Genomic DNA, 47,208 nt, shown 5'->3' on the forward strand with positions numbered 1-47,208 from the left:
GTGTAGGGATTAAGATAATTCCCCGCAAATAAATCCTTGATCACAAACATGCTCAAGGTGAACAAAAACGCTGTTCCCAAGGGATAGAAAATTTCCTTGATGGGAACGCGTTCTAATTCTGTTGAATTTTGTTGAAATCTTCCTACGATCATCCAAATACCGCAGGTGAACAATAAAACCGAGAGCACCTGCAACGCCCCAAGCGATTCGCTCTGATAGAAAAACAAGGGCGATATGCCCAGGGCAAATAACGGCGAAACTGCCAGTAAGCCGCTCACCGTTACGGCGTCTACCCGCTCAAATGAACGAAAATAACCGTAGTTGGCCAGCCCATCCAGGCCAATTGCGGCCATCAAAAGGAAAAAACCTTTACTATCCAGCCGCAACTCGAATAACCATGGCGCAGCAGGCAGCAGCATGCCTGTCATGAGAGCAAAATTCACACTGAGCATGTTGCGGGCCTGGCTAACCGAAACCAATCGTCGTGCAAAAAGGTTTGCAAATCCGCCAGAAACCGCCGAAAGGAATGCCAACATCACCGCAGACATATCTAAAATTCTACCGTCATTCCTTCACTCAGCAGAGAAAACACCCGCCGATTGTTGGTATAATTTTTCCACGATGGGTAGCCGTTTATCAAGACGTGAATTTCTCAAATTATGTGCTGCTGCCGGCCTTGCAGGTTTGGCATTCCGTCCTTTTTCCGGTTTCGAGGAAGATAATCAGAAAAATGACTTAATCCGCATTACGGTTCGCTCGGTCAGTGTCTATTCCCAACCCGATGACAAAAGCCGGATATTATTTCAACGCTTTCGTGATGAATTGGTCAACATTTATTATGAACTCGAATCGGAATCCGGGCCGGCTTACAACCCGATCTGGTACCGGGTATGGGGCGGTTACATTCACCGCGCCAACACCCAAAGGGTTACCGTGCAGTACAACCCGGTTGCCTCCCAAATCCGCGAAGGCCGTCAACTGGCAGAAGTTACCGTTCCTTATTCGCAGGCAATGAGATATACCACTACTTCAGGTTGGCAGCCGCTTTATCGGCTTTACTTTGAATCAGTTCACTGGGTCACTGGAATTGATGAAGGACCAGACGGAGAGGCGTGGTACCGAATTTTAGATGAATTATTAAAAATTGAATATCACGCCCCGGCTTATCATCTCCGTCTGATTCCCGACGAAGAACTCACTCCCATCTCGCCAGAAGTGCCGCATCATAAAAAACGCATTGTTGTCAGCCGCGGACGCCAAACCCTTACCTGTTATGAAAATGACGAAATCGTCTTTCAAACCCGGGTATCAACGGGGTTGAATTACAAACCAGAAGGTCAGATCCCCTGGGAAACCCCCAAAGGCGAGTTCAATATTTATTCCAAAATGCCCTCCAAACACATGGGGGATGGACGATTGAGCGGCAACCCGGAGGATTACGAACTACCCGGCGTACCGTGGACTTGCTTTTTTGAACAAACCGGGGTCGCCTTTCACGGCACTTACTGGCACCAGGATTTTGGCACACCTCGTTCTCATGGTTGTGTCAATATGCGAACTTCTGAAGCAAAATGGCTCTTTCGTTGGGTTTTGCCAGTTTCTGAGCCCGGTGATATGGAACGAGTCGGCTACGGTACCCGCGTTGTGGTGGAGTGACGCTGCTCCTGAATAACAGATGGTTGAGGCAATCCAATAAATTCACGGAACACACGGTTGGCCAAGAGCCACGCCTGTCGGGTAAGGCGTAAATGGCGCGAATTTCGTTTCTCCGACCATTCCAGCAATCCCATTCCCATCAATCGGCTAATCTGTTTACCAAACACTTCTTCCATTTTGAAACCAAATTGCTGGTTGAATGAAAATTCGTCAACCCCTTCTTCTAAAAGACGTAGTCCCACCATCATTCTTTCCTGCATTCGAGTCCATAAGTCCAGTTCAACGACCTGTTCAGCCGCTGATGATGCCGGAGGGGGCATACCAACTTCGCTCATCACCCGCGTAATATACGCCTTAATTCCGCGCACATTGACCGTCCGATGATTCTGTAAAAACCCATGGGCACCTGCCCCAATGCCGATATAAGGCAGGTATCTCCAGTATTGCAGATTATGACGGCACGCTAATGAGTTTCCCCCGCGCTTCAATGCCCAGTTGGAAATCTCATAATGTTCATAATTCGCTTCGTCCAACACTTGACATGCATATTCATATTGATCTGCTGCCAGATCATCATCCGGAAGGTCAATTAACCCGCGTTCCAGCCACTTCTTGAAAGGGGTACCATGCTCGATGGTTAAGGCATAAAGGGAGAGATGCTCCGGTTTTAATCCAAGCGCTAACTGCAAGCTTTGTTGCCAGGTGGTCATCGTTTGGCCAGGGATACCAAATATCAAGTCAAGGTTCAAATTATCAAACCCCGCAAGGCGTGCCCACTCAACCGCCTGAATGACCGAAAAGGGATCATGCTCTCTTTCGAGCAATCTCAGTTCGTTGATATTGGCACTTTGCATTCCTAAACTGATTCGGTTGAATCCTGTTTGCCGCAATTCATATAAACTTTCCTTGCTTACCGTTCCCGGGTTGGCCTCAATGCTGATTTCGCATTCCTTAAGCACATCAAAAACCCGCCGGCAAGTATTCAGGATGTCTTGCAATCCTTTTACCGGGATATAAGTTGGCGTTCCGCCTCCAAAGAATATGCTGCCAATTTCAAACGGGTAGGTTTGCAGCCTTGCCACCTGTTCAATTTCGGCTATTACCGCCTGGATGTAAGCCGGAATCAAGTTTTCCTGTCCGGCATAAGTATTGAAATCGCAATAAGCACAACGATGCTTGCAAAAGGGAATATGAATATAGAGGCTGATAATGGGTAGCATGGTTCATAGCATACCACATTGAAAAATTTCCTGCAAAAACGATTTCGCCCTTGTCAAATTTTTGATTGTGTTATAATCTCATGCGCCGGGGGTTTCCCGGTAATTGGATTAAAATAAAGCCTATGAGTCCAGAAGAACTTACCTCAAAAACAAAAATTTGCCCAACCTGTGGCACGAAATTAAGTATCAACGCTACCCGCTGTCTGGTTTGTGGTCGTCAATTCAATTCGGAAAAGGTTACTCCTTCAACGGAAGGGAAAAAGAAAGTTGAAATTGTCGAATCGCCGCGCATGCCTCAGTTGACCATTTCACTTCCGGCAGCCATTGGATTGATCCTGTTACTGCTCGGAATCGGCGCTGGTACAGTCTTTGCGGTTTTTCAGGCATCCGCACCCACCGTAGGCGATAATTTGACCCCCAGCCCTACAGCCAGCCTTACACCCACCATCACGCAAACCCCCACAGCCACCGAAACCCCCACTCCGCAGCCAACCTTTACACCTTTACCCCCATTAGAGTATCGCATTCGGCCCAACGACAATTGTTTAAGCATCGCTTTCAATTTTGGGGTTTCGGTCAACAGTATCATCCAACTCAATAAACTTTCACCGGCCTGCGACAATCTGGTTGTCGGTAACATTCTTTTAATTCCGCAGCCAACCCCGACACCCTCACCGCAGCCAACCAACACACTCAGCCCGGCACAGGCTACCGAAGTTGCCTGTCAATTGTTCCCATATAAAGTGCAAAGCGGCGACACGCTCAGCGGGATTGCCCGCAATTACAATGTCTCTGCAGACGCCATCAAATCCTACAATGGATTACCATCGGATGTTGTCTATGAAGGCATGACTCTTAACATCCCATTGTGTGAGCGTCTGCCCACACCCGGCCCTACGCCGACACCAACCAATCCACCGCCTTACGCCCCACCCAATCTCTTACTGCCAGCGGATGGAGCGGTCTTTACCGCCGCAAACGACTCGGTTACCTTGCAATGGGCCTCAGTGGGCACACTTCGTCAAAACGAAGCCTATGCCGTGAGTGTGGAAGACATTACCGAAGGGAAAGGCCGACGCCTGACCGAGTATGTAACCGATACCAAGTTTATTGTGCCGGCCTCCTTCCGGCCGACCGATAACACCCCCCACGTCTTACGCTGGTTTGTTGTGCCGGTTCGCCAGATTGGTACTTCCGCTGATGGCAAGCCGATTTATGATACCGCCGGCAGCCCCAGCAACTCTCGGACTTTTGTCTGGTGGAGTGCGGGCGGCGCGGCTTCTACCCCCACTCCTTAAAGTAAAATAATGACGGGTGCGCTCGAACATGAGGCGCACCCGTTTTCTTATCTTACCGGAGCAGCCGTTAGCTGCTGGAGTTCGCCTCTAAAAATCGGGTAGCCTCAATGGCTGCCGCCGCTCCCATGCCTGCCGAGGTAACCACCTGACGGTAGTGGGGGTCCATCACCTCACCGGCTGCAAAAACGCCAGCAACACTTGTGCGCATTTGCATATCCGTGACAATGTAGCCCTGCGGTGTCATTTCCACCTGACCCTGAAAGATTTGCGTGTTCGGCGTATGTCCGATAAAGATGAAAACACCATCGGTTTCAAAATCTCTCACCTCTCCCGTTTTCAGGTTGCGCAAACGCACACCGTTGACCACCCCATTCCCAAGAATTTCACTGACAACCGTGTCCCAGATAAAGTGAATTTTCGGGTTTTCACGCGCGCGTTTTTGCAAAATTGCTCCCGCACGCAACTGATCGCGCCGGTGAATGATGTTCACCTCGGTCGCGTAGCGGGTCAAAAATAAACCTTCCTCCAGCGCGCTGTCTCCACCGCCTACCACAACAACCTTTTTGTCCTTGAAAAACCAGCCGTCACAAGTCGCGCAGTATGAAACACCCCGCCCGGTCAGTTCACTTTCTCTCGGCACATTCAAATGGTTCGGGCTCGCGCCAGTGGCAATAATCAAAGTTTCTGCCAGAAATTCGCTGCTGTAGGTACGAACCTTAAAGGGACGCTGACTTAAATCTACTGCGGTAGCCAGATCATATTCAAACCGGGCCCCAAATCTTTCCGCCTGCTGGCGGAAAAGTTCACCCAATTCAGCGCCGCCAATCCCTTCTGGAAAGCCGGGGTAATTTTCAATGGTGTGTGTCAGGGATGCCTGTCCGCCCATCTCGGTTCCGGTTAAGACCAGTGGATTTAACTCCGCCCTTGCCGCATATAAAGCAGCCGAAAGCCCCGCCGGGCCGGCTCCCAAAATCAACACTTTTTCCACTTTGCTTTCTTTCTGCTGGCCTTTTCCCAATCCAACTTCAGATAGATTAAATTCCATCATGCAATCTCCTCATTGAGTTCGAATTCCAGTGTTTAGATGTTAAATTATCAGTTTGGTTACATTAAAGACTTATCACTATTCAACGGCTGCATCGGGTATTGCCAGCGCTCGGTCAATCACCTCAAATCCCTCAGCCAGCTGTTCTTGAGTAATGATCAAAGGCGGGATCAAAAGCACCGTATGCCAATGGGTGTACAAAAAGACGCCGTGATCAAGCAAATACTTACGAAAAGCCATCATTTCCGGGCTGTTCTGATTGAAAGGCGCCATGGGGAGTTTACTCTGACGATTTTTGACCAGCTCAATGGCACCAAATAAACCAATGGAACGCACTTCTCCAATAGATGGATGACGCTCTGCCAGTTCAGCCAGCATATCCGCCATCACTTCACCCATTTGCCTAGCCCGTTCGACCAGATGATCTTCCTGCATCACCTTAATGGTGGCAATTGCTGCCGCCAGCGACAGGGGATGGCCATTGAAGGTCAAACCGCCTTCGAACACTTTCTCATTGAAGGCCGCCGCAATTTCCGGCTTCATTGCCACTGCCCCCAAAGGCGCATACCCCGAGGTCAAACCCTTTGCCATGGTCATAATGTCGGGTACCACCTTCCAGTGATCCACTGCAAACCACTCACCCGTACGCCCAAAACCACTCATCACCTCATCACAAATCATCACGATGCCGTACCGGTCACAAATTTCGCGTACACCCTGTAAATAACCTGCCGGCGGGATGATGATTCCATTGGTACCGGTAACCGTTTCAATCATAATTGCCGCTATGGTTTCAGGACGTTCGTACTGGATAATTTCTTCCAAATGATTCAGATAATCCCGGCTGAATTCTTCCTCCGGAATTTCCGCATTCAGACGGTGAAATGTAGAGCGGTAACGATAGGGGTCAAGGAAATGAACTACACCCGGCATGGTGTTGGGTTCCCACGCCACCCGTCGCGGATCTCCGGTCAGGGAGATAGCCCCGTAAGTAGCACCATGGTAGGATCGGTAGCGGGTGAGGATTTTGAAACGCCCGGTATACCCGCGCGCCAGTTTGATGGCATTCTCGTTAGCATCCGCCCCTCCAAGGGTAAATAAGAATTTGGTCAGGCCGGGTGGAACTATTTCGGTCAATTTTTTACACAAGTCTCCACGTGGTTGGGTTGCCATTTGCGGACCGGCAAAAGGCAGCTGACGCGCCTGCTCCACAATGGCCTCAATCACCCTTTCATCCCCATGACCGATATTGACGCACATTACCATTGAATTCAGGTCTAAATACCGTTTCCCGCTGGTATCCCAGAAATACACCCCCTTGGCTTTGGTAACCGGAATGGGGTTGACTTTGCTTTGAGCCGACCAGGTCCAAAAATTGTGCTCCAAACAGGCTTTCAAAAAATCATCGGAGGCGGTGAGAGACATTTTTTTTCCTTTGAGTAATGATTTGCCGGTCTTTTTCAATCCTATCACAACTCACAAAAGATTGAAAAGAAAATCAACAACTCACCTGTGCTATAATCCCAAAACAAAAACAAAGCCTGCGATAATTTATCTCAATGTCACGCGAACCATTGTACCCCCAGGAACGTTATACCCGCAAGGAAATTCAAAATTCCTGTCAGGGCGAATTACATCCTCAGGCCAGAATTGGTATTCAATTATTCAATCAGGGGCATTATTTTGAGGCTCATGAAGCCCTGGAACTGGCCTGGCGGGAAGAACCCGGGCCGGTCCGTGAATTTTACCGCGGCGTCCTCCAAATTGGTGTTGCCTATTATCACATTTTGAACAGGAATTACCCCGGAGCGGTAAAAATGTTCTCCCGCGCAAAAAAATGGTTGGCGGCCTATCCCGATGTCTGTCGCACGGTCAATCTCGATCAGCTGAAAAAAGACGCTTTACTCGCAGAAAAACGATTGCTGGAACTGGGCAGTGAAAACCTCAATCAGTTTGAACACAACTTGCTGAAACCCATTCTCTTCAAAGGTGATGTTGGATGAACAATACCCTCCCCTTTCAAGGTAAAACGGCACTGATCACCGGCGGTGGACGCGGGATTGGCAGAGCCATCGCTCTCCTGCTTGCTGAACGAGGCGCAGATGTGGTCATCAATTTTGTGCGCAATCAGGCTCCCGCGGAGGAAGTTGCCCAAAAAATCCATCAGATGGGACGTCGGGCAGAAATTTTCCGTGCAAATGTCGGAAAAATTGAGGATATTCAACGCTTGTTCGACTTTGTCGAACAGCATTTTGGCGGCCTGGATATTTTTATCAGTAATGCTGCTTCCGGCTTCAACCGCCCGGCACTTCAGCAAAAAGAAAGCGGCTGGGACCACACCATGAATGTCAATGCCCGCGCCTTTCTGTTCTCCACTCAACGGGCGGTGCCGCTCATGCAAAAAAGGGGCGGCGGATTCATCGTTGCCGTTTCCAGCCCCGGCAGCCAGCGCGTATTGCCGGATTATGTCGCGGTAGGCGCCTCCAAGGCTGCTCTGGAAGCGCTGACCCGTTATCTGGCTGTGGAACTGGCTCCCCTAAACATTGTGGTTAACGCTGTATCACCCTCACTGGTTGAAACAGATGCACTGAAGCATTTTGCCTCGCTTTCCGACCCGCAGGTGATTAGGCGGGCCATTCAAAACACGCCGGCAGGTCGGCTTGTCCAACCGGAAGATGTTGCCAAAGTGGTCGTGTTTCTTTGCAGTCCGGATGCGTTTATGATCCGCGGTCAAGTCATCATCATTGACGGCGGTTATACGCTCATCACGCCGGGATGATATTGCGTCCTTATTCCTGAATCAACACTGCCCGCGCCGGAGCACCATCGCTGCCTTCAATTTTCAAAGGCAGGCAGATTAACTGATATTCACCCGGTTGCACCGCAGAAAGATCAAGCCCTTCCACAATGACCATATTGGCACCCAATAAAATTTGATGGGTCGGGCGTGATTGTTTATAAGGCGCAACCGATAAATAATCCACGCCCACCAGACATATTCCCTTTTCGACCAGAAATTTTGAACCGCTCTCATCAATTCCAACGAAATCGGTTTGAAAATCATGCACCTGGCTGGCCCAGTATTTCGAATTTCGCGTTTTGAACAACACGCGGGTTGTACCAGCGGGAATTTCCAACTTTTCCAAAACTTCGCGGTCAATCACATTCACATCATCCGCTACCTGGACTACCCTGGCCGGTCCGATTAACACCTCCAGATTCATGGCTTCCACGGCACTGCTACCGTCAATAAAATGAAGCGGTGCATCTACGTGCGTGCCGGTATGTACCCCCATATCCATGCGGGACACATTGGCATTTGCCCCATCCGATATTGCACTGACCCGCTCGATGACCGCCTTGGGATCACCTGGCCAGGTAGGCAAATTCGGTGAAATTGTTAATGAAATATCCCAAATTTTCATTATAGCCTCCTTAAGAATTATGGATTATAAGGTCCCCAACCTGCTGCAGTGAAAATTGTTTTCAAAAAATCATACCGCTCACTCGAGCTCATCGGGCGCGGGCGAGCGTAATCTTCCAAATAGGCAGTCAACAACTCCGTTGAAATGTGTTTCCCATTATAAAACACATGACGGTCAATAAATTCTTTTCGCGTACCTTCGGGTATTGTAACCGTATCCACCCACATCTGGTCAAAAAACAAATTCCCCAGCCCGTAATGAATGAAGGAATCTCCATAAAATTCCATTGCCATCGGATGGTGGGCTTGTGAGCCGCTAACAATAACCGCTCCGGCATCCGCAGGTTTGCGAAAATCTCTCTGCTCGAACTCTTCAACCCAATGACGGTAAGTTTCAAAATATTGAAAAGTAAAAATGACAATGTAGCCTTCCTCCCTTAACTGTTGAACGCGTTGTTGGATCCAATCATAATCGCAGGAGGCTACGCCGCCAAAATCTTCCCCTGCCCAAATGTAGGCAGGACCGGCCGGGTTGCAGCCCAGAAAAGCAAAGCGATTCCCATTATGCTCCACAAAGACAGCATCCCGGGCTTCCGCCAGATTTTCTCCGGCAGCATAATAGACCCAACCGCGCGAACGGTAAAGATCAAGTGAAAATGATAGCGCATCCCGCCCCCAATCCACACCGTGATTACCGGTAAGATCAACGATGTCAGTTCCAACCGATTCCAGCAATTCAATATACTCTGGCTTGCTACAAAAAACTAATGGGAAGGGCTCCATTTTCGGATCGGGACAGCGCGGGGAAAACGATACTTCATTGCTGATATGCGTCAGATCCGCTTCTCTTAACCATTCACCGATTGCCTCGCCGGGATACGTCATTCCCTTTTGCTCCATGCGGACTGCGGTGGCGCGAACCAGTGCTGTGACACCGGTCATCACCAGCACGGTCAATTGATTGTCATCGCGGTTTGGGGTTAGAACTGGTATATCAAGGTTCTCAACTTCCAGTGAGCTGGCTTTCCAGGCATAATGTAACGCGAGCGGATATGCATTGAGGTCAAATTGATTGCTGATCGGAGACTGGTTGTTCAAAGGAATCACTTTCCAGCGAGGCTGCAGTTGTTCAAAGGGCACAATCGCCAGCACATCTCGCTTCGTCCAGGCAGCACTCAAAAGATTTTCTTCTGCCTCTATAGATACATTAAGCGGTGAAAATTTACCCAACAGGGGCTCCAATGCATTGGCGGTATCTTCCGTTACCAGAATAGGAAGTGCCTGTTCATCAGGTTGACCTTGCCACCATGATTTTAATTGGTCAAAATTAATCTGCTCGGTCAGCGATGAGAAGGGTGTCACCAACACATATACCCACACCACCTGACCCTGTCCGGACGTGGTTGGCTCGAGCCAGATATTGGCTTCTTCTTTTTGAGAGATCGCTGGAACTGTGTTTTGTTGTGCAAGCTGCCTGAGCAGATCATCCGGCAGGGAGTTATCTAACCAGACAACCGGTTGAGGAATCGCCGTTGGAGACGGGAGTAGTGTCGTTGTTGGTGCAGGTGTATTCATGGAAGTTACTGAACTGGTTGGTGCGGAAACTGTCTCGGTTAGATGAATAGCTGGGCTGATGGTTGGACCTGTGCAACCTGCAATCCAAATAAAAAACCATACAATCCTGATCCATTTTTCTTTCATGGCATCTCCGAATTCATCCATCCACTCACCCGAAAATACTCTTCCAGCATTTGAGCCCGTTCTTCTTCGGTCATCAGGCGAGGTTTGGCATAATCTTCCAGTAGGGTGGTAATCAACTCCACCCCAAGGTATTTTCCATCATAAAACAGGTGGCGGTCAATAAACTGGCGGCGGTGCAGGGGAAACATCTGGTCAAAAAACAAATTACCCAATCCATAATGCATAAAGTGGTTTTGGTAGAAACCAAATCCGTGAGCAAAATGCGCCTGACTCCCGCTGACAATCACTGCTCCCATTTGGGCGGTTTGTTCAAATTCCTGCAGGGTCAGGTTCATGGGCATGAAATCCTCAACTTCAAAGTGCTGAAAGGTAACAATGGGTAAAAACCCTTCTTCAACCAAATTTTGGATGGTGTCTTGCAGCCATTCAAAATCACAGGGCGCTGGGCCAGCTTGCTCTTCTGACGCCCAGATATTTTCTGGACCCGCGCGATTACAACCAATCAGCGCCAACCGATTACCGTTATGCTCAATTCGCAACGGCTTGCGGGCCTCTTCCAAATTTCGACCACCACCGTAATATTGAAAACCGTTCTGCTTGTATAAATCCAGCGTAAAAAGGAAAGGCTCATTCCCCCAATCCAGCAAATGATTGCCGGTTAATTCGATGAAATCTGCTCCCGCCAGTTTCAAAAACTCAATATATCGCGGGTTGGCACAAAAGCGCTGTCCGCCCCTCACCGGCACGGCAGGCGGACAATTTTCGTAAAAAGAAACTTCGTTGCTGATATGAGTAAAGTCTGCCTGACGCAGCATAACTCCAATATCCTCAACGGGGTATTCCAGGCCGTTCAATTCCATTCGTTCCGCTGTCTGGCGGACTAAAGCGGTTGTACCCGTGAGGATCAGTCTGGTGAATTTTCCCGGCAGGCGATTGGTGATGACTGCCTGCGAACCAATCATTACATCAAAAGGTTTTTGGCTGTTGGATTGCCATTCCCATCGGATGGTCAAACCGTAAGCATCCATTTCAAAACCCTGATCCAACGGTGAGATACCATCTACTCGCAGTACCTTCCAGCGAGGTTCGATTTGTTCAAAGGGGATGATAGCCCGCAAGTCCCTTTCCTGCCAGGCTTTTTGAAGCAGCATTTCTGCCGGAAATACCTCTACATTCTCTCGATCCGCTTCACCCCACAACACCCTGAAAATTGGCATCGCTTCTTCTGATATGAGAAGCCGGAAATCCGCTTTACTTGCCCCCTGCCAGCATTCCTTTATTTGATCAAGACCAATCTCATCCTGAACGGTTGGAAAAGCCGCAGTAACCGCATAAACCCACTGAATATAAACTGACCCAGCGGTTTCATTTGAATGATTGATTTTTAGGGAATAGTCTGCCAGCTCATCACGGTCAACCCACTCCACATTCTCTAAATTATTCAATTTCGTTTGAACAGCCGCAGGTAACGGATCGCTCTTTAAGTAAACCGGTGAGTCACTTTCAAAGGTGGCGGTTGCGGCAGATAAGGAGAGTTTTTCCGACATTGGTGCAGGTGAATGGGTTGCTGCAGGATGTTCTTCAGAAATGATTATCTCGCTCGAAATTGAGGCGGGCTGAACAGGAGTGCAGCCATGGATACCTGCAAGAACAAGCGCAACCCTTAAACACTGCACAACCAGAAAGGAAATTGTTTTTTGGGGTAACACGGCGGCAATTATACTACCTCAAAGGTTCTATACATGTTGGATTTGATAGAGATTGACAGTTAACCTCGCTATAATAACATTGAATCAACTTGGAAAAGGAATTTGACATGCGTGAAGTAGCCATTTTAGGAATTGGTCAAACCTCGATTGATGAACATTGGGAAAAGTCTTTGCGCGAGCTTGCCGGAGAAGCGGCGCTGGCAGCGCTTCAAGACGCCGGTATCAACGGTGTAGATGGCGTGTTCGTTGGCAACATGATGTCTGGTTCGGCAAACCGCCAGCAGCAATTAGGCGCCTTTGTTGCAGATTGGATCGGTGTCCGTTATTCGAATGCCATGCACATTGAATCGGCTTGCAGTTCGGGGGCTGCTGCATTTCGTTCAGCCTTGATGGCTGTTGCCTCTGGATTTATGGACATAGCGCTGGCGGTAGGTGTCGAAAAAATGACCGATTCACCCGGCGCAGAAATCACCGCTGAACTGGCCACAGCTGCCGATGCTGACTGGGAGGCTGGCCAGGGACTTTCCTTTGTGGCTATCAATGCCCTCATCATGCGCCGCTATATGTACGAATACGGCTGGGAGCATCATCATTTTGCACCGTTCTCCATCAACGCCCATAGCAACGCCGCCAGCAATCCCAACGCTCGCCTGCGCTCCCCACTGACCGAAAAAGATTATCTGAAAGCCGCAATGATTACCCCACCAATCAATCTAATGGACGCTTCACCGGTTGGGGATGGCGCTGCTGCTGCGATTCTCGTTCCGGTTGAACTGCTCAACCGCTTTCCACCTCGTACGGTTATTAAAGTTTTGGGCGCAGGTGCTGCCACCGACACAATGGCAGTCCACTCTCGTAAAATTCCTCTGTGGCTCAGCGCGGCTGAAAAATCGGCAAAGCAGGCTTACAGCCAGGCTGGCATTGGCCCTGATCAGATTGATGTATTTGAACTCCACGACGCTTTCACCATCATGGCAGCCTTGTCACTTGAAGCCTGTGGCTTTGCGGAAAAAGGCAAGGGGCCCCAATTAGCACTGGATGGCGAAATCCGCCCCGAAGGACGCATCCCTGTCCAAACTCGCGGAGGTTTAAAGGCACGCGGACACCCGGTTGGCGCAACCGGAATGTATCAGATTGTCGAGGTTGTGCAGCAGCTTCGCGGAGAATGCGGTCAAACCCAAGTTCCAGATGCGCGCATTGGCATGGCTCAAAACATCGGCGGAAGCGGCTCGAACATCATTACCCATATCCTGGCTCGAATGAATTGAGTATCTCAGGCAGAGGACTTTTTCCTCTGCTTTTTTATTTTTTGGCATAAAGGAATACAATTGAACCATCCTGACCAATGCAGGGATGGAAAATTATGCCTCATCTTTCAGCTTCGACACTCGATTCGTACCGCCAAAAAATTTTTCGCATTCGGCCGGAAGATCGGCTGCGCACTCTGGAAGAAGCAATAGACTTCGTCAATCAGCGTGGTTTTGTTTTCTTCTGGCCGATTCAACGAGTCAATTTGCCCAGTTTATGGGTAGCCGCTGCTGGAGATCGGCCGGTTGCCAACGAACACGATGACCCGGGTCATATCACCTGGGGATGGAAAGATCAATTGCTTGGGAAGAAGGTCTGGTATTATGCCAGAATTTTATGCCGCAAGAACACGATAATATCTTTACGGCTGCTGCCTTATTTCTATGCTCTTTCCCCAAATTTCGGTGACCCCGAACAGGACTATCTGGATCAATATCATGGTGGAACTTTGACCCTGGAAGCCAAACAGGTTTACGAAGCACTGCTTCGTGAAGGTGCGCTGGATACAATTTCTCTTCGAAAAGCAGCCCGTCTTTCGAGTCCCGAGAGTACTTCGCGCTTTAACCGGGCTTTAGATACGCTCCAAATGGAGTTTAAGGTCTTACCGGTCGGTGTGGCACAGGCTGGCGCATGGCGGTATGCTTTCGTGTACGATCTCGTCCACCGTCATTACCCTCAGTTGATTGACCAGTCCCGCCCAATTTCCGAACCTCAGGCGCGTTTTGAAATCCTGCAATGTTACTTTGAATCGGTTGGGGCAGCTTCACCGGGGGAGATGGAACGTCTGTTCGGCTGGCGAAAAGAGGATCTGCAGCGGACACTCCAACTGCTCGTGAGCCGGAATATCATCCAACCAGAAATTGAGCTGCAAAACAGGAAAGAGCCGGTTTATGCCCTTTCGACATTAATTCAAACCCCCTAATCGTCCTATCTTTTCCTGATTGTTCATTGTATTTCTTGCTTGTTTCCGAGGGTATAATAAAATCATTCAGTTTCATCCTCCATCCCTAAGGAGCGCAAATCCATGGAATTCCACATTTCCCGGCAGGCTCGTGATCGCTACCAGTTTGATGAGAGTCTGTTTTCCTTCAACGGCAATGTAGTTTTTGCCAATTTTCATGCCGCCCGGCAGTTTGCTCAAAAAATGAATGTCTACCGTGACCTGCTCAATTATCCGGAGAGGGCGGTTAAAGCCGGTCAGGTTAATGCCTTGGGTTTGATTGACGAAATCTTGCATTTAGTCGCTTTTCTCTACCGTCAGCAAAAAAATCCCCAGATAATGGAACAGGCACTGTCTGAACTGGAAAAAGCCCTTGGGAAACAAAAAGTGGATGAACTTCTACTGGCGTTTACACTGGAGTTTCCGCCGGTCGCGGTCTATCGGGGTGAAGTGAGTGCCGAAGAATATCTCAAACAGTCCACGAACGGCGCATCCAACCGCGCCAATTCTCTCGAAGAAATCATGCTCCTGTGGGTCAACAATAAAAACCCGGCCGTTTCACCCTACCTGGAACTCTTTGACGATGAGAATCTCTCCCAAAAAACGGTCTATCCCAAAGCCATTCAAGAGTTATATAACTATTTTGACCAGCAGCCGCCTTTCGGGCCGGATTTGCAAAATTTAATGGACTTGCTGCGCGCGCCAGCAGTTGCTCACCCCTATTCTTTGTTTGAACAATTGGAGTTCATCCGCAAACGATGGGCGGACTTGATTGGGAAATATCTCTACCGATTGCTGAGCAGCCTGGACTTCCTAAAGGAAGAGGAGAAAATTCCCTTTTTAGGTCCCGGTCCGGTGGAAATTCCAGTTTTTGATCGCCTGTCTGGTGAGCTTGAATCAGAAAACTTCAGCCCCGACCGCGAATGGATGCCCCGCCTGGTATTAATGGCAAAAAATACCTACGTCTGGCTGGATCAACTCAGTAAAAAATATCAACGCGCCATCACCCGCCTTGACCAGATCCCGGAAGAAGAACTGGCTCAACTGGCTGAATGGGGATTTAGCGGCCTGTGGTTGATTGGCTTATGGGAACGCAGCCCGGCTTCCGCTCGCATCAAGCAATTATGCGGCAACCCTGAAGCCATTGCATCCGCCTATTCACTGGCAGGTTATACCATCGCCGCCGATTTGGGCGGTGAAGAAGCCTATCAAACCCTGCGTGAAAGAGCCTGGAAATACGGTATCCGTCTTGCTTCTGACATGGTCCCTAATCACATGGGGATTGATTCCAGCTGGGTTATCGAGCATCCCGACTGGTTTATCTCATTAGACTATAGTCCCTTCCCATCCTACACATTTAGCGGCCCGGATCTTTCCAGTAATTCCAATGTCGAAATTCTGCTGGAAGATCATTACTACACACGAACGGATGCTGCGGTTGTATTCAAACGCACGGATCGCACCACTGGTTCTGTCCGCTATATTTATCACGGGAATGACGGCACCAGTATGCCATGGAATGACACCGCCCAATTAAATTATTTAAACCCTCAGGTACGTGAGGCTGTCATTCAAACCATTTTAGAGGTTGCCCGCCGATTCCCAATCATTCGTTTTGATGCCGCCATGACGCTCACAAAACGACACTACCAACGACTGTGGTTTCCCGAACCCGGAACTGGAGGTGCAATTCCCTCCCGCGCCGAACATGGCATGACCAAAGAGGACTTTGATCGAGCCTTCCCTACCGAATTCTGGCGCGAAGTAGTGGACCGCGTCGCCCGAGAAGCTCCAGATACCCTCCTACTTGCAGAGGCTTTCTGGCTGATGGAAGGGTACTTCGTGCGCACGCTTGGGATGCACCGCGTGTACAACTCTGCTTTCATGAATATGCTGCGCAATGAGGACAACGCCGGTTACCGCAAATTGATCAAGAACACCATCGAGTTTGAACCGGAGATTCTCAAACGCTATGTCAATTTCATGAACAATCCCGATGAACGCACCGCCGTAGATCAATTCGGTAAAGGGGATAAGTATTTTGGCATTTGTGTATTGATGTCCACCCTTCCAGGCCTACCCATGTTTGGACATGGGCAAATTGAAGGCTTTGCCGAAAAATACGGCATGGAATTCCGGCGTGCTTATTGGGACGAAAAGCCCGATCCTTATCTGGTGGAACGTCACAAGCGCCAAATTTTCCCGCTGCTCCATCGGCGCGCTTTGTTTGCCGGTGTTGATAATTTCCTCCTCTATGACTTTTTCACCTCTGGCGGCTGGGTCAACGAAGATGTTTTTGCCTATTCCAACCGTCTCGAAAATGAGCGTGCTCTGGTCGTCTACCATAATAAATTTGCCGAAACCGAAGGGTGGATTCGCTGGTCGGCTGGTTTCAAGTCCCGCGAAAAGGGAACAACCAAACTTACCCAGCGTTCGCTCAGCGAGGGTCTGGGTTTATCCGGGCGGGAAGACCATTTTATAATCTTTCGAGACCTGTTGAGCGGAATGGAGTACATCCGCCCGGCAGATGAACTGGCGCAAAAAGGCTTGCATATTAAACTTTCAGCCTATCAAGCCTATGTATTTTCAGATTTCCGCGAAGTCAGCGATGATGAATTTGGTTCATATCGTTCGCTATGGCAGTATCTGGCTGGAAGGGGTGTCCCAAGTGTTCAGGAAGCCCTGCACGAGTTACTGCTTGCCCCAATCCTTCGTCCGTGGAGAGAAATTGTAAACCCCGGTTACATCCGCTTTTTACTGGAACATCAGGTCACTCAGCAACAACCACAATTACCCGAACATCTTTTACCGGAAGCCAGTCAAAAGCTGGAAAACCTGCTGAATGGCGTTACTCAAATGACCGGCTTCAGCAACCACCGGGATCTGATCCTAACCACTCTCCAAAAACAACTGGAATTCCTGCTGCATCTCCAATCCCCTCAAAAAGTTTTACCGGTTCCCATTCGCGGTCTGGCTCCAAAAGCATTTGAATATTTGCAAAAGGGAATGAACAAAGCCAGGGATATTTCCTATGTGGGTTTTCTTTATCCCTTCCTTCATAAATTGGGCATCCTTAAGGATGCAAAAGACGCTCAATCCCAAACCCTGTCGTGGATGGAGGAATGGCGGTTATTGGATGTAGTCATGGATACCGCCCATCAAATTGGCGTGGATGGGGCAGTGACCTGGAGAATTTCCCCAACCCTGCGCATCCTGATAAATCAGCAGGAATGGTATGAAAAATGGTCTTCGTATTCGCTTTCCAGAATCATGGAATACTGGCTTTCTGACCTGGAAGTTCAACGCTTTATCGGAGTCAACCGTTATAAGGATGTACTTTGGTACAATCAAGAATCCTTTTATGATTTCATCTGGTGGATGAACTGGGTAGCAGTTTTGAACGAAGTTGGAAAACCCGCTTCCACCCATGCCTCGATTTTGGAAACCCTGATTGCCGTCCACGAAATTACTCAAAAAATTCTGCAGGCAGAACAACTTGCAGCATATCAAATTGCAAATTTAATGGATAGGTTAAGTGAAATGGATCAATTAACTCCTTAGAGGTGAACCATGAGCGAATTAAGTCGTGAGCAGTGTGTTAGACCCCAAAAAGGTACCCCACCTTTAAACCACAATGAGATTGACACACTTCTGCCAATGGCAGAAGGTTGGATGGTCATCGATTCCGAGGAGGTGCCAAAATTACAAAAAACCTTTCGATTCAAACGCTATAAAGATGCTTTGGATTTCAGCATGGCTGTTGGGCTGGCTGCAGACGAGCAAGATCACCACCCCAAACTCACCATTGAGTATGGAAAAGTGACGGTGGAATGGTGGACACATGTGGTCAACGGCTTACACCGCAACGATTTCATCATGGCAGCAAAAACTGACCAAATTTACCGCTCACGAGAAGATACCAAACCTGCTTCGTTTTAGTTAGGAGGAATTCGCGATGTCTCATCTGGTTCGAGATTGGATGTCAAGTCCCGTGGTGGTCATTGATGCTGACAGCAGTGTTTCATTTGCCATGACCCTCATGCGCCGCCGCCATATTCATAGCCTGGTTGTTGTTTTGAAAGATCATCACAACACCACTTATGGGATTGTCACAACCACGGATATTCGCGACAAGATCATCGCAGCCTCTCGCAACCCGGCGGAAACCACCGTACGAGAAATCATGACCACCCCCGTTCAGGTTGCTCATCCGGAATGGACTCTCGTGGAATGCTCCCGAAAAATGCAGGAGAAGAACGTCCACCATCTGCCGGTTGTTGATGAAAACAACGAACTGATCGGCATGATCACGGCAACCGACCTGTTCATGGCCGCGGAAGAGATCGGTTGGCTATCTGATTGGGAATCAAAAAGCAGTTGAAAAATACCCGCCGCTCAGGCCAGGTAAGCTAATTTCCCAATGATTTTGATTTTTCTCAATCGGAAATTGATCGCCCAGCAAATTACGCAGTGTTTGATGGGGGAGAGGGTTTTCCGTTTCTGCAGGTAATGAAATCCGGCAAGGCTCAGAATTGAGATTCGCCAGAATTAATAATTTCTCGCCACCACCCTCTCGAGCCATGCGAACGACTCCATCACATTGCGTGGGTTCAAGCAATTTCCATTTTCCTCGCCGTAACAGTGGTGTTTCGCGGCGGATTTGAATTAATTTTTGAATCCATTGGCGCAAATCGCGATCCCACCCGTTTTCATTCCACGGAAACGCCCTGCGGCAATCCGGATCCTTGCCACCTTCCAGGCCAACTTCGTCCCCATAGTAAATCGCCGGCGTCCCCGGAAAAGCAAACATCAGCAGATAAGCCAGGCGTAATTTTTGGGCATTTCCATTTAGGAGGGTCTTTACTCTCTCCGTATCGTGAGAACCAAGCAGCAGATACATACCGAATAAGGCATCCTGCCCATAAGTCTCTTCAATTTGCATCAGGCGCAGGTAAAAATCGTTGATTCCAATGCCGCCTCTCAGCACATCCAAAATTACCGAGCGCAAGGGGTAATGCATGACCCCATCAAAGTGAGTTTCATTCACCCACCGGGCAAGAAGATCCCAAATTTCCCCCACCAGATAAACATTTGGGTTTGCTGACTTTACGATCTGCCGAAATTCGCCCCAGAATTCATCATCATCAATTTCATTGGGGACATCCAAACGCCATCCGTCAATTCCTTCCTCAACCCAATAGCGAGCCACTTCTATAAGATATCGCCTCACGGCTGAATTATTGGTATTAAATTTTGGCAGACTCTTGAAGCCCCACCATGCCTCATATCGGGTTGCCTTTCCCCGGCTGTAAGCGTTCAACGGAAATCCCCGAACATGAAACCAATCCAAATAGGGAGAATTCGCTCCATTTTCCAATAAATCATTGAAAGCGAAAAAACCTCGTCCACAATGGTTGAACACACCATCTAAAACTATTCGCATGCCGCGTTGATGTACTTTTTTTAGCAATCTGCGAAAATCATCCAGCGTACCCAACTTGGGATCAATCCGGTAGTAATCCACCGTGTTGTAGCGATGGGTAGAAGGAGATAAAAAGATCGGATTCAGGTAAATTGCATTGATACCCAGATCCTGCAAGTAATCCAATTTTTGTTCGATGCCCGCCAGGTCTCCCCCTTGAAAATGAACAGGATCCGGCGGACTGCCCCAAGGTTGAACATTAGGCGGATCATTTTCTGTATTTCCATTCGCAAACCGATCCGGAAAAATTTGATAAAAAATACTATCTTTCACCCACTCTGGGATGTTCATGAAAATAACCTCACTCTTTTCGATAAATCCGCAATCAATCGCTCGGGATTTTTTCGATAAACATTTTCTTCAATCGGTCTCTCGGCGATGGACAAGAGGGTTTCATTCAAGAATGAATTGACCGGTGTGGCAACGCCAAGCCGTTCTCCAAATCGCACAACTGCTCCATTCAGGTAATCAACCTCCAAAGGGCGGTATCCGCGATACAGGTCAACATGAAAAGAGGGCATCTTACCGCCTCGCCCGGCTGCCAGTGTCTTACCTGCAAGCAAGCGGGCAATCCCCTCCGGGATTTTATGAAACAAAACCGACAACAAACGAACCGGCGTACCCGGTAAATCAACCACTCGATATCCGAGGCGTTTCATGACCCTGACTGCTTCGCGGACTTGCGCCGTTTCAATTCGGAACAAGCGAGGGTCGGAAAAGATTTCGGCAGGGGTTAGATCTAAAATGGCAGAAGTGGCATTTGCCAGAAGGTTCGTGAGCAATTTTGACCATTTCATCTCGCCGGCATGTGGATACAAGCGGGCATTCAAATTTGCCCGGTTGAATGATTCCACGATACTTTCAGAAAGCGGATGCCCCCTTGCAATACCGATGCCACGTTTTTTTTCCAGAATAACCTTGCCGGTTTCCATTTTACCAACCGCACTGGTCAGGGTGCCCGCAATCACCCGGTCTTTTTCCACATACCCGGCTAAAACTTCTTCATTCTCAACGCCATTTTGTAAACTGACTACCGCTGAAATCTGATCGCGATAGGGCTGCAAGCGTCTGGCAACTTCCAGTGTGTCGAAAGACTTGACCGCCACCAACGCCACATCTATGGGAGAGTGACCAAATACCTCTTCCAGCGAATCGCTCACCCCTTCCGGCACAAAAGTTTTTTCTTTGCCCTCAATTTCGAGTATTAATGGTTGCAGGTTAAAACGTCCGGCAACCTCCGATCGCTCAAGATAGATGACCGACTCGCCGCCTAAAGTCAGGCTGCCACCGATGTATGTTCCGATCGCCCCCATCCCAAAGATCAAAAAACGCATTTGATTCCACCCATTAATCGGAAATTGACCTTACACTTCACGCCACTGCCGTGCGCCACGCAAAAATTCCTCGCCGTTCATCCATTTCTTGCCGGCCGGTTGAACCTCACGCAGCAACAAAACTCCCTCTGACGTGCCAACAGCAGGCAGGCCATCTACAACCGATCTTTTACCCTGCGGCAAGACACTCTGCTGAAGAACAGAAGCACGCTTGACTTTCAAAAAATTTCCCTCCCAAACCAAATAAGCACCTGGCCACGGGAAAAATGCCCGGATTTTCCGCTCAAGGTACTCCGCTGGTTGAGCAAAGTCCAGTCCTCCCTCTTCTTTTTTTAACATTGGCGCATAGGTTGCCTGAGATTCATCCTGAACTTGGGGAATAATTTCACCACGCAGATAATCTGGAATTGTTTCAAGCAGCAATTCTGACCCGGCAATCGCCAGTTTATTGCCAAGACTGGCTGCATCATCATCCGCTTCTATGGGTATGCTGCGTTGCGACAAAACAGGCCCGGTGTCAATGCCGGCATCCATTTTCATTATAGAAACACCACTGACCTTATCGCCATGCAATATTGCGGCCTGTATGGGTGCAGCCCCGCGCCAACGCGGCAGTAAGGAGGCATGCACATTGATACATCCAAACCGGGGTAAATCCAGTACATTTTGCCGCAAAATTTGCCCAAAGGCTGCCACAACAATCACATCCGGCGCCCATTCCACCAACTTCTCCCAAACCCCGGCTTCCTTCAAGCGGTTCGGCTGAATGGTTTCTATTCCCAATTCCTGGGCAACGACCTTAACCGGCGGTGGAGTTAGGGTTCGACCCCGCCCCGACGGCCGATCAGGCTGAGTGACAACCCCCACTACCTGATAATACCGCGCAAGCGCTTTTAGAGAAGGAATGGCAAACTCGGGTGAACCCATGAAAACGATGCGGTGTTCTATCATGAAAGGAAATTTTAACACAAAATTAAAAACTCCTTGAGAATTTGGCTTTTATTCATCCAAAAACCGTTATACAATAAATATGTTCTGATTTTCAATTCATTTCGCCAAGGAGGTAAATACCCCATGTCTGACGTATCCTTTTCTCCGGATGGCATCACCAGTGATGACCGCTTGTGGGCGCTCTTATCCTATTTATTAACCCCGCTCGTCCCAATCATTATCCTGCTGATGGAAGACAAGAAAAATCGTCCATTCATCAAAGCTCATTACATGCAGGCTTTGGTGCTGGGAATTGTGTTGGTCATCCTTAATACCATTCTTGCTTTCATCCCCATTATCGGATGCATTGGCCCAATTTTGACCCTGGGCATTGTCATTTGGCTGGCGATTCGCGCCAATAAAGGTGAATATATCACCTTGCCGGTCATTACTGATTTCGTTAAAAATCAGGGCTGGGCTTAAAAGATTAACCCGCTGTTAAAATGCTTCCCGGCTCTTTGCAATTCCGCCAGGAAGCATTTATCCATTTAAACAACCTGCTTATGAATTACTGGTAAAATTGCTTTAATGCTGAGCAGTGAGATCCTCACACAAATCAACCGGGAATTTGAATTGGCTGAACAAGCCCGGTTACAAAATAATGAGGGTATGACACGCGTTTGTGCCCGCCGGGCTGCGGGTTTTGCTGCTCAGGCCTGCCTTGCGAGGTCGGGGATAGATATCCGCCGTATCAATGGATTGGACGCCCTATTCATTGTGAGCCAAAATGCAGATTTTCCCGATTCAATTCGCCGATACGCTGAAACGCTTACCATGCGGGTTAACCCCCAACATCAATTACCAGTTTCAGTGGATTTATTGCATACTGCCAGACAATTTATTCAGGAATTAAACCAATGGATGGAGGACAAAATTGACTAATTTTTCACAAGCGCTTCGTTTTTATGGTACATCCTGGTGTTATACGTCCCGCCGGGCGCGTGCAGCCCTCGATGAATTGAAAATACCTTATGAATATATTGATATTGACACAGACATGGAAGGTCGCCGTTTTGTTGAACAGGTCAACAACGGCAACCGCAGTGTGCCAACCATTGTTTTCCCTGACGGTAGCATTTTAGTTGAGCCAACTGTCCAGCAACTCAAAGAGAAACTCGGGGTTGTTTAAAACCGCTATCCATTTTGAAAGAATAATCGAATTACCCGCAAAAACAGGTAAAACAACACACCCACCAGCAGTCCGCTGCCAACCATGATGAGCAGAAGGGGGGCTTTCCCCGCCTTTTCCAGTTGAACCTGTCTGGGTTTTTTCAAGCGTACTGCCAGCGATTCAACAAATACTGGACTGGGGTCAACCGGCTTAAATAGCAACGCCAAATCGCTTTCCAATCCTTCCAAAACCACAGGCGCCTGCATGATGCTCACTCCTCTTCCCTGTCCTCAGGGTATGCCACAATCCCAATGGTCCCGGGTCCGAGGTGGGCAGCAACCGGGATGGACAATTCGGTCACCACAATTTCGCGAATTTGCGGAAAAACCTTTCTTAACCTCTCGACCATGGCCTGAGCCGCTTCGGGCGCAGCCGCATGAACCACTGCCAGCGTTGCCATTTTATCTCCAACCCGCTGTTGAACCTGCTCAAGAACGCGATCCAGCGCTCGCTGGCGGGTGCGAACCTTTTCGGACATATTCAGCAGCCCCTCCCGCAACACGATTATCGGATTGATGCGTAAGAGAGAAGACAACGCTGTTTGCAGTTTGTTGATACGTCCGCTCAGATAGGCAAATTCCAGATTTTCCAGTGTAAAAATGACCGTGAGACGATCTCGTACACCCTCAAGGTGTTGGATGATTTTCGGTATCTCCCAACCTTTTTGACTGAGCAGGCGCGCTTCCCGGCACATAAAACCGAGTGCCGCTGATCCTGCGCCTGAATCAAAGGGATATACTTTGATTTCTCCGGCTATTTCATCCGCAGCCTGCTTGACTGCAGCGAAAGTACCGGATAATTTACTTGCCAGATGGATGGAAAGAACCTCTTCCCCTTTTTGGGCTATGGAACGATAAAATTCCATGATCTGATAGGGGGACGGAAGAGAAGTCTTTGGCGGGAACCGTTTCTCCCGGACCAGCTGGTAGAAATTTTTTGAGGTGACATCCCGGAATTGGAGATAGGTCTGGTCTCCCATAACGATGGACAGGGGGATGATCTTGATGTCGTATTTTTCTTCCCATCCTTCCGGCATATCCGCCGATCCATCCGTTACAATCTTAATCATTCTTCTCTCTCCTTAATTTGCAAATCCAATTCATCGCGTAAGGCAATTAACGTGCGATGATACAAACTTTTGATAGCGCCTTCACTCCTTCCCATAATTTGGGCAATTTCTTCGTTCGATAGCCGCTCAACAAACTTCAAAATAATCAACGTCTGACGGTCTTCCGGTAATTTTTGTAAAACTTTGATCAAATGTTCAATCTCTTGCCCTTTGACCAGTGCACTCTCCGGATGTTCACCACCGTGTCGAATCGTGTAGGCGTGGTCCTCCAGTGGCACCTCTTTCCGCCGTTTGTTATCCCGGTGCCAGTTCGCCACCAGATTGTGAGCAATCCGATACAGCCATGCCGAAAACGGCAGTCCACGATTACGATAATTATGGATGTGATTCATGGCGCGAAAGAAGACTTTTTCGGTCAGATCTTCCGCATCATGCACACTGCCAGTTCGGTAGTAGATGTAGTTATAAATACGTTTGACGTACCTTTGGTAAAGAACGCTGAAGGCTTCCTGGCTGCCTTCCGATGCAAGGCTGATGACTTCGGTGTCGCTTAATTCTTCCACGGTGTCATCCCTGCCCAATTTTTACGCGCATTAAATAAACCCCAAACCTCGATTGAGGTTACACCATTGACCATTAACCTCAATCTCCAACATCGCCAACCTTTAAACATTTTTTATTTCCAAATATTATTATACAAAAATTCGATGGTCTGGAATCTATCGAACTTCTTTTGCGCGCCGAACCGCTGCAAAGGCATCAACAATTCCATAACCAATTCCCTGCACCGGACGGGTAACCGCATTCACACATTCAGGTAATACCCCTTGATAGGGCTGGGCAGTATCAAAGATGATGTGGCGGGTCAAATCCACATTTCCGATTAACGCCGGATTTGCCGACCACATCAACGCCACCACTCCGGCAAGATGGGGTCCAGCCATCGAGGTACCGCTTGCCATCTCGTAACTGGAATTAGGGTAGGAAGAGAAAATTTCCTCGCCCGGAGCTAAAATCTCCGCCTTCAACCGTTGACTACCATCCACAATTACCGGCCCAATACTGCTAAAACCGGCAAGGTCTCCATTTCGGTTGACCGCTCCAACCGTCAGCACCTCCTCATATATTGCCGGCGGTGCATCTACACTCCCGCAGCCGGAATAGCCGGAATTGCCGGCAGAAACTACTACGAAGACCCCCGCAGCTTCAAGCGCCCGCACAGCCGGTAAAAACACCGCCGCATCGCAGCCTTCCACTTCTGGACAGCCCCACGAATTATTGAAAATGTGAGCGCCTAACTCCGGTCTGCCATCCGTGAATGGATTACCACCTTGTGGAAAAGGCGCAAACAAAAATTGCCAGCACTCCAAATAAACGGCAGGATTGCCTAAATTACGCGCCAGGTTAACGCAGCCAATCCACTCGGCATCTGGCGCAACTCCCACATCTTTCCCAAGAATGGTACCGAGCGTGTGAGTGCCATGACCGCTGGTATCCGTTGGGATAGGATTGCCGGACCAGACATCCAGCCAGTGATAATTGTGATCACCGTTCTTCCCGCGGTACTGATCATATAATTGGGGATGTTTCCAATCCGCCCCCGAATCGGCCAAACCGATCACAATGCCAGCCCCGCGCGCCCCCAATTCACTCCATACTTCCGGCGCACGGATCATCTTCAAATTCCAATCTTGATCGGGTTGAACCTCTTGAATATTGCCTTTAACCGCTGGCAGAGGTTGGCTCAAGGGACGCAGGTGTGGACTGGGTAAGACACGTTCCACTGCAGGATGACTGGTCAGCCAAAACTTAATCAGCGGTCCACCGTTGACTTCCATCGCATTGACCAGATAATACCCCCGGTAGTCAATCCTCAAACGATCCAATTGATTTCGGATATCCGACTGCGTCCTTTCGGAATTTTCTACCAGCATCTGGTAAACAATCTTTCGTCGTTCTATCGGATCCAACGGCAGCGGTTGTTGATCAAAATTGATCTGTTCTCGAAAGATGACAAACAGCTGCTCCCCGTAAAAGCCGGGTTGACCGAGGATAATATACACCGCCAGACCAACCACCCATATCAAAGCAGCCGCAAAATAACCCCGATTGCTGGATAGCGTCAGAGCCCTGAGTTTTCGGATAAATACAACGCCAGCAATCCCAGCCGCCAACAACAGAATACCATGCAGGAATGCCATCCTCACCGCAAACCCCATCAATTCACCGGCTGTCGAGGTGATAACCAGCATCAACTCGTCGCCATCAATGAAAATCAATGGAAGAGCGATGGCTGCCCCAACATACAAAGCCACACCCCCGCGGCGCAATGAAGTAACAGCGTTTTCCATCACAGAGTGAATTACTGCTGCCCCAATTGCACTGATTATCAAAGGCAAAGTCAAACTGAATTGATATCCAACCAACGGCAGACAAGTACTCAAAATCAAACCCGCTGAAACCACAAAGAGGATCTTTATGAAAAGCGTATGAAAATTAGCAGTAGAATGAGCGGAGCGGGATTTGGCGACAAACAAATCTAATGACAAAGCCATTAACCAGCCCAACAATGCCCCAATGGTTAATCCCAAAATCAAGTCCAGCAGTGAGCCAAAGGCTCCCCATAAAACATATGGAATCCATGCCAGGCCAATAATCAGCCAGAGAATTGCAAATAAGGATGGGAAACGAGTCTTAATATCCGAATCGGTGGAAGGATAACGGGAAAGAATTCTCAAACCGATCCAGATCACAATTCCCAACGAGCCAATCACTATCCACGCAGCCGTCTGAAAATCGGTCAGGAACAACCACCTCGCCGGTAGCATTAAAAGCCCGGCAACAGTCGGTAAAAACAACGCCCGATAGAAACTGCGTTGAATTCCCGGCAGCCAGGCCAGCAACGCCAATGGCAAAGCAACCAAAATGAGATACCCCATTCCTGCCCAACCACGCCCATCGGGCAGCCCCAACGAGCCCTCAAACAACAAGTTTTCGAACAGCCAAATTCCCACCAGGGCAATCAGACTGATTGCCCCCAACCAGATGAGAAAGAAGACAAAGAGAGCCGTCTGAAGACAGCCCCCATTGTGAGTCAGGCCAAGATCATTGGAAGAAGTATCGGGAAAATTCTCAACCGAATTATCCATGTTGATTTTTAATCATCAAGCCGAATAACAAACTGTCCATTTTTGTAAAGTAATTGATCATCTACCCAAATCTCGCCTCCGTCCCTCAAGTCACAGATCATATCCCAGTGAACGGCGGATTGATTTTGCCCGCCGGTTTCCGGGTAACTGGCACCCAGCGCCATATGAAAACTACCCCCAATCTTTTCATCAAATAAGATATTCCGCGAGAAACGGGTAATTCCTTCGTTAGTGCCAATCGCAAACTCACCCACATAACGCGCGCCTTCATCTGTATCCAGCGTTTTTAGCAAAAATTCCTCATTCTTTTCAGCGGTTGCTTTGACCACTTTTCCTTTTTCAAACCACAATCGCACCCCACTGACTTCTCGTCCGCCATAAATTGCCGGATAAGAAAAATAAACCTGCCCCTCAATACTGTTCTCTACCGGACCAGTAAACACTTCGCCGTCCGGCACGTTCTCATGGCAGTCACAGTTGATAAATCGCCGTCCACTAATCTTCAAACGCAAGTCAGTTTCTCTGCCAATCACCCGCACTTCCTCTTTGCCCTTCAACCATTCCACAATTTTTTGCTGACGGGCTGATACTTTCTTCCAGTACCCCACCGGATCATTTTGGTCCGGCATCATTGCATGAAAAACAAAATCGGAGTACTCTTCCAAACTCATTTCGGCATCCTGTGCATGGGCATTGGTTGGGAATTGAGCCAGAGTCCAGCGGAATTCTTTGCGTGCTGCCCTTTCGAGATAAGTCTTGAAGATGGGTTGCTGAGCCTGAGATGCAATCACCATTTTCTGCGGGTCCACATTGCTCAACGCTCTTGTGTTTTCATCTCCCAGTATGTTAATCGAACAATCATAGGTTTCAATCATCAACTTGCGCGGCGGGTCAATAAATTTCAATTGATCTTCGTTAGCCGTCTTGTAAAAAATTTCGGTTGCCTGGGGAAAGGTAGGAGTCAAATAGGGATATCCGCCCGCCTCCAACACTTTTTTATAAATTGCCAGCAATAACGGTTGAGCGATCACCCCACCACGGATCCAAACCTTGTTACTCGGCTGAACAGCCACCGAATAATTGACCAGCATATCCGCTAATTTTTCTAATCTTGGATCTGTCATCGGGATTCACCTCACTTGGGAAATTAACCACCACGCGCTCGACTGATTTTACCACCAACTGACTTGTCGGATTGTTGCCTAAGGTATAAACTATTAAAGCACCAACCCCTTAACAGAGGATTCCATGACTGTAATTGAATTCAACTGGAACAGCGACCATCAGATTACTTATTATGGGATTGAATGGAAACCAGATCAATCTCCTTGCGGTGTGATCATCCTTGTTCACGGTTTGGGTGAACACAGCGGCAGATACCAACACGTTGCCCAACTGCTTAACCAGCACGGTTATGCTGTGATTGCCTCCGACCACGCCGGACACGGACAGACCGGCGGCAAACGCGGTCATGTGGATTCCTATGAATGTTTCTTTGAGGAGTTAGACACACTCCTGAGCCGCAGCAGGCAAAATTATCCCGACCTTCCAATCTTTTTGTACGGACATTCCTTGGGCGGTAGTATCGTACTGGCTTATTTGCTTAAGCGCGCTCCCAACGTTGCCGGTGCCATTGTGACCTCGCCCGGCATCAAACTTGTTTCAGATCCCGGCGTTATGCTTGTGTTTGGAAAAATTCTCAACCGGCTGGTGCCTTCTACGGCCTTGAATAATGGTTTGAAACTGGAAGGACTTTCCAAAGACCCAAAAGTCATACAGGCTTACAAAAGCGATCCCCTTGTTCACCCATGGATCTCAGCCCGGCTGGCTATTCAGTTAATTGAAACCGGTGAGTGGATTCGAGAAAATGGAGAACAGATTCAAGTTCCTGTGCTCTTACTACATGGCAATGCTGACCAGTTAACCGCTGTAGAAGGATCGCGTGAACTGGCAGAAAAAAACCGGAAATATGTTACCTACATCGAATGGGAAGGGGGCTATCATGAATTACACAACGAACCGGATAAGGAACAAGTTTTTCAAGTCATCCTGAAGTGGCTGGAAGAGCAGGTTCCCGTCCATTCTCAATAATCGGTTACAACTTTCACCCCACTTCAGGATAAATGGACTTGACCCGGCTATCCCTGCGGGCTACAATAATCATGGACGCGGTGCACCGAAAGGGCACGACTGCACTGCAATTTAACAATCTAATCAACGGAAAAAGAGGAGAGTGTCAATGGCTGATTATTTGATTCGTGGCGCTTTGAAGGATATTGATCCTGCCGTTTTCGACCTGATTCAAATTGAAACGGAGCGCCAGTTTCGCAAGCTAATCCTCATCCCCAGTGAAAGCACCGCCCCGCTGGCTGTTCGGGAAGCCTTGGGTTCCGTTTTTCAGAACTTGTATGCCGAGGGCTACCCCGACGAAGAAACTCGCTGGATGAGCGAGGATGAGATTCTTGATTATACCGCTCGCCTTTCCCACTACCGACGCTATTCCGACCCTCGTTACTACAAAGGCGTTGAATACGCCGATATAATTGAATCGCTCGCCCGCCGCCGCTGTGCGGAAGTATTTGCTACCCCGCGGGCACCTGCCGATCAATTGTTTGTGAATGTCCAGCCCCTCTCCGGCGCACCCGCCAACAATGCAGTCTATCATGCCCTGCTTAATCCCGGCGACACCATTCTGGGCATGAACCTGTTACACGGCGGTCATCTTACCCACGGATCATCCGTCAATCGTTCCGGCAAACTCTACAATGTCATTCATTACAATGTCAATCCGCAGACCGAACAGATTGACTACGAAGCAGTAGAAGCCCTGGCTCTGGAACACAAACCCAAAATTATCATTGCTGGTTATTCATCCTATCCATGGGTGCCGGATTGGTCACGCTTTCGAGCGATTGCAGATTCCGTCGGGGCAATTTTACTGGCCGATGTATCCCACATTGCCGGCTTGATTGCCGGTGGTGCAATTCCCTCACCGGTGGGTATTGCTCAGATTGTTACCTTTACTACCCATAAAACATTAATGGGACCACGCAGTGCCGTCATCCTGACCCATGATAGCAGCCTGGCCCGTAAAATTGATCGGGCTGTCTTCCCCGGCGAACAGGGTGGGCCGCACATGCACGCTATTGCTGCACTGGCAACAGCGCTCAAAATTGCCCAAACCGATTCCTTCCGCCAATTACAACACCAGATTGTTAAGAACTGCCAGGCACTCACCCAACGGCTGATGGAGCGTGGATTGCGAATTCCCTATGGCGGTAGCAATACCCATTTAGGGAATGTGGACTGTAAAACAATTGTGGGGAATGACGGTACACCTCTTTCCGGTGATTTAGCTGCCAGAATTTTGGATATTGCCGGAATTGTGCTTAACCGCAACACCATTCCGGGTGACAAAACTGCGCTGAATGCTTCAGGCATTCGCTATGGTACGCCATGGGTTACCCAGCGTGGTTTGAAAGAAACTGAAATGGTTGAAATTGCGGATATCATGGCCGATGTCCTTTTGGCAACTCATCCCTATTCACTCGAAACCCGCAAAGGGGATGCCATCCGGGCAAAGGTCAATTTTGATGTATTGGAAAATGCCAAAATCCGCGTGCGCACCTTAGCGGAAAAGGCAGGTATGGATCTCGAAACCAGCAAGCATGGCTATCCGCACTTCTTCTTCATAGATGATCAACCCGAAAATAAGCAGGGTTGGACAGCCTATAAACTGAATGGGCGTGGTATCCGCACCTTTATCAATTATGTCTTTACAGCAGATAGTGAAGATTTGAAAACGGGGCAATCCCAGGCCACCTCCCTGATTACGCCACACGGCGAAGTACAGGGTATCCTTACCTGTGTGGACGCCGAACACTTCCGCTTCAGCCTGCCGGCTGAAAAAGCCGGGCTGGCAGCCACATGGCTGCGAGACCTCTCGGATGGTTATGTAAAATTTGACGAGGACCTGCTCCGTCGCACGCCCGGCCCAATCTATGTGACTGAAGATGCCGAAGGTGCCATAACCTCAGCCCTGGAATTTGAGGATGGCAGCCGGAAACCGTATTTCATTGGGATCAAGCCTGAAACTCAGGGCACCCCTTTGCCTGCTTTCCAATGGGAGGACAAAGAAACCGACCAACTCCGCCGAACGCCGCTCTACGAAGCGCATAAGCAATTAGGAGCCAAATTGATACCTTTCGCCGGCTGGGAAATGCCGGTCTGGTACACATCGGTAGTTGAGGAACATCTGGCAACCCGCCAGGCTGCCGGGTTATTTGATGTTGCTCATATGGGCGTTTATCAGGCTGAAGGCCCCGATGCCGGTGTGTTCCTGGATGGAGTATGCGGAAACGACATTTCGGCTCTGGAGGTTGGCGAATCCTGTTATACGCATTTTCTGGATCCAAATGCCAATGTAATTGACGACCTGCTGGTTTACCGCCGCTCCGCCCAAAAATACCTGATCGTGGTCAATGCTGCCAATGATGATAAAGACTGGGCATGGCTGAACGCCGTCCGCAACGGTGAAGTCATGGTGGACCGCCAACGCCCATGGGCACGCGCCTTTGGCCGCAACGTCATCCTCCGCAATCTCCGTGATCCTAAAGAGGGGCAGGATATGCGCGTGGACATTGCCTTGCAGGGGCCAAAATCGCGCGAGATTTTACTGGCACTTGGAACCGATGCCGAAACCCGTCGCCGCATCATGGCACTAAAACGCACAGAGTTGTGCGAAGCGGTGGTCGGCGGAATGGATCTCGTTGTTTCACGCACTGGCTACACCGGTGAAAAGATGGCATTTGAACTATTCGTACATCCAGATCAGGCTGTTCAGCTCTGGCAAGCCTTACTGGAAGCCGGAAAACCCCTCGGCTTAAAACCCTGCGGGTTAGGCGCTCGCGATTCATTGCGTACCGAGGCTGGTTTACCCCTTTACGGACACGAGATGGGCGGTCAGTTAAACTTGGGCGTAGCCGAGGCCGGTTTTGGCAGTTATGTCAAAACTTATAAACCGTGGTTTATTGGCCGCGAGGCTTTTCTGGAACGCGAGAAAACCCGCAACAGCGTGGTGATACGCTTCCGCTTCACGGAAAAAGGTGTGCGCATGGCTCACCTTGGTGATCCGGTGATTGACCGCAAAGGCCGCACCATTGGTGTAGTCACCAGCTGCGCCATCGATTCGGAAGGATTTCTGACCGGCCAGGCTTTGGTGGAAATCAAATCCTCCGAAGAGGGTACCCCATTGTTTATTTACCAATCTGCTCCCACCAGCGCCGGAAAACCGCCTGCCGAGTTAAAAACCGGAGATCGGGTGTTGCTTCCCAGCGCGGCTGTAATTATCAGCCGCTTCCCGAAATAGTGTCGCTCACAAGGTGTACCGGATTTTCCAGTACACCTTGTGATTTTTATCAGGAAATCAACCAAAACCTACCTGCCCATTCCAACCCATCAAAAAGGAGAGTGAAAATATGCAGACCCTTTGGGATCACCGCTATGCCCAGCGAATGCAACGCATAAAGGCTTCAGCCATCCGAGAGTTGCTCAAACTTACTGAACAGCCCGATGTAATTTCATTTGCTGGCGGTCTTCCCGCCCCAGAGGTGTTCCCCATTGAAGAGTTCAAAGAAGCCTGTATTCGGGTTCTCAAAGAGCAGGGGGATTTTGCCCTGCAGTACGGTTCAACCGAGGGTTACCTGCCCCTGCGAGAAATGATTGCCCGCCACACTACTCGTTACGGTATCCAAATTTCCCCCGAGAATGTGATGATCACCTCCGGCTCTCAACAGGCATTAGACCTGATCGGCAAGGTTTTCATCAATCGCGGCGACAGAATTTTGGTCGAGTCACCCACCTACCTCGGTGCATTGCAGGCATGGAATACTTATGGTGCAGAATATGTTACCGTGCGGACCGATGATGACGGTATGGTCACTGAAGACATTGAAGGCGCGTTAAGAGCAGGTCCCAAATTCATCTACGTACTCCCAAACTTCCAGAATCCGATGGGGGTTACCATATCACAGGAACGACGCGAACAACTGGTCGAAATGGCGGACCGTTACGGCGTGCCGATTGTCGAGGATGACCCATATGGTCAATTGCGTTTTGAAGGTAAGCATCTGCCCGCTGTTGAGGTGATTGATGCCCGCACTCGGGTTCAGAACGGTCATTACACCGGCAATGTGATTTACCTGAGTACGTTCTCAAAAATCCTTGCACCCGGAATTCGTCTGGCATGGATCATTGCTCCTCCGGAGGTCATTCGCAAGCTGGTGCTGGCAAAACAGGGCACCGATTTGCACACCGCCACATTCAATCAGGTTGTGGCCTACGAAGTTGGCCGCCACGGTTTTCTAGATCAACATGTCAAGAAAATCTGTCAGGTTTATAAGGAACGCCGGGACGTCATGCTGGAAGCCCTCGAAGAACACATGCCCGAAGGTGTAACCTGGACTCACCCGCAAGGCGGATTGTTCCTCTGGCTGCGCTTACCCGAGCAGTGCGATGCCACTGAACTTTTCCCGGCTGCCGTAAAAAACAAGGTGGCCTATGTCCCCGGTGAAAGCTTCCACCCCAATGGCGGTGGTAAAAACACTATGCGCCTGAATTTCTCTTACCCGACTCCTGAAAAAATCAACGAGGGAATCGCTCGCCTGGGTAAAATGCTCAAAGAAGAAATTTGCGCCAACCAAAAAGTTTTTCGGGGCATTTAATTTCCTGAGCAGCTCATCACAACCTGAATCAAAAACGAGCCTTCGCGCAGGCTCGTTTTTGATTCAGGCACAACTGAAGCAAACCTCATCCCGTCTTTCGCCAGATTTTGAAGTCCCGCAAAATAGAACCCCCAATAAACTCCCTTAAAATTGAATTGTCTGGAATCAAGTCCATATCCAGCGGCAGGAACCACTCGATAAATGCCAGCAATCGTTTTGCTTCAATATACTCCGCTGTGCCATAAGGGACCTGTCTGAGCAGAGGTTCAACCAGCCGCTTGAGCGCCGATAGCTCATAAACCAGTGCAGAGTTGAAAATTTCATCCGCATTTTCTTGAAAAGGAAAAATGTGATTCTTCTCCCCCCTGCGCACCGATTCCCAGCGTCCGATGGTCTCAAGAGCAGAATAACCCCGTTCTCGCGCATCCCGGACAATCCTTCGCAATAAGCGTGTATCGGTTGTAGAAATTCGATTATGACGATCCAGATTCAATTGGGTTAGACATGAAACATAAATACGGAAAGTCTGCCCGGTTGGGACATTGGGTAAAAGGCGCGGATTCAAACCGTGAATTCCTTCTAAAATAACCAGCTGGTCTTTCTCCAGCCGGACAATTTCCCCTGGATGACTTTTACCCTCGCGAAAATCAAAGCGAGGTAATTGAACTTCTTCTCCTTGTATCAACCTGGTCAGGTCTTTTTCCAACCGGCGAACATCCAGTGCTTCCAGGGCTTCAAAATCGTAATCCCCATTTGCGTCGCGCGGTGTCAACTCTCGATCCACAAAGTAATTATCCATTTCTAAGGCGAACGGTGATAAACCGTACGCCAACAATTGGACAGAGAGCCGTTTGGCAAAGGTTGTCTTTCCCGAGGAGGATGGACCGGCAATCAGAATAATGCGGGTTTGATTGGCGCGTCGGACAATTTCCCGGGCAATTTCGGCAATTTTCTGTTCATGCAGTGCTTCGGAAACCAGGATAATCTCGCGGATGCGATCAGCAGAAATTGCATCATTCAAAGCGCCCACGCTGTCAATTCCAAGATGAGCCAACCATGCTCCGTATTGTTTAAAGGTCTTCAGGAGGATTGAAAAATCCGGCAAAGGCAGCAATTCTCTCGGCGCATGACGGCGGGGATATTGTAGGATAAAACCTTCATCCATTGCTTTAAGACCAAACCAGCGCAGGTACCCGGTTGAGGGAACCATGTAGCCGTGATGATAATCGCGGTGGGAACCCAGTTGATACAGAACCAGGGTCTCGCGATGCCGGTATCTTAATAAACGGACTTTATCCTGATGCCCTTTGGTTTCAAAATATTGAACGGCCTCTTTGAGCGGCACGGTCAAACGCTCAAATGGCAAATCTTGTTCCACCAATTCCCGCATTCGGGATTCCAAACGCTTTAATTCCCCCTCGCTGAGCGGATCTCTTCCTCCTACCTGACAGTAATAACCACCAGAAGTGACCGAATGATCCACCGTTAAAACTGCGTCCGGGAAAAGTTCCTCAAAGGCTGCTTCCAGCAGAAAGGTGAGTGAACGCCGATAGATGCGCGCACCGTCTGCACTGGCCATCGTGAGCGGGATAACCTTCGATTCGATAGTAATCGGGTAGGTCAATTCCCGCAATTCATGATTGACAATTGCTCCGACAATCAGAGGATTATCCCATTCTGGTAATGCCTTCAGAAATTCACCCACAGGGGTATTGCGTTTCCCCTGCAACACCCTGCCATCCGGCAGGTGAACTTCAACCTCGTCGCGTGGTTTTATAAAATGGATTGGAGATTTTGCAGGATCGCTCATCTTTGCTTCAGATTACTCCGTGAAAGATGTTTCAAGGATAAAAACCAGTATATACCATCCTGGTATCTAGCCGTATGGAGATTGACGTGTTGTTCTCTTCAAAGTAACCGACAAATCTGCAAGGGCTTTGGTCGCTCAAAGCCCTTGCAGGAAAATCAGGTTTTTACGCAGAACCTTTACGGTTTGAGCAGCTCAATCTGTGCGAAGTCATTTGCAGATAGAGTGCCGGGGTCTGCCTGACTGGGTAAATAAGTACTGCCCAACATCACTTCCTGACTGGTCTGGCTTTCCGCCGGCCAGATCAGGTCAATGATGCGGGTGTGATTGCGCCGACCGTCAGCCGGTGCACCACCAAACCGCCACTGAGCTGATTTCTGCTCTACATCCCGCACTCTCCAGACTCCGGCTGATGGATAACCTTCCTGTCCCAGCACGGCAACTGCAAAGCCCCATGTTGAGGGGTCACCGTTTCCAAATGAGGTACGCGGCACGCGCACCGTAACGGTGCGGGCAGCCGGATCAACCAGAATTTTCATGTTGATTTCGCTGGCTTGAACTGGCTCAAGTGTATCGCTCTTTGGAACCAAGACCTGGGGAGTCCATCCTTCCAACCACAGCGCATAATCCCAGCCGTTACCGCTGGACAGAGCTGCGTTCCGTCCGGGCAACAACAAACGCGCTCCCGTTCCACTTCCCGGGTCTTGATCAATGTAGATATCAATGGTTTGAATTGCTAAACCATTTGGAGAACCCCACGGATTCGGGATGGGGCCGTAAAAACCGATTCGGAAAATCAGATTATTATCATCATAAGAAACCCGGAAGGATTTAAGATCAAAGGCTTTGTTCTGAAAGACCGCATCCGTTGGATATGTGTAGGTACCGGGTCCGTAATCATCTCCTTCAGGGTCTTCAACTTCAAATAAAACGGTTGAAAGCCCCAAATCCGGAATCACGAACTGGGCTGGTCCTTTCTGCGGAAACAAGGCCTGATCCGTCCCAATACCAATAAAGAAGCGGTATTCATCTCCGGTTTCAAATTCACCCAGCAGAGCAAGGGGTACGGAAAGTTCCAATACACCAGCGTTTGAGGCCGCCGCTCCAATCGCTTCACCTTCTTCCCAACCTTCCTTACCGGCCTTGAAAAGGGTCAGGTCACGACCACCATTCCAGACCAGAGCATAACTGGCAGCCATTCCTAATAGACCAGGCTGCTCCGCCAGAGTGTACGGATAACTGGTTTTCATGCGTCGGTCCTGAAGGTAGATCACCACCGGCGTTTCCAACACCCGCGCCATTGCGCCGCCGCTGGCAGCATCAACTCGCAGGTAAAGATTATTTGCATCCAAAGCATAGGCAAAACCTGCCAGTTGACTGCTTTCAGCAGCCGGGTAATAAGCCGCCTTGTCCCACTCCTCAGCGCCAATGCTGCCGTCAACGAGCGGTGAAGAAATCCCTTGTAATGGTGTTTCGGCGCTGACCGGGCGGGCTTGAATGATGGGGACATCCACAAAGGTCGGTACCGGTTCACCTAAGGTTTCAAACACTTTACGCAGCAGTTCGCGGAAACCTCGATCAAAGTACTCATCCTGACCTGAATCCTGATCGGCTCCGTACCACCAAAACCAGTCCGAACCCTCCGCCAACAGCATGTAATCTAGTGCGGTTTCAATCTTCTCTGCCGGCGCCCGGCGTACTTTCGAAATATCGTACTTCGCCAGCACTTCCCTGGTCTGCCGCAGATATTCCCAGGCTGTATTTTCCTCTGCCTCGCCAATCCAGGTATCGTAATTCGGGCTGAACCATGCCCCCGGGAACAGGTCTTGTATCAGCTGCTGGTCGGGGAACTTCTGGATGTACTCGCTCGGTGTAATCGTGCGGATGGTTTCACTTTCAGAAAGCAGCTGGTAAAAAGTGCTCAGGAATTCAATGCCGTCATTTTCATAGTATTCCCAGGCGTTCTCTCCATCCAAAATGATTGAAACAACGTGAGGACCTTCAGCATTTTGTTCTTTCAATTTGGCACGGATATTTTCAAGGCGTTGAATCAAGTCCTTTGCAGCAGCCGTACCAGAAACACCCGAATAAGTAAATCCAATTTTGTCCGAAAGAACCCCATCACGGAAGAACACGGCCAATTTATCACCAGATTGATTGGTCACATAGTATGGGCGATAAAGATCATCCGGCTGATTGACCGTTTCCTTACTATCGCGGGTAAAAGCTTCCAATCCCAGCGACTTAGCCAGCACGGGTTCACCGGTTGCCATCCATGAATAACCGGCCCGCAAAACAAATGGCACCATAATCTGCGCCACTGCCCCCTCACCCGGCCACAATCCGCGCGGGGATTGACCGAAATTCGATTGGTACAAAGTAACGCTGCGTTGCAGGTGGGTAAGCGCATCCTGCGGGTAGGAGAACTTTTGCGGTAAATCCGAGCCAGGGTTACCTTTGGCCTGTATATTGGTATCAATGAGCAAGGGTAAAATAGGGTGAGCGTAAGGGGTGGTGGTAACCTCAATCTGCCCGGCCTCCTGCAACTGCCGATGCAGCGGGACGATTTCCGCCATCACCCGCCGCACTTCCTGAAAGAGAATGTCTTTATCCTCTTCACTGAAGTTTTGACCTTTTTCAACCAATTCTTTCAGCGGGGGTTGATTTAGGAACATCGGGTCAAACCACACCAGATTCCACCAGATCTGCAGATCGCGGAAATCCTGTTCTGTGAAAGTATTTAAGGCATTTTGAATGGCTTCGGCATCCGTACCGCCGCGTTTTTCTAATAATTCTTTGTAGCGCGGGTAACGCCCGATCAATTTATCCCAATTGGCATCAAAGAAACGCTGCAGAATAAAAAGTTTATCCTCATCGGTTAACTGGCTTGCCGGTTTCTCCGTTTTCACCCAGTACAAATCCTTGGCACCATTGTTGACGAAATCCTCCAGCTGACGCAACAATACCGGTGTGAGATTGAAGGTGACATGTACATTGGGATATTGGGAAACCAGATACGCCATATCATAGTAATCTTTTGTGGCATGAACCCGTACCCAGGGGCGGGTATAAACCCCGTTTTCATCCTTGTAATAGAGAGGCTGGTGCTGATGCCACATCAAATTGAGGTAAAGCACATCCTCAACAGCCGGCTCCAATACCGGCGTTGGGGTTGGCTTCATCGGTTCAGTTGTATTGACAATCACCGGTTCGGTTGGCACAACCGGGGTCACGGTTTGGGTCTGGCATGCTGAAACTGCCAAAACCAGTACCAGAGCAATCAAAATCAAACGGTGAGCTGTTTTCATCTTCTTATACTCCTTCCAATTCAATTTATCGTTTTGCCAGAGCGGGATCATAAATTTGCAAACCGCTCAATGCAGTTCCAATCCAGAGTCTTCCCATTGGATCAAAGGCGAATGTCAAGGGTTCGCCTCCATTAAAACCAGAATTATTGTCTCGATAAACAATCCATTGATCGTTGCCGTCAAAGCGGCTGATCAATCCGCCCGGTTCGGTCGGGAAGCCGTGTCCAATCCAAAACCCGTTGCCCGGCTGCTCGATAATGCTATTCACCACGCTGGTAGGCAATCCAGAGCTGCCTAAACGGTAAAAGAGCCATTCTTCGCCTTCCCAACGTGCCACGCCACCCCCAATCGTAGAAATCCAAACCCGATTTTGGGCATCTACGATCAGGTCGGATACTCCGCCCCAACTCAAATCGCGGGCAGAAAAATCCCAACTTTCAAGTGCTTGTGTTGAAACCTCCAGGCGTGAAACGCCCTTTTGTGTGCCAAGCCACAAAAATTCCTGGCCATGGTCGGATTGAAATGCAAGTGCAAATATCCGCAGGTCAGCAAGGCCACCAACTAATGGACTATACGAAGATAATTGCTGTCCATCCCAGCGATATAAGCCGCTCAGACTCCCCACCCACAAATTTCCCTCTCCATCTTCAACCAGCGCGCGCACGCGAACTTCTTCTACCCCAAACGCATCTTCTGAAATTTGTACCCACCGATCCTCGCACAGGCAACTTACACCCCTATCGCTGCCAAACCACAGATTTCCCCTCTGATCTTCGTAAACTACCCGCACACTTTCATCAAGAATGCCTGAATTTTGGCGGTTGTAAACCCGGCTATCCTCCCCCCAGGGCGACCCTTGCGTAACATGCCATAGCGCAGCGCCTTGAGCAGTGGCAATCATCATATCCCCATTCGATCGCAGATATAAATCATAAATCGTATTGGAAGGCAATGGCGCAGTTTGCGCCATCAAATGCTGCCAACCCCGCCGCAGCAAAGCCTGATCATATTCGTAAGTAACTTTCCCAATGACAATCAATCCCGTAAAGCCGATAATCAACCACCAGAACACTCTTGGCGGTTTTGGGAACATTTCCTCCAGATAATCCCAATAACTTTCTTTCTCGAGAATCCAGGTATATCCCCACCTCAAAAATCCAGATGCACTTAAACAAAGCGCCGGAATAACGATCAAGGAATATTGCGGCCACTTGGTCGGGTAGATCAACAAGATGATAAACTGTACAAGGAACCACCCCGGCAACCACGGTTCTTTACGGCCGTAAAAGTAAAGCCCAACCGCCCCGGCCCAAAAGATAAATTCATCCAATGTGAGGAAAAAGAAAACGCGTGGATGCCACGGCAAGGCAGTCGCCACCCAGATGACCGGCTGCCACCATGGGTAACCGGCGCGTGTGACATCCCCCCCTTCGGTATAAGCCTGATGAAAGGAAACAACCTCCAATATCCTGCGGAATGGCTCATTCCAGAAGTATGGATTTAGAATGAAGAAGGTTACCAAAACAACCCCCATCCAAACCATCATTTGCTGAATATTGACCTTCTTTCGAAATTGCCAAAGCAGGAAAATAACGGGAATGAGCATCAATCCATATGGATATTTTCCCGCAATTGCTGCTCCCATTGCCGCTGCCGCAATCCAAAAAAATCCATAGGAGGCTTTTTGGGCTTCGTCTTCCAGGGATTTCCGAAGCAGTAAAACGGCTAACAGGGAAGCAAAAAGGGGAAAGGCTTCCAGATAAACTTGACTGGTGTACTTGATGGTATAAGAATGGAAGGTCAACAGAAATGCAGCCAGAGGGTCAAAAAGGGCAAGGATGAAGACCTGTAACACCCCAAAAAACGCACTGGTGGAGCGATTGAAGTAAAACTCAAAATCCGGATTGACATTTTCTCCCTTGATCAAAAATGGCAGGCTGTACATCAACTTGACCAGCGGGGGATGCTCTTTGTTTTGATCATAGTTGATGATTTCTGTCCAATCCCCCTGCCGAATCAGTTGAGCATAATCCCTGCCCGCCCGCATATAGACCGGCTCATCTGCATCCAGGGGTAATTGCCAGACTGCCCAGGCATGAATCAATCCAGAAAGCGCCACAATCAGCGCAATCGTATGCCAGCGCTTCCACCACTTGGGCAAGGCACGTAAGGGAAAGTTGAGTAATTTTGCTAACATGACTGTTTGCTACCCCTATTTTGAAGAGGTAGTTTAATTTTCCGGTAGTTTCTCAAATTGATAAATCAATACATCACCCACCGGAACGGTATCCGGAAATTCAAACTCTTGCAAACTCCCATCTTGCTGTACCGACACGACCACCTCCACGATTTTACCTGTCAACGGCTGCAAGCGGTACCTGCCGGGGAGCAGTCCTTCCAATGTGCGAAAGGTTACCTTCTCTTGAGGTTGATTGCTCAAATTCAAAATCACCAGTACCTGTTCATTCTGGGTAACGCGCGCGTAGGATAAAACGGCAGCTGAAGAACAGGCGACTGGATAAAACTGCCCGCTTTGTAGCCCTTCGGACTGCGAACGGATGCGCAGCAGGTTCATATAAAAGCGCAGCAGCGAACTTGAATCTTGCAATTGATTCTGAACATTTTTCTCGGCATAATCGGGCTTTGGGAACAGCCACGGCGTGCCGCTGGTAAATCCCGCCTTTGATTCTGCCGACCAGTGCATGGGAGTTCGAATATTCCGATGATCTCCCTGTCCCGTAAGACCAATTTCTTCACCGTAGTAAACAAATGGCACACCCGGGCTGGTCAGGTATACTGCAGCAGCAATGCGGGCTTTGCTTTCATCCTGCATGAGAACAGTCATGACCCGGTCTTGATCATGATTGCTCAAAAAAATACCCATACTGCCCGGTGGGAATAACCGCGTTTCAAAAGTCAGCGTATTGTTAAGCGAAGTGGCATTCCGATTGTTGACATTACTCAAAATTGAACGCGCCAGATCAAAATTGAACACCACATCCATCTCTTGATTGCGAAGATAGCGCACCGCCTCAAAACTGTTTGACCATACCTCTCCCACCGTTATTGCCTGCGGATTGATAGACTTGTAATACCTGTAGAAATCCGCAAACCATTGATGGGTCGAGTCGGTATTCTCCTGATCGTTACCCTCTTCAATGAGGTGCTTGGCAGCATCAATGCGGAAACCGTCCACGCCCGCCTCTTCCAGCCAGAAGCGGGCAATTTGATAAATTTCCTGCGTTACAGCCGGGTTTTCCAGATTCAAGTCCGGCATTTGATCCCAGAAAAGGGCATAGTAATATTTGCCATTGGCAGCGCGGTGCCAAACCTTTTGTCCTTCTGGGCCAGTGTAACCTGGATTTTCATCCTGCCAGATGTAATAGTCGTGATAGGGTGATTGCGGGTCCAGAGCCTGTTGGAACCACGGGTGCCGGGTTGAGGTATGATTGATCACCAGATCAATAATCACACGCATTCCGCGCTGGTGAGCCGCATCTATCAAATCCTTGAAATCATCCAAAGTGCCATAGTCAGGGTTAACCTGATAATAATCTGTAACATCATAGCCATGATAAGACGGCGATGGATGAATAGGCATCAACCACAACGCGTTAATTCCTAAATCATTCTCTGTTTTCGGATTGCCATCATTCAAATAGTCCAGTTTCTGAACCAATCCTCGAAAATCGCCAATCCCATCCCCATCCGAGTCGTAAAAACTACGAACAAAAATCTGATAGAAAACCGCCGTTTTCCACCAATCCACCTCTTCCAGCACCTTATCGGTAGGTGTTTGGTTCGATTGCAAGGGAAGCGGGGTGATTGCACTCTCGGCTGCCCTGTCTGATAAGCCAGCACAGGAACTGATGAGAAAGAGGACAATCAAAAATACAAAAATCCGTTTGAGTTGAATTGAAATCATTGCAATCTTGAAAGAATAGCGCCACTCAACGCCGGAATTGTAACCTTGCTGGTTTGCCCTTCAAGGATCACCTCACAGCCGCTCCCCGTTTCTACCTGCATGATCCAGTGACCTATTAGCCATTGTGTCTGCCGGGTAGCAGAAAGATTGATCACGGTTGTAAGCCGTTCTTCCTCGAATTCTCTCTCCAAAACAAGGATGGCCTCGTTGCAATCCTGCACCTTGCAGGTTCCTCTGCGGAGAGCAGCAAATTGTTTCCTAACCCGAATCAACTGACCATAAAACTTCAGCAAGTCTTTGTCCTGCTCCTCTCCCCACAACATGGGCGACCGGGATTCCTCCGGTATGCCGCGTCCGTTCTGACGTACATCCCGCTGCTGCGATAACCCAGCCTCTGTACCGTAGTAGATTACCGGTGGACCCACAAGACTGAACTGCAGGAGTGCCGCCAGCTTGAGACGACGCTGGTCGTTTCCTGCTGCCCAAAGGAAGCGATTCATGTCATGATTATCCAGAAACGAAGGGCGCGAAAAATCTTGCGGGAAATACGCATGGTGTCGTTCCAGAAAAGAAGCCAGTTTTACCCCATCCCAGCGTCCAAACGCCAGCGACTGACGCAAACCCTCCAGCAGAATAAAATCCAACGCTCCGTCCAGTTGACCGGCAAAAGTCAGTTGGACATCAGAAGGATCCACAATTTCTCCAAATGTCCAGCAATCGGCTTTGGCTTGCCGGGTAACCTTGCGGAACTCTGCCCAAAAATCCGCAGCCGGTCCAATGGCGTAATCTACCCGAAAGCCGTCCACACCAAATTCCAGCCAGTATCTGGCGGCATCCAGCACATATTGACGCGCTGCCGGGTGGCGCAAATTCAATTTTGGCAGGCTTGTCACCCCAAAAAAGGTCTCGTAGTCATCGGGATAACGACGAAAGTTGAACCACTGGCGATAAGGACTGGCAGGGTCAGAAACAGCCTGCTGAAAATAGGGGTGCATGTTAGAGATATGATTGGGAACAAAATCCATCAACACCCGAATGCCCCTCCGGTGGGCTTCATCGAGCAATTCTTTGAAGTCCTTTTTACTGCCCAGGCGAGGTTCAATCTCAAAAAAATCGGTGGCATCATAGCCGTGGTGGCTTGGGCTGGGAAAAACAGGCGTCAGCCAGAGCACATTGACGCCCAAATCAACCAGATAATCCAGTTGTTCGGTAATCCCTCGCAGCGTACCCCCATAAAAATCACTCAAAGAAGATGGATTGGGCCATGGTTGTTTCTTTCCCGGCGAAAAGCGATCCACGAATATCTCATACACCACCGCGTCTTTCGTCCAGACCGGGAGCGGATCGTCATCCACATAAAACCCAAAAATCTGACCCTGATCCGAAAGTTTCTCACCCCCATCTGCCATCTCAAAACCAAATTGATAACGCACCAGACTGCCGGTTGGAAAACCCGGCAAGACCGCTTCATAATAACTGAGGTAGCCCCACAGGATGGTATCCCATTCCGTATGAGTAAAAAACAGAGGAGCGGCAAATCCGTTCAAGGCTCTGCCCTGAGAGCCCTGCGGGTCACTTCCATCGGTTGTCCAGTATACCCAACCACGCCGCACAGGGTATTCCGGCCCAACGGATAAAATAAGTCTTACCGGTTGAGCGGGTAACGGATCCAGCGGTAATCGCCGAAAATTATGGCTGATTCCCGCCCGAATTCCATATACCCGCTCTCTCTTTAACTGTTCGGTTGCTAAAGTGCCAAAAATAAAATCGTCCACCCGCTTACCTTTTTTGAAATTGGTTTATCCTTTTACTCCGCCAACTGTTAATCCGGCTTCAAAGTAACGGTTCAAAGCCAGATAAACCAGCACCGTCGGGATAACCACGATGACCGCGCCGGCAGCAAATTGACCCCACGGCACCGAAACACTGTTTGCCAGTGAATATAACGCCGGTACAGCCAGTTTAACCGTATCCGGTGCCGGTACCAGCACTGAGGAAAAGATAAAGTCACCCCAGCCGGTCATGAAGGCCAGAATGGCAGTTACCGCCAAAGCAGGGCGAGCTAACGGCAGGGCAATCAGGAAGAAGGCCTGCACGGGAGTCGTGCCATCAATTTGGGCAGCCTCCTCCAGATCAATCGGTATGGTGTCAAAGTAACCCTTGAGATTCCACGTACAAAAAACCAGGGTTGCCGATGTGAAGGCCAGAATCAGACCCAGATGTTTGCCAAACAGACCAACTGCCGTCAACACCTGCGCAATGGCAACCAGTGAAAGGATGCCCGGGAACGTGGAGATCGCCAGCAAAAAGATGAGGAAAAATTCGCGCCCCTTGAAGCGAAAACGCGATAAAGCAAATGCCGCCGATGTGCACACCACCAGACTGAAAATTGTGGTGATGCTGGCCACCTTGAAACTGTTGGTGATCCAGGTCAGGTAGGGTCTTTCGAAAAGCATAAAGCGGTAGTTTTCAAAACTCCAATCCACCGGGAAGAACATTCCCGGCAGGCTGAGTGTATACAACCGACCTCCCGAGCGACCCGAAGCCAAAAGGGCAAACCAAACCGGGTAGAGCGCAAATATCACCGCAATCACTAAAAAGGTATATTGTAAAACACGAACGCCAACGGGGGTTCTCTTAATCATGATTCATACGCTCCTTTCGTGATGCGGGTAATTCGCAGGCTGTACAGGGTAGCCAGGAAAAGCATAATGAAGATCAGCACGGCAAATGCGGTAGCCCGCCCATAATTTTGTAGCTGATAAATCTGACGGTAGGCATATACCATCACAAACTCGGTTGCCCCCGGTGTATCCGCACCTGCAAGAGGACCGCCAGCGGTGATTGCATAGGCGGTACCAAACATTTGAAAAGCCGTGATCGAAGTCAACACGGTGGCAGGCAGAACCGCCGGACGAATTAACGGCAAGGTGATGCGCTGCAATTGCACCCACCAGTTCGCCCCATCCACCTCGGCAGCTTCATACAATTCAACCGGAATGGATTGGAGCGCGCCAAGAATCGCCACCATAAAGAAGGGGTAGGAAAACCACAGGTCCGCCAGAACCACCACACCAAAAGCGCTGACCGGATTTTGCAGCCAGATTGGGCCCTGGATTCCAATTTGAGAGAGCAATTGATTAATCGTACCCTGCTGGCGGAAGAAAAATTGCCAAACCAACGCCATCAGGATGGCGACCGAGGAAGCTCCCCAGGGTACAAACAAAGCCACCCTGAAAAATGTCTTACCTTTCAGTCTGGGATCATTCAAAATCAACGCCAGCGTCAATCCAAAAACGAACGTCAACGGCACCCGAATGGCAACAAATAGAATCGTGCGTAAGACAACGATAATAAATGGACCGGTCGTCATCAGCTGATTGAATGCAGCCCGAATAGATAACAACACGCCCAGTCCAATGACCAGCGCAATGGCAATCAGCCACACCCCTCCTGATGAGATCGGCCTCTCGATCTCTCGATCTAGTCTGCGGTTAACATATACCGCTCCAATCAGCGGGGTGAAAGCCAGTAAAATTTTACCCAGCGCAATCAAAGCTTCAGCCGAAAAGAGTTTACCCAACAGTGCCTGATAGTTGGCGAACAACGGTTCCGCTAAACGATATGGCTGCCCCAGTCCCCCTTGAGCATTTTGTCGAAATTGCGGCCAGCACAGAGGATCGAGGAGACCGGTAAGGAACACTTCACAGTCCGGTTTTGGGCGGAATTTATTCCGATTGGTAAATGAAATATAGGTGTTCAAAACAATGGGATATACATTGAACACCAGGATCCCCAACATGGTTGGAAAGAGAAAGAAAAAAATCGTTAGGCCCTTGCGAGTTCCCTTCCAGGTATTCATATCGGACTCCTCTATCCTGTTCCTAAAAAGGGGGAGAATTAAGAAGAGGGAGAGCCACACTTGCTGGCTCTCCCTGTTTACATCACAA

General features: G+C 49.3%; 37 protein-coding genes and 1 pseudogene. 16 read left to right on the plus strand and 22 right to left on the minus strand.

Annotated elements, in window-relative coordinates; genetic code table 11:
• The coding region (locus tag ACWIZX_RS03225) for an EamA family transporter (RefSeq protein WP_448334789.1) at positions 1-548 on the minus strand (548 nt) is incomplete at its 3' end.
• 73 nt (positions 549-621) lie between these two features.
• Here ACWIZX_RS03225 and ACWIZX_RS03230 point away from each other — a divergent pair.
• Positions 622-1,656: a L,D-transpeptidase gene (locus tag ACWIZX_RS03230; protein ID WP_448334790.1), complete on the plus strand. Its 1,035-nt coding sequence runs from the start codon at positions 622-624 to the stop codon at positions 1,654-1,656.
• Here ACWIZX_RS03230 and hemW read toward each other — a convergent pair.
• Positions 1,629-2,876, minus strand: coding sequence for a radical SAM family heme chaperone HemW (gene hemW / locus ACWIZX_RS03235; RefSeq protein WP_448334791.1), 1,248 nt, complete (start codon positions 2,874-2,876; stop codon positions 1,629-1,631). The genes ACWIZX_RS03230 and hemW overlap by 28 nt on opposite strands.
• A 122-nt stretch (positions 2,877-2,998) precedes the next feature.
• Here hemW and ACWIZX_RS03240 point away from each other — a divergent pair, with 122 nt between their 5' ends.
• The gene (locus tag ACWIZX_RS03240) at positions 2,999-4,174 is read left to right on the plus strand and encodes a LysM peptidoglycan-binding domain-containing protein (protein ID WP_448334792.1); all 1,176 of its coding nucleotides are present in this window, start codon (positions 2,999-3,001) and stop codon (positions 4,172-4,174) included.
• Between the two features lie 67 nt (positions 4,175-4,241).
• On the opposite strand, the gene trxB is transcribed toward ACWIZX_RS03240, so the two are convergent.
• The gene (trxB, locus tag ACWIZX_RS03245; RefSeq protein WP_416181010.1) at positions 4,242-5,219 is read right to left on the minus strand and encodes a thioredoxin-disulfide reductase; all 978 of its coding nucleotides are present in this window, start codon (positions 5,217-5,219) and stop codon (positions 4,242-4,244) included.
• Between the two features lie 78 nt (positions 5,220-5,297).
• Positions 5,298-6,644, minus strand: coding sequence for an aminotransferase class III-fold pyridoxal phosphate-dependent enzyme (locus tag ACWIZX_RS03250; protein WP_448334793.1), 1,347 nt, complete (start codon positions 6,642-6,644; stop codon positions 5,298-5,300).
• A 134-nt stretch (positions 6,645-6,778) separates the two neighbouring features.
• On the opposite strand from ACWIZX_RS03250, the gene ACWIZX_RS03255 reads away from it, so the two are divergent.
• Together ACWIZX_RS03255 and fabL are read left to right on the plus strand one after the other, a co-directional pair.
• A complete protein-coding gene (locus ACWIZX_RS03255) occupies positions 6,779-7,222 on the plus strand; it encodes a DUF309 domain-containing protein (protein WP_448334794.1) in 444 nt (147 codons plus the stop codon).
• A complete protein-coding gene (fabL, locus tag ACWIZX_RS03260; RefSeq protein ID WP_322791611.1) occupies positions 7,219-7,998 on the plus strand; it encodes an enoyl-[acyl-carrier-protein] reductase FabL in 780 nt (259 codons plus the stop codon). Before ACWIZX_RS03255 ends, fabL begins: the two co-directional genes overlap by 4 nt.
• Before the next feature lie 10 nt (positions 7,999-8,008).
• On the opposite strand, the gene ACWIZX_RS03265 is transcribed toward fabL, so the two are convergent.
• From ACWIZX_RS03265 to ACWIZX_RS03275, 3 genes are all read right to left on the minus strand, one after another.
• Positions 8,009-8,644 (minus strand): cyclase family protein, encoded by a 636-nt coding sequence (locus tag ACWIZX_RS03265; protein ID WP_448334795.1) that lies wholly within the window; start codon positions 8,642-8,644, stop codon positions 8,009-8,011.
• A gap of 17 nt (positions 8,645-8,661) precedes the next feature.
• Entirely contained in the window at positions 8,662-10,218 is a 1,557-nt protein-coding gene (locus ACWIZX_RS03270) for a CapA family protein (protein WP_448334796.1), read from the minus strand.
• A 122-nt stretch (positions 10,219-10,340) separates the two neighbouring features.
• Entirely contained in the window at positions 10,341-11,891 is a 1,551-nt protein-coding gene (locus tag ACWIZX_RS03275; RefSeq protein WP_448334797.1) for a CapA family protein, read from the minus strand.
• A gap of 269 nt (positions 11,892-12,160) precedes the next feature.
• On the opposite strand from ACWIZX_RS03275, the gene ACWIZX_RS03280 reads away from it, so the two are divergent.
• From ACWIZX_RS03280 to ACWIZX_RS03300, 5 genes are all read left to right on the plus strand, one after another.
• Positions 12,161-13,321 (plus strand): thiolase domain-containing protein, encoded by a 1,161-nt coding sequence (locus tag ACWIZX_RS03280; protein ID WP_322791615.1) that lies wholly within the window; start codon positions 12,161-12,163, stop codon positions 13,319-13,321.
• 95 nt (positions 13,322-13,416) lie between these two features.
• The gene (locus ACWIZX_RS03285; protein ID WP_448334798.1) at positions 13,417-14,283 is read left to right on the plus strand and encodes an AlkZ-related protein; all 867 of its coding nucleotides are present in this window, start codon (positions 13,417-13,419) and stop codon (positions 14,281-14,283) included.
• A 102-nt stretch (positions 14,284-14,385) separates the two neighbouring features.
• Positions 14,386-17,862, plus strand: coding sequence for an alpha-amylase family glycosyl hydrolase (locus ACWIZX_RS03290; protein WP_448334799.1), 3,477 nt, complete (start codon positions 14,386-14,388; stop codon positions 17,860-17,862).
• A gap of 9 nt (positions 17,863-17,871) precedes the next feature.
• Positions 17,872-18,240: a 4a-hydroxytetrahydrobiopterin dehydratase gene (locus ACWIZX_RS03295; protein WP_322791618.1), complete on the plus strand. Its 369-nt coding sequence runs from the start codon at positions 17,872-17,874 to the stop codon at positions 18,238-18,240.
• A 16-nt stretch (positions 18,241-18,256) separates the two neighbouring features.
• A complete protein-coding gene (locus ACWIZX_RS03300) occupies positions 18,257-18,682 on the plus strand; it encodes a CBS domain-containing protein (RefSeq protein ID WP_322791619.1) in 426 nt (141 codons plus the stop codon).
• Here ACWIZX_RS03300 and ACWIZX_RS03305 read toward each other — a convergent pair.
• From ACWIZX_RS03305 to fmt, 3 genes are read right to left on the minus strand one after another with little or no spacing between them, the layout of a single operon-like run.
• Positions 18,668-20,074 carry a glycoside hydrolase family 13 protein gene (locus ACWIZX_RS03305; protein ID WP_448334800.1) on the minus strand — a complete coding sequence of 469 codons (1,407 nt, stop codon included), beginning with the start codon at positions 20,072-20,074 and terminating at the stop codon, positions 18,668-18,670. The two genes, ACWIZX_RS03300 and ACWIZX_RS03305, sit on opposite strands and share 15 nt — an antisense overlap.
• The gene (locus tag ACWIZX_RS03310) at positions 20,071-21,117 is read right to left on the minus strand and encodes a ketopantoate reductase family protein (RefSeq protein ID WP_448334801.1); all 1,047 of its coding nucleotides are present in this window, start codon (positions 21,115-21,117) and stop codon (positions 20,071-20,073) included. Before ACWIZX_RS03310 ends, ACWIZX_RS03305 begins: the two co-directional genes overlap by 4 nt.
• A gap of 30 nt (positions 21,118-21,147) precedes the next feature.
• Positions 21,148-22,068, minus strand: a complete 921-nt coding sequence (fmt, locus tag ACWIZX_RS03315) for a methionyl-tRNA formyltransferase (protein WP_448334808.1) — start codon at positions 22,066-22,068, stop codon at positions 21,148-21,150.
• A 123-nt stretch (positions 22,069-22,191) separates the two neighbouring features.
• Here fmt and ACWIZX_RS03320 point away from each other — a divergent pair, with 123 nt between their 5' ends.
• The 3 genes from ACWIZX_RS03320 (at position 22,192) to ACWIZX_RS03330 (ending at position 23,236) form a co-directional block, all read left to right on the plus strand.
• Positions 22,192-22,530, plus strand: coding sequence for a DUF4870 domain-containing protein (locus tag ACWIZX_RS03320; protein WP_322791623.1), 339 nt, complete (start codon positions 22,192-22,194; stop codon positions 22,528-22,530).
• A 186-nt stretch (positions 22,531-22,716) separates the two neighbouring features.
• The gene (locus tag ACWIZX_RS03325; protein ID WP_322791624.1) at positions 22,717-22,989 is read left to right on the plus strand and encodes a hypothetical protein; all 273 of its coding nucleotides are present in this window, start codon (positions 22,717-22,719) and stop codon (positions 22,987-22,989) included.
• On the plus strand, positions 22,982-23,236 hold the full coding sequence (locus ACWIZX_RS03330; RefSeq protein ID WP_322791625.1) for a glutaredoxin domain-containing protein: 255 nt from the start codon (positions 22,982-22,984) through the stop codon (positions 23,234-23,236). Before ACWIZX_RS03325 ends, ACWIZX_RS03330 begins: the two co-directional genes overlap by 8 nt.
• A 5-nt stretch (positions 23,237-23,241) precedes the next feature.
• Here ACWIZX_RS03330 and ACWIZX_RS03335 read toward each other — a convergent pair whose 3' ends face one another.
• The 5 genes from ACWIZX_RS03335 to ACWIZX_RS03355 form a co-directional block, all read right to left on the minus strand.
• On the minus strand, positions 23,242-23,484 hold the full coding sequence (locus ACWIZX_RS03335) for a hypothetical protein (protein WP_322791626.1): 243 nt from the start codon (positions 23,482-23,484) through the stop codon (positions 23,242-23,244).
• A gap of 5 nt (positions 23,485-23,489) precedes the next feature.
• On the minus strand, positions 23,490-24,347 hold the full coding sequence (locus ACWIZX_RS03340) for a DegV family protein (RefSeq protein WP_322791627.1): 858 nt from the start codon (positions 24,345-24,347) through the stop codon (positions 23,490-23,492).
• Complete coding sequence (locus tag ACWIZX_RS03345; protein WP_322791628.1) at positions 24,344-24,910, minus strand: RNA polymerase sigma factor; 567 nt, start codon at positions 24,908-24,910, stop codon at positions 24,344-24,346. Before ACWIZX_RS03345 ends, ACWIZX_RS03340 begins: the two co-directional genes overlap by 4 nt.
• Before the next feature lie 156 nt (positions 24,911-25,066).
• Positions 25,067-27,496 (minus strand): S8 family serine peptidase, encoded by a 2,430-nt coding sequence (locus ACWIZX_RS03350; RefSeq protein ID WP_448334802.1) that lies wholly within the window; start codon positions 27,494-27,496, stop codon positions 25,067-25,069.
• An 8-nt stretch (positions 27,497-27,504) separates the two neighbouring features.
• Positions 27,505-28,620 carry an aminopeptidase gene (locus tag ACWIZX_RS03355; RefSeq protein ID WP_448334803.1) on the minus strand — a complete coding sequence of 372 codons (1,116 nt, stop codon included), beginning with the start codon at positions 28,618-28,620 and terminating at the stop codon, positions 27,505-27,507.
• A gap of 124 nt (positions 28,621-28,744) precedes the next feature.
• Between ACWIZX_RS03355 and ACWIZX_RS03360 the strand changes: the two genes are divergently transcribed.
• The 4 genes and pseudogenes from ACWIZX_RS03360 (at position 28,745) to ACWIZX_RS03375 (ending at position 34,218) form a co-directional block, all read left to right on the plus strand.
• Positions 28,745-29,587: an alpha/beta hydrolase gene (locus tag ACWIZX_RS03360; RefSeq protein WP_448334804.1), complete on the plus strand. Its 843-nt coding sequence runs from the start codon at positions 28,745-28,747 to the stop codon at positions 29,585-29,587.
• 148 nt (positions 29,588-29,735) lie between these two features.
• A pseudogene (locus ACWIZX_RS03365) lies at positions 29,736-31,136 on the plus strand (serine hydroxymethyltransferase); the annotation flags it as partial.
• A 6-nt stretch (positions 31,137-31,142) separates the two neighbouring features.
• Entirely contained in the window at positions 31,143-32,864 is a 1,722-nt protein-coding gene (gene gcvT / locus ACWIZX_RS03370; protein ID WP_448334809.1) for a glycine cleavage system aminomethyltransferase GcvT, read from the plus strand.
• Between the two features lie 109 nt (positions 32,865-32,973).
• Entirely contained in the window at positions 32,974-34,218 is a 1,245-nt protein-coding gene (locus ACWIZX_RS03375) for an aminotransferase-like domain-containing protein (RefSeq protein WP_322791633.1), read from the plus strand.
• 85 nt (positions 34,219-34,303) lie between these two features.
• Here the strand turns inward: ACWIZX_RS03375 and ACWIZX_RS03380 are convergent, their stop codons facing one another.
• The 7 genes from ACWIZX_RS03380 to ACWIZX_RS03410 all read right to left on the minus strand — a co-directional run bounded on the left by ACWIZX_RS03380 (position 34,304) and on the right by ACWIZX_RS03410 (position 47,120).
• Positions 34,304-36,028 (minus strand): nucleoside kinase, encoded by a 1,725-nt coding sequence (locus ACWIZX_RS03380; protein WP_322794196.1) that lies wholly within the window; start codon positions 36,026-36,028, stop codon positions 34,304-34,306.
• 176 nt (positions 36,029-36,204) lie between these two features.
• Positions 36,205-39,333, minus strand: coding sequence for a glucodextranase DOMON-like domain-containing protein (locus tag ACWIZX_RS03385; RefSeq protein ID WP_448334805.1), 3,129 nt, complete (start codon positions 39,331-39,333; stop codon positions 36,205-36,207).
• Positions 39,334-39,358: 25 nt separating this feature from the next.
• Positions 39,359-41,530, minus strand: a complete 2,172-nt coding sequence (locus tag ACWIZX_RS03390) for a two-component regulator propeller domain-containing protein (protein ID WP_448334806.1) — start codon at positions 41,528-41,530, stop codon at positions 39,359-39,361.
• A gap of 33 nt (positions 41,531-41,563) precedes the next feature.
• Complete coding sequence (locus tag ACWIZX_RS03395) at positions 41,564-43,258, minus strand: alpha-amylase family glycosyl hydrolase (protein ID WP_322794199.1); 1,695 nt, start codon at positions 43,256-43,258, stop codon at positions 41,564-41,566.
• Positions 43,255-45,033 carry a glycoside hydrolase family 13 protein gene (locus ACWIZX_RS03400; RefSeq protein WP_448334807.1) on the minus strand — a complete coding sequence of 593 codons (1,779 nt, stop codon included), beginning with the start codon at positions 45,031-45,033 and terminating at the stop codon, positions 43,255-43,257. The genes ACWIZX_RS03395 and ACWIZX_RS03400 overlap by 4 nt, the downstream gene beginning before the upstream one ends.
• A gap of 24 nt (positions 45,034-45,057) precedes the next feature.
• A complete protein-coding gene (locus ACWIZX_RS03405) occupies positions 45,058-45,903 on the minus strand; it encodes a sugar ABC transporter permease (protein WP_322794201.1) in 846 nt (281 codons plus the stop codon).
• Entirely contained in the window at positions 45,900-47,120 is a 1,221-nt protein-coding gene (locus tag ACWIZX_RS03410) for a carbohydrate ABC transporter permease (protein WP_322794202.1), read from the minus strand. The genes ACWIZX_RS03405 and ACWIZX_RS03410 overlap by 4 nt, the downstream gene beginning before the upstream one ends.
• Between the last annotated feature and the right edge of the window lie 88 nt (positions 47,121-47,208).

This window comes from Bellilinea sp. (assembly GCF_053501535.1).

Excerpts from the sequence above, each read along its gene's own strand:
- ACWIZX_RS03230 (WP_448334790.1), top strand. The coding sequence starts at position 622 with ATGGGTAGCCGTTTATCAAGACGTGAATTTCTCAAATTATGTGCTGCT.
- hemW (WP_448334791.1), bottom strand. The coding sequence starts at position 2,876 with ATGCTACCCATTATCAGCCTCTATATTCATATTCCCTTTTGCAAGCAT.
- ACWIZX_RS03240 (WP_448334792.1), top strand. The coding sequence starts at position 2,999 with ATGAGTCCAGAAGAACTTACCTCAAAAACAAAAATTTGCCCAACCTGT.
- trxB (WP_416181010.1), bottom strand. The coding sequence starts at position 5,219 with ATGGAATTTAATCTATCTGAAGTTGGATTGGGAAAAGGCCAGCAGAAA.
- ACWIZX_RS03250 (WP_448334793.1), bottom strand. The coding sequence starts at position 6,644 with ATGTCTCTCACCGCCTCCGATGATTTTTTGAAAGCCTGTTTGGAGCAC.
- ACWIZX_RS03255 (WP_448334794.1), top strand. The coding sequence starts at position 6,779 with ATGTCACGCGAACCATTGTACCCCCAGGAACGTTATACCCGCAAGGAA.
- fabL (WP_322791611.1), top strand. The coding sequence starts at position 7,219 with ATGAACAATACCCTCCCCTTTCAAGGTAAAACGGCACTGATCACCGGC.
- ACWIZX_RS03265 (WP_448334795.1), bottom strand. The coding sequence starts at position 8,644 with ATGAAAATTTGGGATATTTCATTAACAATTTCACCGAATTTGCCTACC.
- ACWIZX_RS03270 (WP_448334796.1), bottom strand. The coding sequence starts at position 10,218 with ATGAATACACCTGCACCAACAACGACACTACTCCCGTCTCCAACGGCG.
- ACWIZX_RS03275 (WP_448334797.1), bottom strand. The coding sequence starts at position 11,891 with ATGTCGGAAAAACTCTCCTTATCTGCCGCAACCGCCACCTTTGAAAGT.
- ACWIZX_RS03280 (WP_322791615.1), top strand. The coding sequence starts at position 12,161 with ATGCGTGAAGTAGCCATTTTAGGAATTGGTCAAACCTCGATTGATGAA.
- ACWIZX_RS03285 (WP_448334798.1), top strand. The coding sequence starts at position 13,417 with ATGCCTCATCTTTCAGCTTCGACACTCGATTCGTACCGCCAAAAAATT.
- ACWIZX_RS03290 (WP_448334799.1), top strand. The coding sequence starts at position 14,386 with ATGGAATTCCACATTTCCCGGCAGGCTCGTGATCGCTACCAGTTTGAT.
- ACWIZX_RS03295 (WP_322791618.1), top strand. The coding sequence starts at position 17,872 with ATGAGCGAATTAAGTCGTGAGCAGTGTGTTAGACCCCAAAAAGGTACC.
- ACWIZX_RS03300 (WP_322791619.1), top strand. The coding sequence starts at position 18,257 with ATGTCTCATCTGGTTCGAGATTGGATGTCAAGTCCCGTGGTGGTCATT.
- ACWIZX_RS03305 (WP_448334800.1), bottom strand. The coding sequence starts at position 20,074 with ATGAACATCCCAGAGTGGGTGAAAGATAGTATTTTTTATCAAATTTTT.
- ACWIZX_RS03310 (WP_448334801.1), bottom strand. The coding sequence starts at position 21,117 with ATGCGTTTTTTGATCTTTGGGATGGGGGCGATCGGAACATACATCGGT.
- fmt (WP_448334808.1), bottom strand. The coding sequence starts at position 22,068 with ATGATAGAACACCGCATCGTTTTCATGGGTTCACCCGAGTTTGCCATT.
- ACWIZX_RS03320 (WP_322791623.1), top strand. The coding sequence starts at position 22,192 with ATGTCTGACGTATCCTTTTCTCCGGATGGCATCACCAGTGATGACCGC.
- ACWIZX_RS03325 (WP_322791624.1), top strand. The coding sequence starts at position 22,717 with ATGACACGCGTTTGTGCCCGCCGGGCTGCGGGTTTTGCTGCTCAGGCC.
- ACWIZX_RS03335 (WP_322791626.1), bottom strand. The coding sequence starts at position 23,484 with ATGCAGGCGCCTGTGGTTTTGGAAGGATTGGAAAGCGATTTGGCGTTG.
- ACWIZX_RS03340 (WP_322791627.1), bottom strand. The coding sequence starts at position 24,347 with ATGATTAAGATTGTAACGGATGGATCGGCGGATATGCCGGAAGGATGG.
- ACWIZX_RS03350 (WP_448334802.1), bottom strand. The coding sequence starts at position 27,496 with ATGGATAATTCGGTTGAGAATTTTCCCGATACTTCTTCCAATGATCTT.
- ACWIZX_RS03355 (WP_448334803.1), bottom strand. The coding sequence starts at position 28,620 with ATGACAGATCCAAGATTAGAAAAATTAGCGGATATGCTGGTCAATTAT.
- ACWIZX_RS03360 (WP_448334804.1), top strand. The coding sequence starts at position 28,745 with ATGACTGTAATTGAATTCAACTGGAACAGCGACCATCAGATTACTTAT.
- gcvT (WP_448334809.1), top strand. The coding sequence starts at position 31,143 with ATGGATCTCGAAACCAGCAAGCATGGCTATCCGCACTTCTTCTTCATA.
- ACWIZX_RS03375 (WP_322791633.1), top strand. The coding sequence starts at position 32,974 with ATGCAGACCCTTTGGGATCACCGCTATGCCCAGCGAATGCAACGCATA.
- ACWIZX_RS03380 (WP_322794196.1), bottom strand. The coding sequence starts at position 36,028 with ATGAGCGATCCTGCAAAATCTCCAATCCATTTTATAAAACCACGCGAC.
- ACWIZX_RS03385 (WP_448334805.1), bottom strand. The coding sequence starts at position 39,333 with ATGAAAACAGCTCACCGTTTGATTTTGATTGCTCTGGTACTGGTTTTG.
- ACWIZX_RS03390 (WP_448334806.1), bottom strand. The coding sequence starts at position 41,530 with ATGTTAGCAAAATTACTCAACTTTCCCTTACGTGCCTTGCCCAAGTGG.
- ACWIZX_RS03395 (WP_322794199.1), bottom strand. The coding sequence starts at position 43,258 with ATGATTTCAATTCAACTCAAACGGATTTTTGTATTTTTGATTGTCCTC.
- ACWIZX_RS03405 (WP_322794201.1), bottom strand. The coding sequence starts at position 45,903 with ATGATTAAGAGAACCCCCGTTGGCGTTCGTGTTTTACAATATACCTTT.
- ACWIZX_RS03410 (WP_322794202.1), bottom strand. The coding sequence starts at position 47,120 with ATGAATACCTGGAAGGGAACTCGCAAGGGCCTAACGATTTTTTTCTTT.